The organism is Bradyrhizobium sp. CCBAU 051011 (genome assembly GCF_009930815.1).
Lineage (GTDB): Bacteria > Pseudomonadota > Alphaproteobacteria > Rhizobiales > Xanthobacteraceae > Bradyrhizobium.
In genome coordinates, this window is the sequence record NZ_CP022222.1 from 1,491,545 (window position 1) to 1,546,950 (window position 55,406).

At 59.7% G+C, this 55,406-nt stretch carries 59 protein-coding genes and 2 pseudogenes (2 of these 61 running past the window's edge); 33 read left to right on the plus strand and 28 right to left on the minus strand.

What is annotated here, in order from left to right; all coding sequences use genetic code 11:
- The 3 genes from ACH79_RS07050 to ACH79_RS07060 form a co-directional block, all read right to left on the minus strand.
- Window positions 1–1,343 carry the 5' portion of a propionyl-CoA synthetase gene (locus ACH79_RS07050; protein WP_161850369.1) on the minus strand. 568 nt of this gene lie to the left of the window's left edge, so only the first 1,343 of its 1,911 coding nucleotides appear in the window; the start codon lies at window positions 1,341–1,343; its stop codon lies off the left edge, out of view.
- A gap of 205 nt (window positions 1,344–1,548) precedes the next feature.
- Complete coding sequence (locus tag ACH79_RS07055) at window positions 1,549–2,907, minus strand: tetratricopeptide repeat protein (RefSeq protein WP_161850370.1); 1,359 nt, start codon at window positions 2,905–2,907, stop codon at window positions 1,549–1,551.
- Between the two features lie 122 nt (window positions 2,908–3,029).
- Window positions 3,030–3,794: a tetratricopeptide repeat protein gene (locus ACH79_RS07060; protein ID WP_161850371.1), complete on the minus strand. Its 765-nt coding sequence runs from the start codon at window positions 3,792–3,794 to the stop codon at window positions 3,030–3,032.
- Window positions 3,795–4,022: 228 nt separating this feature from the next.
- On the opposite strand from ACH79_RS07060, the gene ACH79_RS07065 reads away from it, so the two are divergent.
- On the plus strand, window positions 4,023–4,793 hold the full coding sequence (locus ACH79_RS07065; protein WP_161850372.1) for a hypothetical protein: 771 nt from the start codon (window positions 4,023–4,025) through the stop codon (window positions 4,791–4,793).
- A gap of 79 nt (window positions 4,794–4,872) precedes the next feature.
- Window positions 4,873–6,417: a sodium:proton antiporter gene (locus tag ACH79_RS07070; RefSeq protein WP_161850373.1), complete on the plus strand. Its 1,545-nt coding sequence runs from the start codon at window positions 4,873–4,875 to the stop codon at window positions 6,415–6,417.
- 15 nt (window positions 6,418–6,432) lie between these two features.
- Here the strand turns inward: ACH79_RS07070 and ACH79_RS07075 are convergent, their stop codons facing one another.
- Window positions 6,433–7,239, minus strand: a complete 807-nt coding sequence (locus ACH79_RS07075) for an SDR family NAD(P)-dependent oxidoreductase (RefSeq protein WP_161850374.1) — start codon at window positions 7,237–7,239, stop codon at window positions 6,433–6,435.
- 279 nt (window positions 7,240–7,518) lie between these two features.
- Here ACH79_RS07075 and ACH79_RS07080 point away from each other — a divergent pair, with 279 nt between their 5' ends.
- From ACH79_RS07080 to ACH79_RS07095, 4 genes are all read left to right on the plus strand, one after another.
- A complete protein-coding gene (locus tag ACH79_RS07080; RefSeq protein WP_161850375.1) occupies window positions 7,519–9,546 on the plus strand; it encodes a TRAP transporter fused permease subunit in 2,028 nt (675 codons plus the stop codon).
- A gap of 22 nt (window positions 9,547–9,568) precedes the next feature.
- Window positions 9,569–10,528, plus strand: a complete 960-nt coding sequence (locus ACH79_RS07085) for a TAXI family TRAP transporter solute-binding subunit (RefSeq protein ID WP_161850376.1) — start codon at window positions 9,569–9,571, stop codon at window positions 10,526–10,528.
- A gap of 122 nt (window positions 10,529–10,650) precedes the next feature.
- On the plus strand, window positions 10,651–10,890 hold the full coding sequence (locus tag ACH79_RS07090) for a hypothetical protein (protein ID WP_161850377.1): 240 nt from the start codon (window positions 10,651–10,653) through the stop codon (window positions 10,888–10,890).
- A gap of 84 nt (window positions 10,891–10,974) precedes the next feature.
- Window positions 10,975–12,192 (plus strand): EAL domain-containing protein, encoded by a 1,218-nt coding sequence (locus tag ACH79_RS07095; protein WP_161850378.1) that lies wholly within the window; start codon window positions 10,975–10,977, stop codon window positions 12,190–12,192.
- Between the two features lie 7 nt (window positions 12,193–12,199).
- Here the strand turns inward: ACH79_RS07095 and ACH79_RS07100 are convergent, their stop codons facing one another.
- Window positions 12,200–12,679: a hypothetical protein gene (locus tag ACH79_RS07100; protein ID WP_161850379.1), complete on the minus strand. Its 480-nt coding sequence runs from the start codon at window positions 12,677–12,679 to the stop codon at window positions 12,200–12,202.
- Between the two features lie 200 nt (window positions 12,680–12,879).
- Between ACH79_RS07100 and ACH79_RS07105 the strand changes: the two genes are divergently transcribed.
- A complete protein-coding gene (locus tag ACH79_RS07105) occupies window positions 12,880–13,185 on the plus strand; it encodes a hypothetical protein (protein ID WP_161850380.1) in 306 nt (101 codons plus the stop codon).
- 150 nt (window positions 13,186–13,335) lie between these two features.
- Here ACH79_RS07105 and ACH79_RS07110 read toward each other — a convergent pair whose 3' ends face one another.
- The 3 genes from ACH79_RS07110 to ACH79_RS07120 form a co-directional block, all read right to left on the minus strand.
- On the minus strand, window positions 13,336–14,529 hold the full coding sequence (locus ACH79_RS07110) for a hypothetical protein (RefSeq protein ID WP_161850381.1): 1,194 nt from the start codon (window positions 14,527–14,529) through the stop codon (window positions 13,336–13,338).
- 217 nt (window positions 14,530–14,746) lie between these two features.
- Window positions 14,747–15,727, minus strand: a complete 981-nt coding sequence (locus tag ACH79_RS07115) for a tripartite tricarboxylate transporter substrate binding protein (protein ID WP_161850382.1) — start codon at window positions 15,725–15,727, stop codon at window positions 14,747–14,749.
- Between the two features lie 234 nt (window positions 15,728–15,961).
- Window positions 15,962–16,591, minus strand: a complete 630-nt coding sequence (locus tag ACH79_RS07120; protein WP_161850383.1) for a CoA pyrophosphatase — start codon at window positions 16,589–16,591, stop codon at window positions 15,962–15,964.
- A gap of 79 nt (window positions 16,592–16,670) precedes the next feature.
- On the opposite strand from ACH79_RS07120, the gene ACH79_RS07125 reads away from it, so the two are divergent.
- The 3 genes from ACH79_RS07125 to ACH79_RS07135 all read left to right on the plus strand — a co-directional run bounded on the left by ACH79_RS07125 (window position 16,671) and on the right by ACH79_RS07135 (window position 18,591).
- On the plus strand, window positions 16,671–17,096 hold the full coding sequence (locus ACH79_RS07125; RefSeq protein ID WP_161850384.1) for a PaaI family thioesterase: 426 nt from the start codon (window positions 16,671–16,673) through the stop codon (window positions 17,094–17,096).
- Window positions 17,097–17,208: 112 nt separating this feature from the next.
- Window positions 17,209–18,231, plus strand: coding sequence for an aldo/keto reductase (locus tag ACH79_RS07130; RefSeq protein ID WP_161850385.1), 1,023 nt, complete (start codon window positions 17,209–17,211; stop codon window positions 18,229–18,231).
- Between the two features lie 117 nt (window positions 18,232–18,348).
- The gene (locus ACH79_RS07135) at window positions 18,349–18,591 is read left to right on the plus strand and encodes a PilZ domain-containing protein (RefSeq protein WP_161850386.1); all 243 of its coding nucleotides are present in this window, start codon (window positions 18,349–18,351) and stop codon (window positions 18,589–18,591) included.
- 84 nt (window positions 18,592–18,675) lie between these two features.
- Here ACH79_RS07135 and ACH79_RS07140 read toward each other — a convergent pair whose 3' ends face one another.
- Window positions 18,676–18,966, minus strand: a complete 291-nt coding sequence (locus tag ACH79_RS07140; RefSeq protein WP_161850387.1) for a hypothetical protein — start codon at window positions 18,964–18,966, stop codon at window positions 18,676–18,678.
- A gap of 315 nt (window positions 18,967–19,281) precedes the next feature.
- Entirely contained in the window at window positions 19,282–19,470 is a 189-nt protein-coding gene (locus ACH79_RS07145) for a hypothetical protein (protein WP_161850388.1), read from the minus strand.
- Window positions 19,471–19,680: 210 nt separating this feature from the next.
- Between ACH79_RS07145 and ACH79_RS07150 the strand changes: the two genes are divergently transcribed.
- Complete coding sequence (locus ACH79_RS07150) at window positions 19,681–19,968, plus strand: hypothetical protein (RefSeq protein ID WP_161850389.1); 288 nt, start codon at window positions 19,681–19,683, stop codon at window positions 19,966–19,968.
- Window positions 19,969–19,985: 17 nt separating this feature from the next.
- On the opposite strand, the gene ACH79_RS07155 is transcribed toward ACH79_RS07150, so the two are convergent.
- The 3 genes from ACH79_RS07155 to ACH79_RS07165 form a co-directional block, all read right to left on the minus strand.
- Entirely contained in the window at window positions 19,986–20,300 is a 315-nt protein-coding gene (locus tag ACH79_RS07155; RefSeq protein WP_161850390.1) for a PAN domain-containing protein, read from the minus strand.
- A 142-nt stretch (window positions 20,301–20,442) separates the two neighbouring features.
- The gene (locus ACH79_RS07160) at window positions 20,443–20,895 is read right to left on the minus strand and encodes an EAL domain-containing protein (protein ID WP_161850391.1); all 453 of its coding nucleotides are present in this window, start codon (window positions 20,893–20,895) and stop codon (window positions 20,443–20,445) included.
- Window positions 20,895–21,233 (minus strand): hypothetical protein, encoded by a 339-nt coding sequence (locus ACH79_RS07165; protein ID WP_161850392.1) that lies wholly within the window; start codon window positions 21,231–21,233, stop codon window positions 20,895–20,897. The genes ACH79_RS07160 and ACH79_RS07165 overlap by 1 nt, the downstream gene beginning before the upstream one ends.
- A gap of 544 nt (window positions 21,234–21,777) precedes the next feature.
- Between ACH79_RS07165 and ACH79_RS07170 the strand changes: the two genes are divergently transcribed.
- The 3 genes from ACH79_RS07170 to ACH79_RS07180 all read left to right on the plus strand — a co-directional run bounded on the left by ACH79_RS07170 (window position 21,778) and on the right by ACH79_RS07180 (window position 23,450).
- Window positions 21,778–22,005 carry a hypothetical protein gene (locus ACH79_RS07170; protein WP_161850393.1) on the plus strand — a complete coding sequence of 76 codons (228 nt, stop codon included), beginning with the start codon at window positions 21,778–21,780 and terminating at the stop codon, window positions 22,003–22,005.
- A 43-nt stretch (window positions 22,006–22,048) separates the two neighbouring features.
- Window positions 22,049–22,240, plus strand: a complete 192-nt coding sequence (locus tag ACH79_RS07175; RefSeq protein WP_161850394.1) for a DUF3606 domain-containing protein — start codon at window positions 22,049–22,051, stop codon at window positions 22,238–22,240.
- A gap of 775 nt (window positions 22,241–23,015) precedes the next feature.
- Entirely contained in the window at window positions 23,016–23,450 is a 435-nt protein-coding gene (locus ACH79_RS07180) for a hypothetical protein (protein WP_161850395.1), read from the plus strand.
- An 88-nt stretch (window positions 23,451–23,538) separates the two neighbouring features.
- Here the strand turns inward: ACH79_RS07180 and ACH79_RS07185 are convergent, their stop codons facing one another.
- Together ACH79_RS07185 and ACH79_RS43745 are read right to left on the minus strand one after the other, a co-directional pair.
- Window positions 23,539–23,748 carry a hypothetical protein gene (locus ACH79_RS07185; RefSeq protein WP_161850396.1) on the minus strand — a complete coding sequence of 70 codons (210 nt, stop codon included), beginning with the start codon at window positions 23,746–23,748 and terminating at the stop codon, window positions 23,539–23,541.
- Window positions 23,745–23,936, minus strand: coding sequence for a hypothetical protein (locus ACH79_RS43745; RefSeq protein ID WP_161850397.1), 192 nt, complete (start codon window positions 23,934–23,936; stop codon window positions 23,745–23,747). Before ACH79_RS43745 ends, ACH79_RS07185 begins: the two co-directional genes overlap by 4 nt.
- Before the next feature lie 714 nt (window positions 23,937–24,650).
- Here ACH79_RS43745 and ACH79_RS07195 point away from each other — a divergent pair.
- On the plus strand, window positions 24,651–25,028 hold the full coding sequence (locus ACH79_RS07195; RefSeq protein ID WP_202639189.1) for a hypothetical protein: 378 nt from the start codon (window positions 24,651–24,653) through the stop codon (window positions 25,026–25,028).
- A 111-nt stretch (window positions 25,029–25,139) separates the two neighbouring features.
- On the opposite strand, the gene ACH79_RS45035 is transcribed toward ACH79_RS07195, so the two are convergent.
- Window positions 25,140–25,253: an SWIM zinc finger family protein gene (locus ACH79_RS45035; protein ID WP_161856252.1), complete on the minus strand. Its 114-nt coding sequence runs from the start codon at window positions 25,251–25,253 to the stop codon at window positions 25,140–25,142.
- 817 nt (window positions 25,254–26,070) lie between these two features.
- Here ACH79_RS45035 and ACH79_RS07205 point away from each other — a divergent pair.
- From ACH79_RS07205 to ACH79_RS07230, 6 genes are all read left to right on the plus strand, one after another.
- Window positions 26,071–26,721, plus strand: a complete 651-nt coding sequence (locus ACH79_RS07205; RefSeq protein ID WP_161850398.1) for a glutathione S-transferase family protein — start codon at window positions 26,071–26,073, stop codon at window positions 26,719–26,721.
- Window positions 26,722–27,028: 307 nt separating this feature from the next.
- Window positions 27,029–28,273, plus strand: coding sequence for a site-specific integrase (locus tag ACH79_RS07210; protein WP_161850399.1), 1,245 nt, complete (start codon window positions 27,029–27,031; stop codon window positions 28,271–28,273).
- A complete protein-coding gene (locus ACH79_RS07215) occupies window positions 28,273–29,142 on the plus strand; it encodes a hypothetical protein (RefSeq protein ID WP_161850400.1) in 870 nt (289 codons plus the stop codon). The genes ACH79_RS07210 and ACH79_RS07215 overlap by 1 nt, the downstream gene beginning before the upstream one ends.
- 142 nt (window positions 29,143–29,284) lie before the next feature.
- Window positions 29,285–29,482, plus strand: a complete 198-nt coding sequence (locus tag ACH79_RS07220) for a helix-turn-helix domain-containing protein (protein WP_161850401.1) — start codon at window positions 29,285–29,287, stop codon at window positions 29,480–29,482.
- Window positions 29,483–29,751: 269 nt separating this feature from the next.
- Window positions 29,752–30,024 carry a hypothetical protein gene (locus ACH79_RS07225; protein WP_161850402.1) on the plus strand — a complete coding sequence of 91 codons (273 nt, stop codon included), beginning with the start codon at window positions 29,752–29,754 and terminating at the stop codon, window positions 30,022–30,024.
- Complete coding sequence (locus ACH79_RS07230; RefSeq protein WP_161850403.1) at window positions 30,024–31,628, plus strand: AAA family ATPase; 1,605 nt, start codon at window positions 30,024–30,026, stop codon at window positions 31,626–31,628. Before ACH79_RS07225 ends, ACH79_RS07230 begins: the two co-directional genes overlap by 1 nt.
- Before the next feature lie 659 nt (window positions 31,629–32,287).
- On the opposite strand, the gene ACH79_RS07235 is transcribed toward ACH79_RS07230, so the two are convergent.
- Together ACH79_RS07235 and ACH79_RS07240 are read right to left on the minus strand one after the other, a co-directional pair.
- Window positions 32,288–33,448, minus strand: a complete 1,161-nt coding sequence (locus tag ACH79_RS07235) for an IS30 family transposase (RefSeq protein WP_161849302.1) — start codon at window positions 33,446–33,448, stop codon at window positions 32,288–32,290.
- Window positions 33,449–33,992: 544 nt separating this feature from the next.
- Window positions 33,993–34,790, minus strand: a complete 798-nt coding sequence (locus ACH79_RS07240; protein ID WP_161850404.1) for a class I SAM-dependent methyltransferase — start codon at window positions 34,788–34,790, stop codon at window positions 33,993–33,995.
- A gap of 522 nt (window positions 34,791–35,312) precedes the next feature.
- Between ACH79_RS07240 and ACH79_RS07245 the strand changes: the two genes are divergently transcribed.
- The 3 genes from ACH79_RS07245 to ACH79_RS07255 all read left to right on the plus strand — a co-directional run bounded on the left by ACH79_RS07245 (window position 35,313) and on the right by ACH79_RS07255 (window position 38,768).
- Window positions 35,313–35,822 carry a lipocalin-like domain-containing protein gene (locus ACH79_RS07245; protein ID WP_161850405.1) on the plus strand — a complete coding sequence of 170 codons (510 nt, stop codon included), beginning with the start codon at window positions 35,313–35,315 and terminating at the stop codon, window positions 35,820–35,822.
- 360 nt (window positions 35,823–36,182) lie between these two features.
- The gene (locus ACH79_RS07250) at window positions 36,183–38,108 is read left to right on the plus strand and encodes a multicopper oxidase family protein (RefSeq protein ID WP_161850406.1); all 1,926 of its coding nucleotides are present in this window, start codon (window positions 36,183–36,185) and stop codon (window positions 38,106–38,108) included.
- Between the two features lie 477 nt (window positions 38,109–38,585).
- The gene (locus tag ACH79_RS07255; protein ID WP_057855957.1) at window positions 38,586–38,768 is read left to right on the plus strand and encodes a hypothetical protein; all 183 of its coding nucleotides are present in this window, start codon (window positions 38,586–38,588) and stop codon (window positions 38,766–38,768) included.
- Between the two features lie 196 nt (window positions 38,769–38,964).
- On the opposite strand, the gene ACH79_RS07260 is transcribed toward ACH79_RS07255, so the two are convergent.
- Together ACH79_RS07260 and ACH79_RS07265 are read right to left on the minus strand one after the other, a co-directional pair.
- Entirely contained in the window at window positions 38,965–39,627 is a 663-nt protein-coding gene (locus ACH79_RS07260) for an NADPH-dependent F420 reductase (protein ID WP_161850407.1), read from the minus strand.
- Between the two features lie 23 nt (window positions 39,628–39,650).
- Window positions 39,651–40,091, minus strand: a complete 441-nt coding sequence (locus tag ACH79_RS07265; protein WP_161850408.1) for an ester cyclase — start codon at window positions 40,089–40,091, stop codon at window positions 39,651–39,653.
- 177 nt (window positions 40,092–40,268) lie between these two features.
- Here ACH79_RS07265 and ACH79_RS07270 point away from each other — a divergent pair, with 177 nt between their 5' ends.
- Window positions 40,269–41,198: a LysR family transcriptional regulator gene (locus ACH79_RS07270; protein ID WP_161856253.1), complete on the plus strand. Its 930-nt coding sequence runs from the start codon at window positions 40,269–40,271 to the stop codon at window positions 41,196–41,198.
- 155 nt (window positions 41,199–41,353) lie between these two features.
- Here the strand turns inward: ACH79_RS07270 and ACH79_RS07275 are convergent, their stop codons facing one another.
- The 3 genes from ACH79_RS07275 to ACH79_RS42890 all read right to left on the minus strand — a co-directional run bounded on the left by ACH79_RS07275 (window position 41,354) and on the right by ACH79_RS42890 (window position 43,149).
- On the minus strand, window positions 41,354–41,788 hold the full coding sequence (locus ACH79_RS07275; RefSeq protein WP_161850409.1) for an ion channel: 435 nt from the start codon (window positions 41,786–41,788) through the stop codon (window positions 41,354–41,356).
- 183 nt (window positions 41,789–41,971) lie between these two features.
- Window positions 41,972–42,577 carry a DUF3237 family protein gene (locus ACH79_RS07280; RefSeq protein ID WP_202639190.1) on the minus strand — a complete coding sequence of 202 codons (606 nt, stop codon included), beginning with the start codon at window positions 42,575–42,577 and terminating at the stop codon, window positions 41,972–41,974.
- A 230-nt stretch (window positions 42,578–42,807) separates the two neighbouring features.
- The gene (locus tag ACH79_RS42890) at window positions 42,808–43,149 is read right to left on the minus strand and encodes a hypothetical protein (RefSeq protein WP_202639191.1); all 342 of its coding nucleotides are present in this window, start codon (window positions 43,147–43,149) and stop codon (window positions 42,808–42,810) included.
- A gap of 352 nt (window positions 43,150–43,501) precedes the next feature.
- Between ACH79_RS42890 and ACH79_RS07290 the strand changes: the two are divergent.
- Window positions 43,502–44,135 (plus strand): annotated as a pseudogene (locus ACH79_RS07290) (tyrosine-type recombinase/integrase).
- 129 nt (window positions 44,136–44,264) lie between these two features.
- Window positions 44,265–46,046, plus strand: coding sequence for an adenylate/guanylate cyclase domain-containing protein (locus ACH79_RS07295; RefSeq protein ID WP_161850410.1), 1,782 nt, complete (start codon window positions 44,265–44,267; stop codon window positions 46,044–46,046).
- Between the two features lie 201 nt (window positions 46,047–46,247).
- Here ACH79_RS07295 and ACH79_RS07300 read toward each other — a convergent pair whose 3' ends face one another.
- From ACH79_RS07300 to ACH79_RS07310, 3 genes are all read right to left on the minus strand, one after another.
- Window positions 46,248–46,427 carry a hypothetical protein gene (locus ACH79_RS07300; RefSeq protein ID WP_161850411.1) on the minus strand — a complete coding sequence of 60 codons (180 nt, stop codon included), beginning with the start codon at window positions 46,425–46,427 and terminating at the stop codon, window positions 46,248–46,250.
- 547 nt (window positions 46,428–46,974) lie between these two features.
- On the minus strand, window positions 46,975–47,130 hold the full coding sequence (locus ACH79_RS42895) for a hypothetical protein (protein ID WP_202639192.1): 156 nt from the start codon (window positions 47,128–47,130) through the stop codon (window positions 46,975–46,977).
- A 29-nt stretch (window positions 47,131–47,159) separates the two neighbouring features.
- A complete protein-coding gene (locus ACH79_RS07310; RefSeq protein WP_161850413.1) occupies window positions 47,160–47,405 on the minus strand; it encodes a hypothetical protein in 246 nt (81 codons plus the stop codon).
- A 306-nt stretch (window positions 47,406–47,711) separates the two neighbouring features.
- Between ACH79_RS07310 and ACH79_RS07315 the strand changes: the two genes are divergently transcribed.
- On the plus strand, window positions 47,712–47,945 hold the full coding sequence (locus tag ACH79_RS07315; RefSeq protein ID WP_161850414.1) for a hypothetical protein: 234 nt from the start codon (window positions 47,712–47,714) through the stop codon (window positions 47,943–47,945).
- An 89-nt stretch (window positions 47,946–48,034) separates the two neighbouring features.
- A complete protein-coding gene (locus ACH79_RS07320; RefSeq protein ID WP_202639193.1) occupies window positions 48,035–48,745 on the plus strand; it encodes a Crp/Fnr family transcriptional regulator in 711 nt (236 codons plus the stop codon).
- A gap of 564 nt (window positions 48,746–49,309) precedes the next feature.
- On the opposite strand, the gene ACH79_RS07325 is transcribed toward ACH79_RS07320, so the two are convergent.
- A complete protein-coding gene (locus ACH79_RS07325) occupies window positions 49,310–49,543 on the minus strand; it encodes a hypothetical protein (RefSeq protein WP_161850416.1) in 234 nt (77 codons plus the stop codon).
- Window positions 49,544–50,158: 615 nt separating this feature from the next.
- Between ACH79_RS07325 and ACH79_RS07330 the strand changes: the two genes are divergently transcribed.
- Window positions 50,159–51,145, plus strand: coding sequence for an alpha/beta fold hydrolase (locus ACH79_RS07330; RefSeq protein WP_161850417.1), 987 nt, complete (start codon window positions 50,159–50,161; stop codon window positions 51,143–51,145).
- A 65-nt stretch (window positions 51,146–51,210) separates the two neighbouring features.
- Here the strand turns inward: ACH79_RS07330 and ACH79_RS07335 are convergent.
- A pseudogene (locus ACH79_RS07335) lies at window positions 51,211–52,506 on the minus strand (IS1182 family transposase); the annotation flags it as partial.
- Window positions 52,507–52,718: 212 nt separating this feature from the next.
- Here ACH79_RS07335 and ACH79_RS07340 point away from each other — a divergent pair.
- From ACH79_RS07340 to ACH79_RS07350, 3 genes are all read left to right on the plus strand, one after another.
- Entirely contained in the window at window positions 52,719–53,237 is a 519-nt protein-coding gene (locus ACH79_RS07340; RefSeq protein ID WP_161850418.1) for a PAS domain-containing protein, read from the plus strand.
- A 1,499-nt stretch (window positions 53,238–54,736) separates the two neighbouring features.
- On the plus strand, window positions 54,737–55,084 hold the full coding sequence (locus ACH79_RS07345; RefSeq protein WP_161850419.1) for a hypothetical protein: 348 nt from the start codon (window positions 54,737–54,739) through the stop codon (window positions 55,082–55,084).
- Between the two features lie 49 nt (window positions 55,085–55,133).
- On the plus strand, window positions 55,134–55,406 hold the 5' end (the start) of the coding sequence (locus ACH79_RS07350) for a hypothetical protein (RefSeq protein ID WP_202639195.1). 480 nt of this gene lie beyond the right edge of the window; the window shows 273 of its 753 coding nt (coding positions 1–273); it begins with the start codon at window positions 55,134–55,136; its stop codon lies beyond the right edge, outside the window.

Below are 55,406 nucleotides of genomic sequence, written 5' to 3' on the forward strand. Positions count from 1 at the left end.
ATGGTGCCCGCGGGCACCGGCTTGGATGCCTCGTCGACCACGTCGACCTGATAGCCTGGCATCGGCACTGTCGGAGAGCCGTGCTTGACCGGCAGCATGCCGAGACCCACCGGATTGCCGGCGATGCACCAGCCGGTTTCGGTCTGCCACCAGTGATCGATGACCGGCACCTTCAATTGCGCTTCCGCCCATTCCACCGTCGGCGGATCGGCGCGCTCGCCGGCCAGAAACAGCGTGCGGAATTTCGACAGATCGTATTTCCGGATGAACGCGCCGTCCGGATCCTCCTTGCGAATGGCACGGAACGCGGTCGGCGCGGTGAACAGCGCGACCGCCTGGTGTTCGGAAATGACGCGCCAGAACGCACCGGCATCCGGCGTGCCGACCGGCTTGCCCTCATACATGATCGAGGTCGCGCCATGAATCAGCGGGCCATAGACGATGTAGCTGTGGCCAACCACCCAGCCGATATCGGAGCCGCACCACCAGACCTCGCCAGGCTTGACGCCGTAAAGATTGAACATCGACCATTTCAGCGCAACCAGATGCCCGCCATTGTCGCGCACGACGCCCTTCGGGATTCCCGTGGTGCCGGAGGTGTAGAGAATATAAAGCGGATCGGTCGCGAGCACCGGCGTGCAGGGCGCGGCCTTGCCGGCACCAAGCGCGGCGTCGCGGAGCGCTGCCCAGTCGTGATCGCGGCCCGCTGTGAGTTCGCAAGGGTGCTGCGGCCGTTGCAGGATGACGCAAGCCTGGGGCTTTGCGCTTGAAAGCTTGATCGCCTCGTCGAGCAGCGGCTTGTATTGCACGATGCGGCCGGGCTCAATGCCGCAGCTTGCCGAGAAGATCAGTTTCGGCTTGGCGTCGTCGATCCGACTAGCAAGCTCCTTTGCAGCAAAGCCGCCGAACACTACCGAATGCACCGCCCCGATGCGCGCGCAGGCCAGCATCGCAAACACCGCTTCCGGCACCAGCGGCATATAGAGGATGACGCGGTCGCCCTTGGCGACGCCGAAATCGGCCATCACGGCGGCGAGCGTCTGCACCTCCTTGAGCATCTCGGCATAGGTGAATTTCGAGATCGAGTTGGTGAGCGGCGAATCGTGGATCAGCGCCACCTGGTCGGCGCGCCCGCCCGCGACATGGCGGTCGAGCGCGTTGTAGCAGGTGTTGACCACGGCGCCGGCGAACCAGCGGCCATAGGCACCCATCGAGGGATCGAAGATCTTTTTGGCCGGCTCGATCCAGTCGATCTCACGCGCGGCCTCGGCCCAGAATCCTTCCGGATCAGCCAGCGAGCGGGCATGGACCTCGTGGTAGCGGCTGTTGTTCTGGATATTCATGGCGCACTCCCCGCGTGTTCGCCCATCGTCGTCATGCCCGGCCTTGTGCCGGGCATCCACGTCTTTGCCTCAGGTCAAAGGAAGCAAGACGTGGATGGCCGGGACGAGCCCGGCCATGACAGCTGAGCGACATTATTTCAGGGGCATTGTCACGCGAAGTTGCGCCAGATCAAGCCGTAATAGCTTGGCCGTTCGGCCAAAACCCCTATTGCCGGGCGATCGTGTTGAGCTTCTCCAGCCGGTCCTCCATCGCCTGACGGAGGTCATAGCCCCGCTTGCCGAACGAGGCGTTGCGCTTGTCGATGAAGTTGCGCTGCTGCCGGGTCAGCGCCAGCGCGGCGCGATGGCTGTCGGATTCCGCGCTCGCAATCGCCCGCAGGAACACATCGTTGATATTGCGGTCGAGCTGGGCGAGACTAGCGTCGGCGCAGATCGCCTTTTCGACCTGGCGTTTCGCCGTGGCGCAATTGAAGCTCGGCAGGTTCTTCTGGTAGCTCAGCGAACCCAGCCGTTCGATCTCCTGCGTAATCTCCTTGTGATTGGCGGCGGCGGTACTGTCCGCGGGATTGAGGCGGACGGCTTCCACATAATCCTTCAGTGCACGGCTGCGATCGCCCTTCTTGACCCAGGCCGCACCGCGATTGTTGTAGGCGCGCTGGAATTTCGGATCGAGCTTCAACGCCGCATCGTAATCCGCAATCGCACGGTCGTAATCCTTCCGCGCCTGATGAGCATCGCCGCGGTTGGTCAGGAATTTTGCCTCGGGGCGCAGCTTGATCGCTTCATCATAGTCGGCGATCGCGCGCGCATAGTCGCCGTTACCGGCGAGATCGAGGCCGCGATTGTCGAAAAATTCCGGCTGTGTCGGATCGATCCGGATTGCCGTGGTCACGTCCTCGATCGCTTTTTCAGTTCGGCCGAGCTTGCGGTAGGCCGCGGAACGGTTGCTGTAGGTGCGGGCACGGTGCGGCTCGAGGCGGAGCGCTTCATCGTAATCGGCGATTGCCTTCTGATACTCGCCCTTGAAATACCAGGCGGCGCCGCGGTCCGAGAAGGCTTGCGCGAAATCCGGCTTCAGCCGCAGCGCCTCGTTGTAGTCCTCGATGGCACGGTCGTACTTCCTCGTGTTGTTGAAAGCATTGGCGCGGCTTGCGTAACCGGTGGCATTGTCCGGCTCGAGCCGGATCGCCTGGTTCAGCGCCTCGAACGCGGCCTCCATCCTGCCGGTCTGGCGCAGGATTTCACCGCGGGCACGAAAGGCGCGGGCCCGGTTGGGGTCCCGAGAGATCACGGTATCGATTTCGGCCAACGCCTTGCCGGTCTGGTCGCTGTTATACAGCACGACGGCGCGGGTAATCGTGGCGTCGAGCCGATCTCCCTCCAGCGTCGCCGGATTATCGATCAGCGCGGTACAAGTCTCGATCAGCTCAGCGGGCTCGGCAGCCGAAAGCGCCGTGCAGATGACCGGCTGCTCGGCTGCTGTTTCGGCGCTGGCGCCGCTGGAAGTCAGGATCGCAATGGCAACCGCCGCGCTGGCGGCAAAAGGCGAAATGAATGATCGCATGATCGGGCTCGTCAAATGACTGAAGTACGCGCGGCAATGCCGCGCCCGATCACTGTGTCGTCACTGATCTCTCTGAGGTTCGAAAGCCTCCGGGCATCTCCACCAATCGGGCCGAAAACGACCTAGTATCCATCGATCCCGTTAATCTGTTGCAGGCGGTCGCGCATCGCTTTTTTCAGGTCGTAGCCGGGCCGGCCGTATTCCGCATTGCGGCGGGCGATGTATTCCGCCTGCTCTCGCCGCAGCTTGCGCGCCTGCTGTGGGGTCATCTTCTCAGCGGCTGCCCTGACATACGAGCCTTCGATCTCGCGATCGAGATCGGCGAGTTCGGGATTGGCGCAGATCGCCTTTTCAACCTTCCGGCGGGCGGTGGCGCAATTGAAGCTCGGCTTCCCGGCGACCGCCTTCAGCGCGCCCAACCGCTCCAGTTCCAGCGCCAGCGCCCGGTGGTTGGTTCTGGCCGCAACGTGGTTCGGGTTCAGCTTGATCGCCGCGGCAAAATCGGCCACCGCCTTCGGCAGGTCGCCCTTCTTGCGCCAGAGCTCGCCGCGCGCGTTGTGGATATCGGCGAGTGAGGGATCGAGCCGCAGCACGCCGTCGTAGTCGGCGATGGCGCGGTCGGCCATGTCCTTGCGCTCATAGGCGGCGCCACGCGCGATCAGCGCCTTGATGCGGTCGGCCTTTTCGGTCTTTGCGTTGTCTATCAGCGCGCCGCAGGCCGCGATCGTCTTGTCGTCGTCACGCGCGAGCGCGGCGGCGAGGCAGAGCGCCGGGTCAACGCGCAAGTCCTTGGCCGGCTCGACGGTGGTCGCCGATACGCCCTGCGCAAACGCGATCCACAGCAAGGAAGCCGCGACCAGCCCGCGGATGTCGGAATAGAATCGCATCAATTGACCCGGGAAGCCTTGTATCCAGGAAGTCTTGGAGTGGCGCGCGATCCTAGCAAGCCGTCCGCTTTTTCGACAACGGGCGCGTGTGCGTATCCGTTTTCGTACGGGGACAGATTTTGGCCGAAACGTGACATGCGCGAAAACACCATCGTCCGCACGCAAACGGATATTTTTGGTCACGAAATTTGTCTTGAACCTTTTGCAGGTCACACGGACTCAATATCCATGACCACATTAACCGACTTCAATTCGCCGCGTGCCATCGCGCAATCCCGGACGGGCTACTTTTACTTCTACATGGCGCTGGCCTGCATGGCCGTTGCCTTTCTCGGCTTTGCGCCGACCTATTGGCTGCCGCTGGCAAAGCGATCGTTTTCGGCCTCGCCGATCGTCCATTTCCACGGCATGCTGTTCTTCGCCTGGTCGCTTTATTTCGCATTCCAGAGCTGGCTCGCCGCATCAGGCAAGGTCGCCCGGCATCGCACCATCGGCATGATCGGCGTATCGCTGGCGACCGCGATGACGATCTTCGGCTTCCTGGTCGCGGTCAACGCGATGAAGCGGTCGGCTGCTGCTGGAATGACCGAGGACGGAATCGCATTCGCGATTGTCCCGCTCAGCGGAATTCTGTTCTTTGCGGTGGTGTTCACGCTGGCAATCGCCGCCATCCGTCAGCCGGAAACGCACAAGCGGCTGATGCTGCTGGCCAGCATTTCGCTATTGGACGCCGCGGTCGCACGCTGGTTTCTCACCTTCCTCGCGCCTCCCGGCCCGCTCGGCCCGCCCCCGGTGCCGGTGACCATCCCGCCCGCCATCGTCGCCTATCTGCTGCTGGTGGTCGCCATGGTGTTCGACTGGCGCACGCGCGGCCGGCCGCATCCGGTCTATGTCTATGGCGGCCTTGCCCTGATCGCCGTGAAATTCCTGAACTGGCCGATCAGCATCATGCCGCTTTGGCATTCCTTCGCGGGCGGCATCCTGGCGATGGCGCAGTAGCGTACGGGAGGAATACCTTCTTGCCGGTTAGTGCTAGATTGATGGCGACATCGATCTCGACCGGCAGGGAATCCCAAATTTGCTAGCATTCGAATGGATTATCGGGCTGCTGCTTGGCGCGGTGATGCTGTCCGCACTGGCGCGGCGGCTCAAGGTACCCTATCCGACATTTCTTGCGATCGGCGGCATGCTGCTGGCCTTCGCGCCCGGGAGCCCGTCGTGGACGCTGCAGCCTGAGCTGGCGCTGGCGCTGTTCGTGGCGCCGGTGCTGCTGGATGCGGCTTTCGATACCTCGCTGCGCGACCTCAGGAACAACTGGCTGCCGGTCTCGACACTGGTGCTGGTTGCGGTCGGGGTCACGACCGCCGCCGTAGCTGTGGTCGCGCACTGGCTTCGCCCGGACATGCCGTGGGCAGTCGCGATCGCGCTCGGCGCCATCGTGGCGCCGCCCGACGCCGCGGCGGCCACCGCGATCCTGCGCCAGGTCAACCTGCCTTACCGCATCCAGAAGATCCTCGAGGGCGAAAGCCTGCTCAACGATGCCAGCGCGCTCCTGATCTACCGCGTCGCGGTCGGCCTGGTCGCCGCCGAGCACATGAAGGTGCACGAGTTCGTGCCCTCAGTTGCGCTGGCGCTGTTCGGAAGCCTCATTGCCGGCTTCCTGTTCGCGCGGGTCTGGACGCAGATCACGCGCCGCATCACCGAGGCGCCGAGCGCAATCATCACGCAATTCGCCGGCACCTTCATGGTGTGGATCGTCGCCGAGCATATCGGGCTGTCCGGCATTCTCACCATCGTCGCCTATGCGATCACGATCGCGCGCACCGCGCCCGAGCGTACCCCGGCGCGGCTGCGCGTGGCCTCTTACGCGGTGTGGGAAACCGTCGTGTTCGTGCTCAATGTGCTGGCGTTCATGCTGATCGGCATGCAGCTCAACCCGATCTGGTCTGGGCTCGACGACGAGGTGCGGTTCAAGTATTGCAGCTTTGCCGCCGCGATCCTTGCCGTCGTGATCCTCACCCGCATCGCCTGGGTGATGCCATATGGCGCATTGCTGCGCGCCTTGAACACCCACGGCCTGCTTCCTGCGCACGTGTCTCCCGCGGTGCCGACGGTTGAACGCGGCATCATCGTGTCCTGGTGCGGGATGCGCGGCATCGTCACGCTGGCGGCCGCCTTCGCGTTGCCCGAGAACTTTCCGTATCGCGATCTTATCCTGCTGACGGCTTTTGCCGTGGTGCTGGGAACGCTCGTGATCCAGGGCGTGACGCTGCGGCCGTTGATCCTCGCGCTGAAATTCGAGGAGGACGATCCGGTCGCGCGCGAGGCCGCTCAAGCCCGCTGCGCCGCCTATCGCGCCGCGCTCGAGGCGATCGAAGCCGATCCGTCCGAGGAGGCCGAGATCCTGCGGCTCGAATACCGCGCCGTGCTGCTGCGGGCCGAAGCCGAACCCGAAATCGGCATCGCGACCCGCGAGCTGCCGGCCGATCCGCTGCGCCGCCGCGCCATCGGCGCGGCACGAGCGGCGCTATTGAGGATGCGCCAGTTCGAGGAGATCGGCGACGACGCCTTCCACCAGGTGGAAGAAGAGCTCGATCGCGCCGAATTGAGCGCACAGGCATAACGGAGCGATCGCGCGTCAGGCGCCCGACTTGCTCGTGATCCCGCCGTCGACCACCAATTCGATTCCCGTGACGTAGCGGGATTCGTCGGAAGCCAGAAACAGCGCGGCATTGGCGACGTCCCAGGCGTCACCCATGTGCCCCATCGGCACCTGCGCATCGCGCGCCCGCCACATCGCCTCGACGTCGCCGGCCGAATAGCTGGCCGCCAGTCCCGCCGAATGCTCGACCATCGGCGTCTTCATCAGCCCGGGCAGGATGCAGTTGACGCGGACATGGTCTTTCGCAAACTGCACGGCAGTCGTGCGCGTCATCTGGTTCATCGCCGCCTTGGAGGCGCCGTAGGTGACGTAGGAAATGCCGAGGTGGCGGATCGAGGCGATCGAGGAGATGTTGATGATCGAGCCGCCGCCCTGCTTCTGCATCACGGGGATGACGTGCTTCATGGCGAAATAGGCGCTCTTGAGATTGACCGCGAAGACGTGGTCCCAGCTCGCTTCGTTCACTTCGACGACGTTACCCATCTCGGCGATGCCAACATTGTTGTCGAGCACGTCGATGCGGCCGTAAGCCTTGAGGCACGCCGCGACCATCGCCTCGACCTCGGCTTCGCGGGAGACGTCGGCGGTGAAGGCGACAGCCTTGCCGCCCTCGCCCGTGATGATGTCGACGGTCTCCTTGGCTGCGGCCGCATTGCGGTCAACGCAAAACACCTGCGCGCCCTCGCGCGCAAACGTCGCGGCGGTCGCCTTGCCGTTGCCCCAGCCGGGCCCGATCGAGCCCGCGCCCACCACCATCGCCACCTTGCCTTTGAGCCGTTCCATCGACTTTCTTCTCCCTGTTAGGTACTCATTTTCTTGTAGCCCGGGTGAAGCGAAGCGCAACCCGGGATTCTTTTTTGGCAGTTGCCCTAGATTTTCGCTTCGCTCCATCCGGGCCACGGATTGGCGGCGGCTTGGGGTCAAGCCGTCCGATAAGCTAAATAAATCGCCCCGATATTCGCCTACAAGGCCCTTGCCACGGTTACCCAAATTGGACTGAATGCGCCCGCGAACGACCCGCGGAAGCCGGGTCTTGAGAATTAACGGGTCCCCGGGGAAAGCATGGCAGCAGACAAGACAACGCCGCCCAATGATGAGGTCGTCGCGGTATCCGACGAAGCGCTGCACAAGGCAGAAGCCTACATCGAGGCGGAAGAAGGCGCGGCCAACCGCCTGATGGGCTGGGCAGGCAGGATCTCGACCACGATTGCCGTGGTCATGAGCCTGTTCCACCTCTACGCTGCCTACGCCATCGTTCCGACCCAGGAGCTCCGCTACACCCACGTCGCCTTCACGCTGGTGCTGAGTTTCCTGCTGTTTCCGCTGGCGACGCGCTTCCGCAACCGCGTGCGCTGGTGGGATGTCGTCCCCGGGATCGTCGCGGTTGCCACCATCGTCTACGCGCTGTGGGGCGGCGAGGATTTTACCGACCGCGCCACCACGCCCGACCGCTGGGATGTGATCGTCGGCATCGTCTTCATCGTGCTGCTGCTGGAGGCGACGCGGCGCACCACCGGCGCGATCATGCCGGTCGTATCGCTGTTCTTCATCGCCTATGCGATGTTGGGTCCGTATCTACCGGCACCATGGACGCATCGCGGCTATGATCTGGCCCGCCTGGTCGGTCATCTCTTCATTACGCTGGAGGGCATCTTCGGCGTCGCAGTCGACGTGTCGGCTACGCTGATCATCCTGTTCACCATCTACGGCGCATTCCTGCAGCATTCCGGCGCCGGCAAGTTCTTCATCGATTTCTCGCTGGCGCTAATGGGCGGCAAGCCGAACAGCGCCGGCCGCACCGTGGTGCTGTCGTCGTTCCTGCTCGGCGGCCCCTCCGGATCGGGCGTCGCCACCACCGTGATGATCGGCACCGTGGCCTATCCGATGATGGCGAAGGCGGGCTTCGAGAGGAATGCCGCGGGCGGACTACTCGCCGCCGGCGGGTTGGGCGCGATCCTGTCGCCGCCGGTGCTGGGCGCCGCCGCGTTCCTGATCGCCGAGTTTCTCAAGATCAGCTATCTCGACGTGATCTGGATGGCGACCATCCCGACCTGTCTCTACTACATGTCGCTGCTGTTCATGGTCGAACTGGACGCCAAGAAATTCCACGCCAAAAACGTGGCCTTCACGCCCGAGATGTCGCTCGGTCAGATGACCATGCGGTATGGCTTCCACTTCATCTCGCTGCTGGCCGTTGTCTTTTTCATGGTCATCGGCTACTCGCCGTCGCTATCGGTGTTCTACGCCATCGTAGTTACCTTTGCGCTGAGCTTCCTGCGCCGGGAGACCGCGCTGGTGCCGAGCAAACTGGTGAAGGCACTGGCCGACGGCTCGATCGGCGCGCTCAATGCCGCGACCACCTGCGCCTGCGCGGGCATTGTCGTCGGCATCGTGACACTGACGGGTCTTGGCCTCAAGTTCTCGTCGATCGTCATCGCCTATGCCGGCGGTAGCCTGCTGCTGACCGCGATCTACACCTCGCTGATCGTTTGGATCATCGGCCTCGCGGTGCCGGTAACCGCGTCCTACATCATCTGCGCGGTCATCGCGGCGCCCGCGCTGATCAAGCTCGGCGTGCCCGATTACGCTGCGCACATGTTCATCTTCTACTATGCCGTCTTGTCCGAGGTTTCGCCGCCGACGGCGCTCTCGCCGTTCGCGGCGGCCGCCATCACCGGCGGCGATCCCTACAGGACCACCCTGCAATCCTGGAAATACACGCTGCCGGCGTTTCTGGTGCCGTTCGTGTTTGTGCTCGACCCGCAGGGCGCGGGGCTGCTGATGTCGATTCCCAAGGGCGGATCGTGGGTCGACATCATCGAAATCACGATCAAGACGAGCCTGGGCCTGCTGGCGCTGGCTGCATTTGCCCAGAACTGGGCGCTGCGACAAAATACAGCGGTCGAGCGCGGCCTGCTTCTGCTATCCGGATTGCTGCTGGTGTTCCCGAGCCTGATTGAGGCAATCGTCGAATGGATCACCGGACGCGATATCAGCTACACCTATGTGCCGGGCCTGATCATCGGTTTCGGCGTATTGCTGTGGCAGGCCAGAACGCGGTCGCCAGAGCGACCCGCGCTCACAACATAGAAAAGCGATTGAGGAGACAAAAATGAAAAAGACCACAGCGATATTGGCGATGACGCTGGGGCTCGCCTTTGCCGGCGCAGCTCATGCGCAGCAGAAAACCATGTCGATCGGCACCGGCGGCACCGGCGGCGTCTATTATCCGCTCGGCGGCGCGGTTGCCAACGTGCTGTCGAAGAACCTTCCCAACGTGCAGGCCACCGCCGAGGTCACCGGCGGCTCGGTCGACAATCTCAAGCTGATCGGCGCCGGCAAGAGCGAGATGGCCTTCACCATGGCCGATGCCGCGCTCGATGCGCTGAAGGGAGAGGACAAGTTCAAGAGCGGCAAGGTGCCGCTGCAGGCGCTGCTCGTGGTCTATCCGAACCGCATGCACGTGGTGACGGTGGAAGGCACCGGTATCAACACTATGGCAGACTTGAAAGGCAAGCGCGTTTCGACGGGATCGCCCGGCAGCGCCACGGAAGTGATGGCGTTCCGCGTCATCGAGGCGGCCGGTCTCGACAAGGACAAGGACATGAAGCGCGAACGGCTCGGCGTCGCCGAATCCGTCAATGCGGTGAAGGATCGCAAGATCGATGCGTTCTTCTGGGTCGGCGGCATCCCCACTGCCGCGGTAACCGATCTCGCAGCGACGCCCGGCCTGAAGATAAAGCTGATCGACCATGGCGATCTGGCCGAGAAGATGAACGCGAAGTACGGCAAGCTCTATTCTTCCAGCAAGATCAAGGCAGGCTCGTATCCGGGCTACGACAAGGACAATTCCATCACCGAGGTCTGGAACCTGATCGTCACCGGCGACAAGATGAGCAACGAGGACGCCTACACCATCGTCAAGACGCTGGTGGAGAAGAAGGCCGACATCGTCGCCGTGCACAAGGAGGCCGAGAGCTTCACGCTCGACAACCAGGTGCAGGAACGTTCGCCGATCCCGTTCCACCCCGGCGCGCTGAAATACTTCAAGGAGAAGGGCGTCGGCGGCTAGGGCCTCGATATTCGCTATCCGAATGAAGCGGAAGCGACATTCGGACGGAAGGTACAGTGACCGCGGCCTGCCAGGGACCGCGGTCATTTTTTTGCCGAGCAAAGGTTTGTGTGCGTCGCGGCATGGCTGCTCCCGCGAAAGCGTTTTTCGCGGTGCTTGCAAGCCACGACCATCGCGGCGCCGGCGCGCGACCACAAGCGTTAACACGCGAGGCTGAACAGATATTGCCCAAGCCGGACATCAACGCATTGAAGTCTGCCAATTCGGCAGGATGGACTGCCCGCGCGCCTATTGGCGCCGTCGCGGCCGGCAATTCCTCTAAAATTTTATTCTTGTCGGCGGCTTTAACCCTACTGAAGTAATCATGTGACCTTCCGCAAAATTCCATTATTGCGACCTCAACGCGGATGTACCAATGGCGCCGGGGTATTTGTCGGGAGGGCGGCATGGAGCAGATCAACTTCAGCGAGCATTCGCGCGCAGTTCACTTCGGACACCGGAAGCTGACGCCGAGGGCCTGCGTCATCGACAGCAAAAAACACCTCCGGCTGTTCCTTTCCGATGCTCTCGAGGATCTTGGGTTCGTGACCTCCGAATGCGGTCAGGCCGGGGACCTGGCCGGCGTGCTGCAGGCGGAGCAGCCGGATTTGATCGTGCTCAGCGTGTGCGTCGACGGGATCAATGTCGGCGAAATTCTCGAGGCCATCGTCCGGAAGAATTTCGGCGGCAAGGTTCTCGTGATCGGTCAACCCGACTCGATTATGGTTAAGGCCGTCCGGCAAATTGGCGAAGAATACGGCATTGCCATGCTGCCTTCCCTGCCGACGCCGTTCGGTGCGGCGAGCCTGCGCGCCACCGTCGCGGAGCTTTTGCCGGCCGAGCCGGCGCCAAGCCCCGCCGTCGACGTCGCCGAGGCGTTGAAGGCCGGCTGGCTCGAATTGTGGTATCAGCAGAAGATCAACACCCGCACGCTGATGCCGAGCGGCGCGGAGGCGCTGGTCCGGATGCGGCATCCGGCCTGGGGCGTGGTCCCGCCGGCCTACTTCATTCCCGACGACAACGATCCGCATTTTCGCAGTCTCTCCGAATTCGTGGTCGGCCGCGCCATCGAGGATTGGCGCTATCTGCTGGAGAGCCAGGGTCCGGTCGACCTCTCGGTCAACCTGCCGGTATCGTTCTTCGGCAATGCGGCGGCGGTGCGCGATCTGTGCAGCGCCATGCCCGCCCACCCCGCGTTCGGCGGGCTGCTCATCGAAATCAACTGCAGCGAGGTGGTCGAGCATCCGAATCTCGCGGTAGACGCCGCCAGACGGCTGCGCCTGCACAATATCGCCATCGCCATCGACAATGTCGGCGCGGAATGGCCCTCGCTCCTGGAGCTTCGGAGCTTCCCCTTCGCCGAGCTGAAGGTCGATCAGCAATATATCAATGGCTGCGCGGACAACCGGTTGAAGCAGACGGTATGCCGGCGGATCGTCGAACTGGCCCGGGACAACGGCGCCCGTGCCACCGCGCTGGGCATCGAAAGCCGCGCCGATTACCTCGCCGCGCACGACATGGGCTTCGATCTGGTCCAGGGCCACCTGTTCGGCAAGCCGGTGGGCGTGCGGAAATTCGCGCGGTCTCGCCCTCAACTCGCTGCCGGCGCCGAGAAAGTTCTCTGAACCAGGCTCACTCGAACTTCATGTCGATGCATTTCGAGATGTCGGAGCCAAGGCCGGATGAGATGATGATGCAGCCGCGCACTTTCAGCGCATTGTTGTCGCTGGCCCACACCGCGTAGCCGCCGGGACCGAAGAACGAATTGGTGTTTGGCCCCTCGGTTTCGGTGGCATCGAACGAATAGTTCCCGTCGGTATCGAAGATGCGCGGCCTCTTGGCGCAGCCGCCGTCGGCCTGCACGTTGATGACTTCCTTGTTGTCGCGCGTCAGGGCCAGTGAGACCTGGCAGCGGAAATATTCCGACGTTTTGGTGTTGAACACGTATGCATAGGATTTGCAGGTCGAAGTGTTGAGCTTGCCCGCGCTCAATCCCCGGCTGCAGGCGATCCTCTGGTTTTGGGAGAGCTTGAAGTCGTTGGCCTCTGCCGCTTGAGCCAGCGTCATGATCGACAGCGCAACACCGAGACCGATCTTCATGACGACGTTCATCCTGACCATCCCTATGACGTTTTTCGCAATGCATGCTTGTAGCCGGAAACGCGAACATAGTCGCGAAGTCGAACGCGGGAAATCACAAAGTCTCAAGTGCGGTGTGATGCGTCGAAGGTGCAGATTGACGGCATCACATCGTTCGTGATTTGTTCAAAACGTGGGACGGGAAGCCGAATGGCTTGCGGGGAGGATGGATGATGACGAGAGTTTCGACAAAAACTGTTTTGGTGGCGGCCGTACTGACGGGGCTGGCGACATCGGCATTCGCACAAGCTGCGGCACCCACGCCCTGGGAGCTGAAGTCGGATATGGGCTATGCCTATGGCAGGGACGGCAAGACCGTGTCCTACAAGATGGGCACCAATAATGCCGGCCTTCTGCTCAAGGGCGCCAAGAAGGTGCCGAAGGGCACGCTGTTCTTCGTTGGCGAGAATGGCCAGCTTTACATGCGGACCGGCCCCTATCTCGAGGGCGATGGCAGATTCATGTTCGGATCGAATTGAGGAGGACTCTTCCCTTCTCCCCTTGTGGGAGAAGGTGGCGCGGACGCAGTCCGCGTCGGATGAGGGGTCTGTGTCCGCGGAGAGAACCCCTCATCCGCCTCCGCTTCGCTCCGGCACCTTCTCCCACAAGGGGAGAAGGGACGAAGCATATCAAAACGCCCCGGCCAGTTCCTTCGCGCCGGGCTTGCTGCTGTTGAAATCCATCCGCTCGTCGGTCACCGCCAGCAGCTTCGCCACCGTGTTGTGGCGGATCGCGACCGGGTTGCGCTCGTAGCCGCCGCGCTGGAAGAAGTTTGAAGTTGGCACCCGCTCGCGCATCGCCTGCGGCATGGTCACCATGTCGAGTCCGGTGCCATCGCCGGTCAGGTTCATCATTTCGAGTTCGGCGGCGGACAGCGGCCGATTATAGCCCTTGGCGCGTGCGAAATGGACCGAGGTCAACAGCTTGTGGGTCTGCAGCATCGGCCCGACGTCGACATCGAGCACCATGGCGTGCACCGCCCAGCCTTGCGGCGTATTGGCAAGCTTCTCATGCTCGGACCAAGTGTCCGGCACTGTGCGCGTGAACGCCACCATCTTTTTCAACACGGCAAGCTTGTGATCCATCGCCTTGCGCGGCGCGCCCGACAGCGTCGCGGTCCTTGCCGTCAGTTCCTTGATGAGTTCGTGACCCTGCTCGGCCAGCAGTTCGACGCTGTTGGTGGTGAGCAACTGATTGTAGCCGATCGCCGTCGAGATCGCGCGCGAGCCCGGCTTCGATGGATTCAACCCCGACTGCATGTCGTAATTGCCGTTGCCGCCGGTCTCGAACGAGTAGACCCGTATTGCCTGTTCGCGTGTCAGGCCTGCCGCCAGTGCGTAACGGGCATAGGCGCGCTTGAACTCGAGCTCGGATGAGGGCCGTTGCGGCGTGAACTGAAACTGCTCGGCGGCGGCTTTCAGGAAATCGGCGACCACCGGCAGCGGCTTGCGCTCGCGCGGCGGCTTCTCTTCCTCCGGCTCCGGGCTGACCGGCCGCTTCGGACCGCTGTAGACCGGCGGCTGCGTCAGCACGTAATCGTCGAGCGTGATGGTCTGGCGTTCCCGGCGCTTGGCATTGCGGCCCTTCCGCTTCTCCGAGATCGAAGCCCAGTAGGCGCCCGCCTCCTCTTCGAACGCGGCGCGCGCTTCCTGATACTCTCTAAGCTTGCGGCGATATTCGGCCATCGCCTGCGGCGAGGCGGCTTGCGCCATCGCATCGGCGGTTGAGGAAGGGAGCGGCTCGATCGCCACGACAGGCGGCACACTCGCAAGCAACGCGAGCGTGACACATCCGGAACCTATGCGAATCAATGGCAGGCGCATGGCTCGGTTGTAGCAAGCATACAAGCGAAGTCAGCCCCGAAACGGCGCGACATTAGGCGGCACTGCCTTACTTGCCTTCTCCCCTTGTGGGAGAAGGTGGATCGCTGACGCGTAGCGACAGCGAGACGGATGAGGGGTCTGTCTCCGCGGATACAAACCCCTCATCCGGCGCTTCGCGCCACCTTCTCCCACAAGGGGAGAAGGGAAGAATTCTCGGCTACTCCTGTTCAACACCACTGGCCTTGACGAGATGCGACCACTTCCTCTCATCCTTGTCGATGGAGAGAGCATAGTCTTCCGGCGTGCCGGGCGTGATCTCGGTGCCGTCATTGCCGAGCTGCTTCTTCACCTCTTCAGAGGCGAGCGCGTCGCGCAGCGCCTTGTTGAGCCGGTCGACGATCGGCCGCGGCGTGCCGGCGGGAGCCACGAGGCCGTAATAGAGCGAAGCGTCGAAAGCGGCGAGCCCCGCCTCCATCATGGTCGGCACCTCCGGCAGCAGGCTCGATCGCGTGGTGCTGGTCACCGCCAGCGCACGCAGCTTGCCGGCGGCGACGTTGGCATGCGAGGCCGGGATCGGCGCGAATGCCATCGGGATGTGGCCACCCAACAGGTCTGTCAACGCGGGGCCGGTGCCTTTGTAGGGGATGTGCACCAGCCTGATCCCTGCCGCGCGGGCAAAATATTCGCCGGTGATATGGCTGGCGGTACCGGCGCCGGCCGAGCCGAAATTGACCTTGTCGGGATTGGTCTTGGCATAGGCGATCAGTTCGGCGACGCTTTTCGCGGGGAATGACGGATGCACGACCAGTGAATTCGGCGCGTTGCCGATCATGCCGATCGGCGCAAAATCCTTGCGCGGATCGTAGCCGGGATTTTTGTAGAGCGAGGGACCGATGGCCAGCGTGCCGGTGTAGCCAAGCAGCAGTGTATAGCCGTCGGGATCGCTTTTGGCGACCGCCTTGGTGCCGACCGTGCCGCCGGCGCCGGGACGATTATCTACCACGACCTTCTCGCCGAGCAGCTCACTCATCTTGTCGGCAATCGCGCGCCCGACGATCGAGGTGCTGCCGCCCGGCGCGAATGGAATGACGAGCGTGATGGCGCGCGCGGGATAATTTTGGGCGTACGCGCCGGTGAATGCCGCCGCCAGCGCGATCATCGCGGTGGCTGCGCAAGCCAATACTTTCCGAGTGGCCATATTGAGCGTGCTCCCAGGACTGTTTTTCTTGTTGGTCTGGTATCGTTGCTTAAACGTTACACAATCGCAAGCGTGATGCGCATGCCGTCATTGCCTGCGACAAACGCGGAGCGTTTGCGCAAGGGAGCGAAGCGACGAAGGTATCCACGCCTCCGCTGGCTGCGAGATGGATTGCTTCGCGGAGCCTGTCATCGGGCGCGCATTCGCGCGACCCGTTGGCTCGCAATGACGGCCCTACCGCCAGGCGAACACCGGTTGCTCCAACTCGGCGACGCGGGTGCTTCTTCCCGCCAGCACTTCGGCAAACTGATAGATCAGCGCCGCCGTCGGCGCGTGGATGTGCTGGCCGGCATGGCGGAAGCGGATCACGCGCCGCGTGCTTTCGGGAATCGTGGTGAAGCTGAACGCGTCCGCGCGCTCGATGTCGTCGAGCGCGACGCGATGCACCGAGGCGACCTCGGCCGGATTGGGAACGATATCGGCAATGGTGCTCACCCAGACCACCACGGGCGTGATCAGATAGCCTGAGCGCGTCGGGTAGTCGTCGAGCAGGCCGAGCACATCGCCCTCCCCCAGCGCGACGCCGAGTTCTTCGTGCAATTCGCGCAGCGCCGCCTGCGCCTGCGTCTCGCCCTGGTCGCAACGGCCACCCGGCAGCGCCCATTGGGCAGCGTGCGAACGCAAGGTCGCGGCGCGGCGGGTCAGGAGAAATGTCGTTCCTCCGCCGCCCTCGGCTTCCGTCAGCGCAATGGCTACTGCGGCGCGCTTCAGCTCCGACCCTGCGCCATCTGAGGGCGCCCGCGTGAAGGCCGCGCAGAGGCTTGCGATATTCCGCCGTGTGGTATCGTCAAATGACCGGCCCATCCCGCTTGACTACAACACAAGTGCAGCCGATGAAATGACCCGAACCGCATGACAACCCGCAGGAAACGGAACGCACGACATGACGACCAAGGCCGCGGACAAACTCAAATCCGACGGCTGGAAGATCGTCGAAACCACCGGCTTCCTGTACCTGATCGGCCCGTTGTGGCAACGCGTCGTCGACGGCAGCCACGAATACGCGCTTGCTACCGAGGACAAGCACCACAATCGCCGCGGCCTGGTGCAGGGCGGCGTCATCATGACCTTCGCCGACCGCACCTGCGGGATGACCGCCCGCTTCGTTTCCGGCAAGCCGACGCTGGCGACCGTGCAGCTCGATACGCATTTTGTCGAAGCCGGCAAGATCGGCGAGATCCTGGTGTCGAAACCGCATGTGGTGCGCTCGACCCGCAGCCTGATTTTCATCACGACGGAGGTGACCGTCGACAAGCGCTGTATCGCGATGGCGAGCGGTGTGTTCAAGATATTGAAGAGCGAGAGCTGAGAGTTGCTGTCATTCCGGGGCGATGCGCAGCATCGAACCCGGAATCTCGAGATTCCGGGTCTGGTCCTTCGGACCATCCCGGAATGACGGCCCAGAATAGAGGACCCATCCCATGCAATACCGCCAACTCGGCCGCAGCGGCCTGAAGATTTCGCCGATCTGTCTGGGCACCATGATGTTCGGCGGCCCGACCGACGAGGCCACGTCGTCGCGCATCATTGCCAAGGCCCGCGAGGCCGGCATCAATTTCATCGACAGCGCGGACGCCTATAATGGCGGCCAGTCCGAACAGGTAGTCGGCCGCGCGATTTCAAACAATCGCACGAACTGGATTCTGGCGACGAAGCTCGCCAACCAGATCGGCGACGATCCCAATCGCGGCGGGCTATCGCGGCGCTGGGTGATGCAGGCGGCTGAAGAGAGCCTGAAGCGGCTTGGCACCGATTTCATCGACATCTACTATTTGCACAAGGAGGATCATGCGACGCCGCTGGAGGAGACGGTGCGCGCCATCGGCGATTTGATGCGCCAGGGCAAGATCCGCTATTTCGGCGTCTCGAACTACCGCGCCTGGCGCGTCGCCGAAATCTGCAACATCTGCGACAACAACGGCATCGATCGCCCGGTCGTCAGCCAGCCCTATTACAACGCCATGAACCGCATGCCCGAGGTCGAGCATTTTCCTGCCTGCGGCTATTACGGCCTCGGCATCGTGCCCTATAGCCCGTTGGCGCGCGGCGTGCTGACCGGCAAGTACAGGCCTGACGCGGCGCCCGACAAGGAGACGCGCGCCGGCCGCGCCGACAAGCGCATGATGCAGACCGAATGGCGGCCGGAGTCGCTGCAGCTCGCGCAGGAGATCAAGCGCCACGCCGAGGCGCGCGGCATCAGCGCCGGACAGTTCGCGGTATCTTGGGTACTGAACTCATCTTTCGTGAGCGGGGTGATCGCGGGCCCCCGCACGGAAGCGCAGTGGGACGATTACGTGAAAGCGCTCGACTATCGCTTCACGGCGGAAGACGAGGCGCTGATCGACCGCCTGGTGGTCAGCGGCCATCCCTCGACGCCGGGGTTCAATGATCCGGCCTACCCGATCGAGGGGCGGCGGGCGCGGACGGATAGCCATACCCGATAAACGGATCGGCCGGCTCGGCTTGCCAGCCACCTTTAGTTGCATTGGAGCTGCAATGCTCAGTAACGGGATAGTAACCTCGCCCGTGGGAAATTCCCTGTTCAGGTGGAGGTCCATGTGGTGGACGAGCACAGAACAGCACCACGGCGGCGCCTGCTGAAGGCGGGCAGGATTTCGTTTGGCGGCGGCACTATCGACTGCACCGTTCGCAATCTCTCCGAAACCGGCGCCGCCCTCGAGGTGAGTTCCCCCGTCGGCATTCCTGAACGCTTCACGCTGGTGATCGAACCTGATCACGTCCATGTGCCGTGTCACGTCGTCTGGCGCAAGGAGACGCGGATCGGGGTTCATTTCGAAGCCTGACCGGCGCAGCCGGCGTCGCGCGCGGCACGCGGCCGCGCACGACAAATCGCGTGGCTGAGAGCGCGAGTTCTCGCAACCGAACGGTCAGTGCCTGGATTCGAGGTTGACGATCACGCCTGTGGGCTCCGGCTCGTGAGGCGATAGCTTCGTCAGCGTCTCATCGCTCCAATAGGCAAGGTTCACGATCATGCCGATCGGCGATTCCGGCTCGGAAGCCTCGGTCGGCTCCAGCACGTTGAGTCCGCCGCTGTCGATGAAGAATGTGTGATCGCCAAACATGCTGGCCAATTGCGGGACCACCGGATGATCATCGGGAAGCGCCTGGGCTTCGAATTGCGACAATGCGCGTTCGACCTGTGCCGAGTTCAATTTCATGCACGACTCCTTACCTGGCTTCTGGTTGGTGAGAACCGCGTGATGGCCTTGACCACACGCGGCTCCTGCGGAGGAAATGACGTCAGGCGTATCGAACCTGAACGTTCGTCCCCACCGGCGCCGCACGCCGGTCCGCAGGTTCGCTTTCAATTCCGCAAACAAGCCGAATTGAATTCGGGACAGTGGTGCCTCTTTGCGGCGGTTCAAGCCGGCAACGGAATTAAATTCGCAATGTTCCGCAGAAAGACAGGTTTTGAGATTTTGCACATCTGCTGGAACGGGGGGAACCAAGCGGAACGTTCCATCCGCGCCAATCTATCTTCCGTCAGGAATGGGATGCCGCCTTGCCAGTTCGTCGAGCGTGAGATGCGCCTCCTCGTCGCTCAGCGCGAAACGGACGATGACATCCTGACGGCCGATCTGCCCCCAAAGCCCCTCCGACGACCATTTCTGCGCCGCCGGCCCGCGCAGGCCTTCGACCCAGACAAAATACCATTCCGTCATTGCAGCACCTCAGGGGCCTCCGATCAGGTTTTGGACCGGAACCGGGTTGTGGCGTTGATGCAATGATATCGCAGACCTCGCACGCGAAACAGGCCGGCGGCCCGTGGCCGCTGCGCTCAACCGCGCCAGAATGAGGCGCAGCGGGCTTCGCTTGAACCTTTTCAGGCCCGGCGGCGACAATCCGGGTGATTGCCCAGAGGATTGCCGGTCATGAATTCGCCAGCGCCAGCTGCCCAACCCGCATCGAACAGCCCTGCCCGCCGCATCGCCGTGGCGCTGATCCTGGGCGGTTTGGTCTTTACCGTGCTGTGGATCATGGTGTTCAACATGATCATCTCGCTGCTGATCGGCGCCGGCTGCTGCGTTGTGATCGTTGCGGCAAGCTCCGCGTCGGACGTGGTCGAAATGATCCTCGATGCGGTGGCCTCCGTCATCTTCGGCGTCGTGGCCGTGATCGCGGCGATCTTCGGCGCGATTTTCAGCGTGTTCGGGTTTTAGCTGCGCGGCTTCACAGGTCATAAATTCCTTCTAATTACCCCAGACGTGCAGCATGAATTGGCGACCGCGGCCGGGATCACGTTCTTCAGCCAACAACGGGCATTCACCCCCTGGATGCCGGGCCTGACGAATGTCCAGGCGCGGCATCCGCTGTCCGCGTTGCAAAGTCTCTGGCAATCTCTTGCATTGCCCCTTAGTGGGACGGTGCGGAAATCGTTGCCGGGTCGATCGATGTTCCGGGAGAAGTTTTCCCCTTGCGCCAGAGCGGTGCCGGCGATTCCAGAAAATGCAATAACGAATGCGGATGCGAATATCAGACTACGGAGATACATGACAACCTCCTGTGGCAATCTCCTGAATTCGCTATTTAGGCGCTTTCCGATCGCAACCCGATATGAACTGCCTCACATGCTTGCCCCCATTTACGAGATCGGGATTGCGGTGGCAGCGCTCTGCGCACTCGGCACCTGAGCGCTACGCCACGGCCTGCCGTTCGCTCTCGGCGAGGCCTTGCAGCAGTAGTTCGCCGAGCGGCACGGGTTTGCTGAAGAAATAGCCCTGCCCCAGGGCAATCCCGAGCGAGCGGATCTTTTCGACCTGTTCGTATGTCTCGACGCCCTCGGCGACGATCGAGAGGTTCAATGTCTTCGCAAGCTGGACGATCGATCCAAGGACGGCGACGGTCTCGGAGCGGCCGATCCTGTCGATGAAAGACTTGTCGATCTTGACCTTGTTGAACGGAAACGCGGTCAGATAGGACAGTGACGAATAGCCGACGCCGAAATCGTCGAGCGCAATCGAAACGCCGAGCCGCTTCAGGCGTTCGAGCGTCTTGAGATTTTCCTGGCTGTCGGCCAGGAAAACGCTCTCGGTGATCTCGAGCTCCAGCCGCGTTTCGGCAAGCCCGCTGTCCGCCAGCGCGTACATCACGGAATCGACAAGGCTGCCGCTGGCGAATTGCAGGCGGACAGGTTGACCGCAACCTTGATATCATCCGGCATCATCATGGCATGGCGGCACGACTTGGCGAGCACCAGATTGCCGAGCTCGACGATCAGCCCGCACTTACGGTTTCGCTCGGGCTCAATGTTTTCGTTAAAACCCCCGTAGGAACACGGAGATACCTGCGATCCCAGCCGCGTGGCTGGCTCGAACAGCGAGCACGTATACGTCCGCATTCTCGCGGCGTAGGGGCCCGAGCTTTGCTTGGAACTTCCGCCCTCAAAAAAGCCAAGGGCGCAGGGAAAGCCGGGTGCACGCTGCACCCGCGGTCTCGCGTGCTTTTGCGCATAAGGAAACGCACACGAGCATACAGGGCAGCGGAGGCATCCCGGCTTTCCCTGCGCGATGGTTTACGGCTTACTTCGTGCTCTTCCCGGAGAACGGCTTTCTTGCCTCCGTCATCCCTAAGAAGCTTCGCTTCTCAAGAATTTAACGCCAGCACCGCGGCGCCAGAACCACACGACTTCGCCGTCCGCTTCAGGCGCTTAACGTCAGCTAGCGCTATCAGCGTCCACCGCATCTCACCGCGCGTTCGTGACGTGGCCAACGCCCCTTGGGTAGGTGAGACGCGCGGAGTTATGGCGTTGATTTGGGTCGCGCGTGAAGCGGAATATTTTTGCGACAAGGACTGGACAGGTTTTACTGATTTGCCCGTCGTGCCAATTGGTCGCACCTCGCGGGCGACAATCTGCGCTTGCATTGAAGGGCAAATCAGCGGCAGCGCGTAGCCCGCATCTCAGCCCGCGTCCACATCTACCAGCCGCGTCTTTGAACGGAACAGAATGGGAGGCCATATCGTTGCCCGTCATGAGCGAGACGCTGGCAAACCTTGTCGCAGACTCCTTTCAGATCGCCTGGGACTACCTTGAGGCAACCGGCGAGCTGGGCAGCCCGGACATTGCGGCCAATCATCTGCTCGATACGATTGAAATGATGATCAAGTGTGGAGAGCGGCGACGCCTGCTGCTCTCGAACAATGCCATCAGCGCCTACCAGCGCTTCAGGGCGGAGCAACTGATATCCCTGGCCTCGTAGGAACAGGCCATTTCCAAGCGCGTTTGCTCTTCGGAGGTGTGCAATGGACAATCTCACGAAGAGAAACCAGCCCGACCGCAGCAAGATCAACATGCACGAAGACTACGAGGTCAAGCACTGGACCAAGGCGCTCGGCGTGACGAGGGAAAAGCTGCAGAAGGCAGTCGACAAGGTCGGGAATTCAGCCGCTGCCGTTCGCAAGGAGCTTGGCCTGTTGGGTACGTCTCATTCGTGATCGCCCCAAAATGTCCTGTGTTTCGGCCTGGGATGGGTTTGCGAGAACCACCCCACGCGCGCATGGAGCGAAGAGACCGGCTGTCAGTGCTGACAGCGCCATGCCTTGCGCATGCCAGCAGGCCAACTGGGTTGAACAGCCGCACATCTCAAAGGCAGCGGAAGAGGATTGAGGCCGGTCCCCATCAGGGAACCTTGGCTGCCTGGTGCGTTGAAACCTTGGTTGCCTTGGTGCGTTGAAACCTTGGTTGCCTTGGTGCGTTGATATGCATGCACCCTTTTGAACAACGAGAAAAGCCCTCGGCTTCAGCCGAAGAGCGTGCGGCGAAAGCAGAGCAGCGCCGCTGGGACGTCGAGCAGGCGCTCCGCGAACGCAAAGCGGCTGACGACGCTTTCCGCGTCAACTTCGAGCGACTGAAAGCCGAACGCCTCGCTCGCGAGGCAGCGAAGTCATAGCGCACCGCTGCGCTTCCCAGTGGTATCGATGAGGGATGTAGCCCTCATTGAGGTGAAGGCCTATGGCGTTTCGCGCCAGGGGCCTTTTGCTTTTCGGCGGGTAGCCCGCATGAGCCCATGAGCCAACGGTCGCGCGCCCGCGACGACAAGCGCTCATCCGGGCTACTTTGCTCATGTTGATCCCAACGCGGCGCGAAAAGAGACTGTTGAGACGTCTGGCCGAAGGCAAATTAAAAATCTGGCGATAAGCATGCTTATTTTGGCAGAAACCATTTCCAGTATGCTTAGATCGTCGCCAGCAGAGCAGATGCGGTCAGCGAATGCAGTGGTACGTGATCCTGGTTTCGGTCGCCACGATCGGCGCATTTGGGTGGTTTGCGCTCGAACTCGTTGGTCGGCCTATTCGAAATTTCTTCGATCTACGACGGACTGTGCGCCATCAAATGCCTTTTCTAGCGAACGTCGCAGCGCCACAACCTCGCGAGACCTGCGTCACTTCCGAGCAGATACGGCAATACGATACAGACTTGAAAAATGCGCGCGAGGCACAACGTGTCTTACGTGATTTGGCCTCTCAAATGCTGGCGTTCGCCGAGAGCGAAAGGCCGGCTTGTATCGCAATCAGGCCGTTTGGTTTTGATCCCTCGTCGGCTGGCAGCGGCCTGATCGGACTTTCGAACACGCTCGACCGCCATGGGACCGACCGCGACAGCTTTCGCAAAAATGTCGAACGGGCACTGCGGTTTGGCGAATAGCCCGCATGAGCGAAGCGATATGCGGAGATCGGCTCAACCAATGCCCGGATATCGCTTCGCTCATCCGGGCTACGCTTACTGCTTTCCGCTAAGCTCCCCTGCCGTCCTGCTTGCCAATCACGCAGCGCCATGCCGCCAGGCGCTCGGCCGGATGCTGGTTCATCCACTCGGCGAGCTGCGGCGCGCCCATCAAGCAGGACTGCATCGAGACATCGGCAAAGTCCGAGGTGGTGACGGTCTGCTCGTGGCAAATTGTCGGAGACGAGAGACTACAGAGCACGGCGATTATCTTGATCACGACAGGAGACCCCCGTCGCTGCGATAGGCTCTGGTGTCGCTGACCGCACGACTTATCGGTGCCTTGTCCTGCGGCGCCCTGACCGGATCAGCCTGCGGGAAGATGCTGTCATATATCGCGCGGGCTTCTCGAACTAAGCGCGCTCGCTCGCGCTCAGATTTTGGCACAAATCGAACAACTTCGCCCATTTTCACTCCGATCCTTTAGAGAACGAGTTGGATTTTGGATGATGATAATCATTCCATTTCGATTTAGGATCTCAATTCCAATTTTGAAGCTGTGCTGGTGGTAACGAAGGAATAAAATGCTCGTGATGGGCACGGCACACCCAAATGCCACTAGCAAATAGCCCGCATGAGCAAAGCGGATATGCGGGGATGGGCACTAACTAAAATCCGGATGTCGCTTCCTCCTTTGCTCGCTGAGCTACGGCAGACAAGTCGCTCATCCGGGTTACCCTTGCTAGACCCGCGCTTTAGGAGTTGTATACCGCCCATCAGCATGCGCAGTGCAATGCGCGAGCAGCGATTAAGGCTGGAATTCTTTCCCACCACTCCTTTGGAGGAAAAGACTTCGCTTAGGGTCCCTCTGTTTGGCACTTGGAGGCGGCATGACACGTTGGAGCGCGAGTGTCGTCGCAATATTTCTGGTGAGCTGCCCTGGCCCAGCGAGTGCGCAGGTGAACTGCGAGGCGATACCTCGCGGACCGGCGCGCACCGATTGCTACCTCGGCCTCGCTCAGTACTATCGGGCACAATCGGATCTTGCCGCGGCCAAAGCACTGCAGCAATCAGACGCCGCGTGGTATCGAGCGATTACCGGAGCGGACCCTCCAAAGTATAGACCGCCCCGGCGACGATAAAGGTTTGGACAGTGTTTGCACGAAGACGAGGAATCCTACCATGCGGTTGTCTCAAGTCGCTGCTTTCGCGCTGATCGCTGGAGCAGCAAGCACAATGTCGGCGTCTCCAGCGTTTGCCGCGCCTGACTGTCCAAAGTTGATAGGACTTATAGATTGGGGCGAGAATTCAACCGGCGACATCAGCGTCGCACCGGGGGCGAGTTGCCAATTTCCGATCCCGATGCGCGGCACGGTAAGCAGTTCTGACATTCTGCAAAAGCCGAAATACGGCAAGCTGAAAAAGCTCAACCCGACGACTTACGAATACAAGGCGAAGAAAAAGTACACGGGAAGCGATACGTTTGCCATCAAGGCAACGGGACAGGGGCCGTCGGCCTCCGGCACGTCGGTCATTACCGTAAACGCGACGATCAAATAGCGTTCCTTGTGTCCATCGCGCGGCGGGCGAAAAATGCGCCCTTCTCGGGAGGTTCGAACATGGCACGGCAGCTTTTCTTTGCGATCATCTTCATAGGCGCAGGCGCGTTCCTCAACTCACCGGCAGTCGCGCAGGAATGGCGATGTGAGGACAGGGCCGCGAATTGCCTGGGCAGGTGCACCGACAGGGCGGCAGGGATAAGCGACTGGGGAAGTCAGGGAAAATGTTGGCGCTGCGACCGGCAACTGATCAAATGCGTGAGCAACGCGAACATGCGGCGGCAGCGTTTTTATTGAACTCGATGGCATGCCGGTGCCGTTCAAAGACTTTCGAAATCTGCAAGCACGGTTCGGCCGCGACACCACCAGCGGCGTGAGGAGCGATGACTTCGGTTCAATGGCTTAAGGGCTACACACAGGCTGAGCTTGATAGCGCCCAACGTCGATTTGATCTGGAGTTTCCCCCGGACTTGATTGCCTTGTTGAAGGAGAAACGTCCGGCAAAAGGACGCGATTGGACGAACGACGCTGACATAAGGCGAGCGCTGGCTTGGCCGTTTGAAGGACTTCTGTTCGACGTTGAACAGAATCACCTGTGGTGGCCCGAGTGGGGAACGAGGCCAACCAACGCAGATGCCCGCAAGGAGATTTTGCGATCAGTCGTCTCGCGTGCGCCGAAGTTGATACCGTTAATCGGGCACCGATATTTGCCGGAAGAACCCCATGCGGGAACGGGAATGGGATATCAACGGAAACGCCCGGATATCGCGGAGCCTGTCATCGGGCGCGCATTCGCGCGACCCGTTGGCTCGTCCGGGCTTGCTGCATCTGCTTCGCGCCTTCGCTGGCGGAAGTGTTCCAGGTCGCTCGCCGGTGGCGGCCGCGAAATCCCATGGCTAAAGAAAGCCAGGTAAGTTGTCGGCAGCCGCGCCGGTCGTTCGTCCTCCAGATGCAAAGCGCGAGAACCGGATACCGAACCATGGGAAAGATCGCAATCACCCACATCACTTTCGAGAGCGTCATGCAATCACCCGGAGCCCACAATGATTCCCACCATCACAGCCTTTGAACGGTCGCCCGACCGCGGTGAGGGACAGGCACGTGACCTGCGTGTTCGTTGGGCGCTCGAAGAAGTAGGTCAACCGTACGACGTTCGTCTTGTTTCGTTCAGTGATATGAAGGAACCCGCGCATCGTGCGCTTCATCCATTCGGGCAGATTCCGACATATGAAGAAGGCAATCTCTCCCTGTTCGAGTCGGGAGCGATCGTGTTCCATATCGCGGAGCGCCATAGTGGCCTGCTGCCGGACGATGCGAATGCCCGGGCGCGCGCGATCACATGGATGTTTGCCGCGCTTAACACGGTGGAGCCGCCGATTGTTGATCGCGAAATGGCCACGCTCGTGGAGCGCGACAAGACCTGGTACGAGCAGCGCCTGCCTATCCTCGAGGATCGCGTCCGTGGCCGGCTGGACGAACTTTCCCGTCGGCTTGGCGATGCCGACTGGCTCGATGGCGCGTTCGGCGCCGGTGACCTACTAATGGTGACGGTGCTGCGCAGGTTGAACGGATCGGGCCTACTGGACAAATATCCGAACCTCTCCGCCTATGTCGCCCGCGGCGAAGCGCGGCCGGCCTTCAAGCGTGCTTTCGACGCTCAATTGGCGGTTTTCACCGCCGCATCCTCTGGCTGATAAAGATTTGCCCTGGGCGCAATTCAGCCGTTAGGCATGCTTGGCATCGGTGCCTGCTTGATGGTGCCCAGGGGCGGGATCGAACCACCGACACTGCGATTTTCAGTCGTTTTACAAAAATCTTGGGCGTTCTTCAGCGATGATAGGCGACAAGTTGTTGTCATCGGAAGGCCAGTGTTTATAAGGGTTTTGTCGGTCGCTCAAGGTCGCCTGCGGTCGGCATAAACCGGACTGTTTCTCGTCCCCGGCGCGTCCCCAAGGGTAAAGGGGATGGTGGCCAGCCTCGGGGACGCATTTAGAGCCTCCATTGGCCCGCGCCCTTACCGACACCACGATCAAAGGAATAAAGCCTCCCGCTGCCGGGCGAGTTGAAGTCGCCGATCTGCGCTGCGCCGGCCTTTCCTTCCGCATCACAGCTGCAGGGATTCGTTCCTGGAGCTTCCGCTTTCGGGACCCGCAGTCGGGCAAGGACGCAAGATCCACCATTGGCCACTACCCTGACATTTCATTGGGGGCGGCCAGGGAGGCCGCGGATGCGCTCAGAGGCAAGGTCGCCAAGGGCGTCAACCCGATCTCTGAGAAGCGCCGGGATCGACGCGACGCCAGCAGCAAGACCTTTCGGGCCCTGGCCGACCGTTACATGGAGGAGCATGCCCGGAGGTTTAAACGCTCTGCCGACGCTGATGAGAGAAATCTTCGGCTGCACGTTCTCCCCAAATGGGCCAAGCGCCGATACGATCACATTAGGCGCAGCGACGTGATCGAATTGGTAGAGGGCATGGTCAAGGCCGGCTCTCCGGTTCAGGCCAACCGGGTTCAAGCCCTAATCTCGATGGTCTTTAGCTTTGCGGTGGACTCCGATCTCATGGAGGCTAATCCCTGCTCGCGCCTACGAAAGCGCGGGGCAGAAAATCAGGAAACCAGGGTCCTTTCGGACGATGAAATTCGACAATTCTGGCGCCGGGCGGTCTTGCCCCCGGTAACACGGCGGGTGGGGCTGGCACTTCGGCTGGTGTTACTGACAGGCTGCCGTCCGGGGGAAGCCGCCGGCATCGATCGAAAAGAACTGTCAGACCTGGATCAGGCCGACAACGCCGCTTGGCTTCTGCCACCCGATCGATCGAAGAATGGCCGGGCCCATTTGATGCCCCTGTCCGAGATGGCTCGCGCGACGGTTCTTTCGGCCATCGAGTTGATTTCGGACGACGACAACTACCTGTTCCCCTCTCCTGTCGAAGCTGGCGGCCCCATCACCGGCCATGCGCTCACCGTGGCGATGAGCCGTATGGGTAAGAAGATTGAAGGCGCCGCGTTGACGACATGGTCGGCCGACCCGCCCTCACCCCATGATCTACGTCGAACGGCTGCAACTCGGTTATCTGCTTTGGGCGTTTCCAAAGAGGACCGCGACGCCTGCTTCAATCACACACCGACCGACGTCGGCTCTAGGCACTATGACCAATATGAGCGCGCACTAGAAAAACGTCGCGCTCTGGATATGTGGGCAATTCACTTAGGCTCCATTCTCAAATCGGGTCAGTCAACGACATGATGGCAGATCATCTTTTTGGATTTTGGCTGAAATCGAATGACTGGCCGAGAGACACGGCATCACACATATTTCTCGCACGAGCCATGGACTCCATCGGGAAGGTCTTATTTGGAGAAAATTGGCATGGAGTACTGGATATAACTTCCGAACTGCCGCCTTCGCTCCCGATCTCGATGCGGCATACCGATATAAGCACGAGAAACCGTGCCTACGATCTTTTGGTAAAGCACAGGCCTGACCGTGGTTTGACGCCACGAGGAACATCAAGATCAAGAGAGCTGTGTGAAGAGGAATGGAGTGCAGCACGGGACGTGGTTTCGGAACAGCGAGCGGCAGTACGCCCGAGCGTAGATCGGTTTAAGGGCGTCGAGCAGGCGCTCCTGAGCGGAGCCGAGTCGGGCAAGATATTCACTGCTTTTCGGTCAACAGACGGCGGGCAATTCACCGACATGCCTGCATGGTGGTGGAACACAGAAAAAATTTCAAATCGATTTCTCAGATGTCAGATCAATCCCAGAGACCCATTCGGAGCAGGATTTGCCGGAAAGGATTACTGTTGGATTTTCGTGACCCATGAGAGCCTGCACACCTACCTAAATGGTCTTTGGAAGCCAACAAGTGAGGTTTCGGAACCACCTACCCCGGCTCTTGCGGATCCGGGAAGTTATTATGATCTGGTCCCACTCCCCGGGAAGAAACAACAGGCTGTCTTCAGCGCAATCAAATCGGTGTGGCCGGACGGGAGAGTACCCCGGTTGCTCTCAATTGCGGACATAGAGAAACAAATCAACCCCGTGGTTAAACGCCTGGGCGACCCTGGAGGAGCGAGTGCGGACAACATTCGCCGGGCCCTAGGCCTCAAAAAATAGAGCGCTGCTACGGCAAATTTGGCGGTTTCGGCAAATTTGGCAAGCGCTGTTGGCAAAACTGGCAACGATCAATCCTTCGCCATCGAACGCCCAACACCGCCGAAAGCACGGTGTCCGGGCCTAGAGAGCGAAAGGACCCCAGATGCCGGAACGAATTTCCTACAGTGTCAATGAAGCAGCCAAGGCGGCCGGGATCGGCCTGACCAAGCTGCGGGAAGAAATCCGAGAGAAGCGGCTCATCGCCCGGAAGCTCGGCAAACGAACCCTCATCAACGTCGAAGACCTCAACGCATGGGCAGCCAACCTGCCCCGCGTCGATTCCGCTCGGCACGCCGCCTAACCTCTCAAACGAAAACCCGGCAGCACGATCCAGTCTTGCGAGGATCAGTCGTGCGCACCGGGCTTCCAAGGAGTCTTGAACTTGAAAAGTTGTATCAAACGACGCCCCAAAACACAAACGGCTTCCGACCTTCCGCTATTCAATTGGCGGATCGTCGTGGTGTGTCCGAACACCCGGGCCGGCAGCTTCGTTGCGCGCCGATATCGGGTTCACCCCGCTGTTGCTGACTTGGTTGCGAGCCTCGCCGGCATCGGATCGGGGGTGGAGCAATGAATCGCATCACCATCCGCATGCCGAGCGGTACGCTCCGGACCTTCACTGGGCGTGACGCCTGGACCTTGTGTCGTCTGATCGAGGCCGGCGTCAGGGGTGTGACCACCCTCGGACATCCGGCGCCGAGGTGGAGCCAATATATTTTCCGCCTTCGGAAGGCCGGCTTGGTCATCTCGACCGAGTACGAGCGTCACTCAGGGCCGTTCCCGGGATCGCACGGACGCTATCGGCTCGAAACTCCCGTCACCGTTGTCGCTGAGGCTGCATAATGAACCTTCATCAAGCCCGCACGCCTTTGACGGCAGACGAACTGAAGAGGCGGGCCGCGGCTTTAACCGCGGTCCAGCATCCCATGGATGGCATCGAGGCAGATCGCTCTGGGCCGAGCGACGAGCGGCAATTTGGACCTACGGCGGCGAAAGTCTTGCGTGACGCAATGCGTGGCGTTGCCCTGGCCCCGCAGGAGACCAAGTTCGACGTCTTCAAGGAAGCGGCAGCAACGCTTGCGGACGCCGTTGTAAGCCAATGGGTACCGAAAAGCGTGATGGTCGATAGGTTGGATGAGATGGCCCTAGCTCACAGCTACTTCGGCCGCGATCGCCAAGACATCGAAGACCTAATCGGAAAGTACGCGGCGGAAGTTTCCACCTCTGTCGCGGTTGAGTTGCCCGCCCCGTCGTCCGGCTCCGAGAAAGCCAAGCGGCGGCTGATCAGCCACCGCGCGAGCGACCTCGAACCGGAGAAGCTCGTCTGGGTTTGGCCGGGCCGGATCCCGGAGGGGAAGCTCGTTCTGTTGGGAGGCCCGCCCGGTCTCGGCAAAAGTCAGCTGACCGCATTCATGTCGGCAACCGTTTCGAACGGAAGCCACTGGCCCTGCGGTGAGGGTTTCGCGCCGAAGGGCGACGTCATCTTCATGAGCGCAGAAGATGGCGTGCAGGACACCATCATCCCACGCTTGATGGCAGCCGGCGCTGACCGTGACCGAGTTCACATCGTTTCCGCTGCGACCAAGCCGGATGGTACCGGCAGGAAGACGTTCAGCCTGAAGACGGACGTTGATCTGTTGGAGGAGATGGCCAAGCAGATCGGCACGGTTCGCCTCATCATCGTTGACCCGATCTCCGCCTACATGGGTGGCAGCGACGGCAATGGGAACGTCGAGACGCGCGAGGTCTTGGAGCCCTTGGCCGACATGGCCAACCGTCTCCGGATCGCAGTGGTTGCGGTGACTCACCTCAACAAGGGCGGCGGCGGTGGTAATCAAAGCGCTCTGAACCGGTTCGCCGGCTCGATCGCATTCGTCGCCGCGGCTCGGGCCGCCTTTGCAGTAATTGAGGATCCTGAGGACGACGAACGCCGGTTCCTTCTCCAGGCCAAGAATAACCTTGGCAAGAAATGTAAGGGCTTGGCCTTCCGTCTCGAGCAACGGCTGGTTGGGGATGACGTCATGTCATCGAACGTCATGTTCGAGGGCGACCATATCAACGAGTCGATCGACGAGGCCCTCTCTGCCTCGGAAGGGAAGAAAGGCGGCAACGGAGATAGGCGGACCAGTAAGGACGAGGCAGCCGACTTCCTGGCCCAGGTTCTGGCTGGAGGCGAAACCGCCGTTCTGCAGATCGAGGCTGAGGCGCGAAGCGCGGGTCTCCTCGGCCCCGACCAGCCCATCAGCCAGAACAAATCGTTTCGGTCCGCCCGCGACATGTTGGGTATCAAACCCGAGCGCCGCGGTGGAACAGGAGCCAGCGGCCAGTGGGTCTGGAAGCTGCCGGTGGGCGCTAAGATGCCCTCAGAACCCTATGATGCCCTCTCCCCGGGGGAGGGCATCATAGATCAGAAAGGGCATCTTAGCAGCACGGGAGCTGCAGCATGAGTGCCAATAGACAACGCCTGCAGGACCGTAGAGCCCATTTGCTCTACCGGTTCGAATGCGACGGACAGGTGTACACCGGGGGCATTGGGCGGTTTCAGGACGGTCGTGTCGCCGAGGTTTTTATCAAGGTCGGGACGGCAGCCGAAACGAATGCCCAGGACGCGGCTATCGCTGCTTCCCTGGCATTGCAGCATGGGTGCCCTATGGACACCCTTCGGCATGCTTTGGAGAGAGCCAGTGGCTCCGCTGGCCCTTTAGCAACGTTACTTGCAAAGGTGCAAGCATGAGACCGCCCAAGCAGAGGAAGCGCGGAGGCCATATGACAGATTCACTTCCGGATCGCCGATGCATTCTAATACCCTTCGATGCAAGGGAGGCGCTTTCCCTTCGGCTCGCTGCTCAGCGGGCAAATAAATCCGAATCCACCATGCGTTCGTGGTGTGTCGAACACGGCCTTGGGCGGCGCGTCGGCGAGGGGCCGTGGAGCGTGAGTCGTGTTGCGCTCTCTATGTTCCTGGACGGCGACATTAAAGCGCTGCGGGCGTATCATGCGGGTGATCGTAGCAGTCCACTAGTTACACAGTATTTCGAAAGATCAGGCCTTTCACGCTCTGTGGGACCACGGCTTGCGGACGGATGTCCGCTTTGCCCGTGCCGGCTCAACCGGTCGACGCAACACAGGCGTTAAATCTCTCTGCTGGTGTTTCAAATTGCAAGGTCTCACGTGGTCGTTCGTTTAGCTGACGAGCCACTTTGTTCAGATGGGCTTGCGAGTGCACCGACAAGTCGGTGCCCTTCGGGAAGTATTGTCGCAGCAGGCCATTGGTGTTCTCGTTCGACCCGCGCTGCCACGGGCTTTGCGGATCGCAAAAATAGACGTCGATTTTGCTCGCCAACGTAAAGCGACGATGATCCGTAAGTTCCTTGCCCCGGTCCCAGGTCAGGGATTTATATAGCTCCTTTGGTAGCTTCTTCGCCTGCTTGATGAGCGCGGAGACCACTGTCTGGGTGTCCTTGCCTGCCACCTTGGCCAACATCACGTAACGGGTATGACGCTCGACCAAGGTCGCGATGTAGGTGTTGTTCGGCCCGGACAGGAGATCGCCTTCCCAATGACCAGGCACCGCCCGATCTTCAACCGCCGCCGGTCGCTGACGGATTGAGACGATATCCTTGATATGCCCCCGTTTATCGCCATTCGGGTCAACCGGCCTGGAGCGACGCATCAAGCGCTTCGATCGAAGATGGCTAAGCAGCTCTTTCTTGAGCACGCCGCGCGCTTGGACAAACAGGCTGCGATAGATGGTCTCGTGTGACACCTGATTACACTCGTCTTCAGGATGCGTTCTCTTCAGCCAGCCGGCTATCTGCTCGGGTGACCAATCCAATCTGAGCTTCCCTGCCACCGCCTGCCGAAGCCGCGGATTGGTCGCTAACTTACAACATTTTGGACGACGAGATCGCGCCCAGGCGTTCTCGTCCGCAAGTGTCGCTCGGTAGCGATCATAGCCGCCATTGCGACTCATTTCCCGGCTCACCGTCGAGGGTGAGCGGCCAAGCAGTTTGGCGATCGACCGTGCTGATTGATGTGCCGTAACGCCTCTGGAAATCACCTCGCGTTCCGCGAGCGTCAACGCCAGCCTGGAGCGACGCCGCTCCGCAGGACGAATTCCACCATGCGGAGCTACCAAAAAATAGATCGACGATGATTGCTTACCAAAAGCTCGTCCAATCGCCTTCAGCGACTCCCCACGCTTCCAGCGATCCCATAACTCCGTCTTCTCTGCCGCAGTAAAACCTCTATGAAACCTTCGTTCCATCCCACACTCCATCTTTTCCCTCTAAGATAAAGTGTTGCGGCGACCGGTTGAGACCACCCCGATTGAACGGACATCGTCAGCCTACGCTGGCATGTTCGCTTTGTGCCAGAAGGCGACAGGCTCTGCTCCGAACCAGATCGATGTCCTAATTCGAATGTCTGAGGTGAGGTGGTGGTCAAAAGGCAACATCGGCCGGCGACCGGACGAGGTCTTGTTTGCCCCCACGAACGGACATTAGCGCTGGCGTTCGCGATGTCTGTTTGGTGCCGATTGTGTTGCAAAAGTCGATTTTCGCCGATGACCAAAATTCTGCGGGCCGTGGGCGCGACGTTCGTGTACAAGATGTGAGGGACCTCAGGGCCTCACGCAAAATTCACAGGCGACTTCGGTAACGCGATTGAGGTCATACGAATCAGCGATCGCTCGCTGCTTAGTGTTTTCGCTAAAAATCTTGAGCCCTGCAACTTTCGACTTTTGCAACAGTATCTGCCAAGAGCAGACATCACGCGGAGTCGGGTGCGGCAGTAGCGGCAGACCACCTTCATTAGCAGCGTTGGCCGCTTGCAAACTGATATTCAACTTCGATTTCTACGGGCCCGCCTGTACCTCCGAGATTGCGTTGCACTTCCTCGCGAACAATATCGCGCACCGATTGAGGGAGTGTCAGATAGGCTTGTCCAGTCGAGCCGCCGCCGCGTTCAAATGGGCCAAAGTAGGCATCGAAAGAAGGCATTTTGAATCGGTGCGCCTGGCTCGTTATTTCGATATTTTGGAATCCGGCCTTCTCGAGCAACTGTCGCAGACGAGCCGAGTCACCCAATGAAAACGTCCTTGCCGTTGCCTCGCTGATCGCTGGCAAGTGCTTGGCCATAGCGGTGTTGATCCTGCCATTGTAGGTTCGTTCCGGCACCGTGGCAACGGAAGCTGCTGCGCGTCCGCCCGGCCGAAGGACACGCAAGAACTCCGACAATCCGCGCGAGGGATCAGGGAAGAACATTAGCCCGAGACTGCAAGTCAAAGCATCGAAGCTGCAATCGGCAAACGAGAGAGATTGGCCGTCCTCCACCGCGAAGGTGACATTTGCCGCTGCGCCCAGGCGCTGCCGCGCCTGTCCAACCATGGCTTCCGATACGTCGGCCGCGACGACGTGCCCGGTTGGTCCGACTACGAGCAAGGATTCTGCCGCTGCCAGTCCCGTGCCCGTTGCGATGTCGAGTACCTTCATGCCAGACGCAACACGCGCGGCACTCAGGAGGAACGGCAAAAAGTGGCGTGATACATGTGCAAACGCGCGATCATACCCAACTGCGGCCTCGTCGTGATACGCGAGCTCCTTTGCCATTGGCTGCCCCTCAAATTTGCATTCAGTATAGGTTCGGATCATGGCCCACTAAATTGGCGGGGGCAAGAATGAGCGCGCCTTTGTGACAATGGCAGCGTAAGTCTGCCATGTCGGCCTTGGGTCACAAGCAGCGGTATAAGGATCGCTGATGCGCAGTCCGGACTGTTCTCAATACCGGACCAGCCGCAGGCGACGAAGTGGTCGGCTTGGGGCCAGAACCGGACCTTCGCTGCAGGCTTTCTCGCGGTCACAAGCAACGCTAGGCACGCCGACCATGATCTCGTGGGCCCACCTGGCACAACCTCCGGAGTGGCTTGTAGCGTTTTGGCCGATTGCCTTTTTCGAACGCATGCCCACGTCTTGGTGTGGTCAATCCAGTCTGGCCGTCGGTGCGGTATTGTGGGATGAATTGCCCCATTGACCGCCGAGCGCCCCGTGCAATGTTTTCGAGGCTCTGACTTGGCTGGCGCCAGCCCAGAACCCGTCATAGATGGAACGTGCCTGAAAACCGGAGGGAGCACCATGAAAGCACTATTGTCAATTCCGATAGCCGCAGCTCTTACATGTGCCGCCTTATCCGCGGGAGCCGCAGAGTCGCTCAAACAGCAGCTTGTAGGCACTTGGAGGGTCACTTCATTTGTAAACGTGAATGAAAGGACCGGGAAAACAACCGAAGTATTTGGTTCCGATCCGAAGGGATATTTCATGTTCGATGCGGCAGATCACTTCTCAATCAATCTCCTGCGTCCGGGACGACCAAAATATGCCCGCCGCGACTTTCCGCTGCCGGGGGAAAGCAGAGCCGCTCTGGAGGGGATAGTCGTGATGTTTGGCGACTACAAAGTCAACGAATCTGAACAATCAATATCCTTACACATTATCGGCGGCAGCTTTCCCGCGTGGGACAATACGAATCAGAAGCGTTTCATCGCGATCAACGGCGATGTGCTCACGTATAAGAATCCTACACCGGCAACCGGTGGGGGTACTGCTGTGGTGACTCTGAAACGCGCGACAAGCGCAACCGAGTGATCTTTTGGTCAATCCGTCGCCGCGGGCACTGGTTTCAGAACTCGGCCCCCGACCGGCAAGCCAAGCCTCGGTCCCCCCGAAGTGATCGAGTGAGTGGTCCGCACACGATGTCTGAATCGGGTCATCAACGGACCTGACGGCCCTGAAAATCGACTTCCGTTCCTCCCCCGAAAGCGGACACAAGTCGGACATCACGCCATGTCCGAGACGTGCCAACAGCCGACCTTGTCCTGAGGCAGTGAGATTTGGGAAGGCAGGCTGTCTTGTAACGGATCCGAATGGGGAGGACACTTTATCCGTTCCATTACGTTCCGCGCGTGTGGCGCGCCAGAAGTGGAGGTTTATTCCGGGGAGGGTAGCATGAGCTTGCTGGACTCTGAGGAGTTGTTTGAAAGTCATGCGTTCGAGAATGCCTTACCCATACCTGAGGTGATTGACGCGACCAAAGGTAGGGACATCACGCTCCAGGCACGCCAGATCAGTCAGTTCCTTGGGCTGTATGATCCTGACGGCAACTTGCTCTACACGACAGTTTGGGGTTACGGGACCGGGATGGGAAAGACGAGCTACCCCGGCCCTACGATCCTTGCCTATGAAGACGTACCGGTAACCGTTCATTGGCAGAACAAGCTTCCTCTTACCGGTCACTTGTTACCAGTTGATACCTCGCTACATTTCGCCAACTCGTTAACTCATCCGCTGAGCAGCGGTTACGTGCCGATAGTGAGCCACCTTCATGGTGGGCATAACGACTCGATTTTCGACGGCCTGCCCGATCAGTGGTTTACCCAGTCGGGGGGTGGGAATGGGCCGCGAGGCGTCGGCCCTGGTTTCGTCACCTCGACAATGACGTATTACAACGACCAGCAAGCCGCCACTCTCTGGTACCACGATCATGCGCTCGGGATAACACGCCTCAACGTCTATGCGGGTCTTGCTGGGTTCTACGTGCTTCAAGACGAGAGCCACCTCGATCTCGTGAAGAACGGCGTGCTTCCAGGCGGGAACTACGACCTCGGTATGGCAATCCAAGACCGCGCATTCACGAGCGATGGTCAACTCTATTATCCTGCCTACAAGGATGATCCTCTTCCCGGCACCGACATGACTGTCGGCGATGTGGTGCCCCAAAAATTCTACGACACGTTCGGCGAGGATGCGCCGTCGGCCGTCCCAGAGTTCTTCGGCGACACGATCCTGGTCAACGGCATGGCGTGGCCCAAGCTGAACGTCGCAGCCGGCGATTATGAGTTCAGGCTATTGAACGGCTCCGATTCCCGCTTCTACGTGCTCAAGGTCAGCGATCCGGACGTCGCCGTGCATCTTGTTGGAACAGACGGCGGACTTCTTCCCAATGCCATTACCATCAGCGACGGCGACGGCGTTCAGGAAAGCAATGAATTCCTCGTTCTCGCACCTGGCGACCGTGTCGAGCTTGTGTTCGACTTCAGCAGACTTGACGATGGCGATACTGTAACTCTGCTGAACGTTGGCCCGGCATTCGACCCCTTCAAAGGGATCTCGGCTGACGGCTTCTTGTTCGGGGACATAGAGGCGGCTAATGCCAACAATCCGGTCGGCGACATCATGCAATTCGCGGTCGATACGGCGATCAAACCGTTCGACGCGACGGTTCAGGATGGGATTGTCCTGGTGAAAGATTTCGTGAGCCTTACCGAGGACGCCAACCACGACGATGTTGCTGATCTCGCGACGAACGTTCGGAAGGTCGGGTTGTTTGAAGGCGAAGACGAGTATGGCCGCGTCACGCCCATGCTTGGCAAGGCTGAAGCCGGCACGGTCATCACCGATAAGATGTCGTCTGGTGATTTTGGACCGCTAGCGTGGGATGCGCCGACGACCGAAAAGCCGCTGCTGGGCTCAACTGAGCAGTGGGACATGTTCAACTTCACGGCAGACAGCCATCCCATCCATCTGCACCTCCCTCAATTCCAGGTACTGGGGAAGTGGCACATCGATTTCCTTGATCAGGATGAGAACGGTATCCCGGACGATACGAATAGTGACGGGGAGATTACCTACGGTACCGGACCATCCCCCAACTATGCCGTCGCGGATATCTGGATCGGCGACAAGATCGATCTGCGACCTGAAGAGACCGGATGGCAGGACACAATCGAGGTAGACCCCCATCAGATGGTGGCAGTGATCGCAACGTTTGATAAGCCGGGCGATTACGTGTGGCACTGCCATATCCTCTCGCACGAGGACAACGAGATGATGCGGCCATACACCGTGGTCACCGATTTCGGCCTGTTCGCGTAACGCTACTCGGCCGAGATACTTGTCAGGCCGGGCACCGGGATGCCGCCGCCGATTGCGACCCCACGCAAACCTCCGCCCTGATCGCCACGTCAGGGCAGACGCGCCGCATCGGCGCCTGTGCCTGTCGCGTTAGATCGCTGCGCTGCCGGATTTCAACCCAGTCCATGACCGCTTCGGGTCAATCGCGTCACTTTGGCCGTCGGCCGACTACTTCCGGTCCTCCCCTGGAAACGGACATCGTCAGGGCCGTCGCCATGTCTCAAAGGTGCCAACAGCGGTCATTCCGCAACCGCGTAGATGAGCGCTGCTCTCACCGGGAAGCGAGGCGGCGCGTCGGGTGGAGCGGGCAACGCCGCAAGCCATCTGAAGCGCCTCGCCTTTACGTTTTCGGTACAAAGGCTTGACCTTGACGCCCCCGCGTCGCAGGTTTCGGGGCGCCGCGCGGCTCGCGCGCCCAACAGGCAGGATCGATCTTTCATGGCATTCGTGCAGTTCACGCAACCGGACGATCAGCCTATCGTCATCAACACGGATAGAATCGTGACCGCCACACCACTGCCCGACGGACAAGGCACGCGCATCACTTTCAACAACGGTGGCCATCAGGACGTGAAGCAACTCATCGCTGACGTGCTGCGGCAGTTGAACATAAGCGCGTAGGCTCAGGACATCGCTGCCTGGGCGAACCATTCCGCCAATCAAGTGAGATCGTGCACTTTCTTGAGTGGCTGCCCAATGTCGCAGATGGGTCAATCGCGTCACTTTGACAGCACGCAGCGAACTTCCGCTCGTCCCCGAACAGCAGACACCGCCGACCGGGTGCGTCAGGTCCGAAAAGTGCCAGCAGCGGCCATTCTTAGATCGTTGCCATGGCAAAGCTGCCGGTCTCGTGACTCGGTGCGCTAAGGTCGTTAGCGGGATTATCGATCTTCAAGAGATCCTGGTTCGGCAAGGGCCCGCCGGGAAATTGTGCGAGCCTGCCGCCGAGCGCGAGTGGACCAAGGTCGATACCGGCGAATCCGACGCGATCTATCAACGATCCAACCTCCGCCTTCGCGGCGCTATCATCGCCAGAATAGAAAAGCACGCGACGGCCACCGTCTGGCCGTGGATTGCTTGCCAGTACGTCTGCCTTCAGATGATTGAATGCCTTCACGAGGCGCGCACCACTCACCAGACCGGCGACCACCTCGCTGGAAATACGGCCTTGCAAATCGACCGGCTTGAACAGCGGGGCTTCGATCGGGTTGTTGGCGTCAATGACGATCCGCCCGCCCCAAGCCGGCAGCCCGAACACGGCCTGCGGCAGTTTCGACCAGTTGACCGCGATGAAGACGATGTCTGCGGCGGCGGCCTGCTCGCGCGTTCCCGCCTTGATGGTCGGGCCCAGAGCAGCGACGGACTCCTTGAGCGAGTCGGGTCCTCGGCTGTTGGCGATAGTTGCGGCAATTCCAACTCGCGACAGCGTCTGTGCGACGGCTAGGCCGATACTGCCCGCTCCAATGATACCGATGCTCATGTCCTGTCCTCCTATACTCGGCTTTAAGGCTTGGGCGTGCCGGTAAGCGCGCCGAGTTGCTGCATGAGAGAGAACAGATTGGCCACGCCCCAGTGCTCGGTGATCTTGCCGTCGCGCACGCCCATCACGTCCACCGTCTCGAATTGGATTTTGCGACCAGTTGGCGCGATGCCGAAGAACTCACCCTTGTGCGTGCCGTGATAAGTTTTGTAGGTCGTCACCCGGTCGCCATCGGCTAGCTGCCAGTGGATGTCCGCGTGGAAGTCCGGGAAGGCAGCGCGCAGAACCTTGTAAAGTTCGCGCGCGCCAGCCTTGTCAGGCGAGCGTCCCGGCTGCGGCGTATGGTCGAGAAAATCGTCCGCGAACAATTCCTCGAACACCTCGAAATTCCCGCCGCCTTGCACTTCTGCGGTGTTCCGCCGAACAACCGCCTTCGCGGCTTCGCTCACGCTGATCTTGGTCATGGATGTTGCTCCAAAGTTATGGGCGCTGCGGTTGCTTGGCGCCGTGACTTTGGGCGGCAAGGCCGGCCTTTTTGGCCGAGAAGCTGCGCTTTCTGCGATGGATAATGGCGACAAATTCGCCTATGATTAGCCGGGAATTGATGGAATTACTTTCAAGTATTCGTTGAAGGCAATCCGCTGGAAACCCTCGCTAACCTCGAATCGTTCGTACGCAGTGCCGAAACCGCCAGTTTCTCGGCTGCGGCGCGTCGGCTTGCCCTCACCCCAGCGGCAGTCAGCCGGAACGTGGCGATGCTGGAACGCAATCTCGGCACCCGGTTGTTTCACAGGAGCACACGCAAGCTAACGCTCACCGACGCCGGTGAGCGCTTCCTGCTCGCCATCAAGGGCAATCTGGACGAACTGCAGCAGGCGATTTCGGGGATGGCGACGGATGGCGGAGAGCCGGCGGGCGTGCTCAAGGTGAGCATGGGCTTAAACTTCGGTGCGGATTACATCCTTCCGCTGTTGCCAGCGTTCCTGGCGCGCTATCCGGGCATTCGACCCGATTGGCAATTCACCACGCGTCAGATCGATTTGATCGCCGATGGATACGATGCCGCGATCGGAGGCGGCATTGAATGGACGCCAGGCGTTGTCTCACGCGCGCTGGCGCCGCTACACCTGATCGCGGTCGCCGCGCCGGAATATCTCAAGAACCGTACATTGCCGACTGACCCCACCGGGCTTGCTGCATTCGAAGGAATCGCATGGCGCTCATCGCGCACCGGCCGGATTCGCGAACGTTTGATGCGCAATGCGGCGGGCACCGAAATTCCAGCAAAACTGGCGGAGACGATTGTCTTCGACGATCCGGAAGCCACCTGCCGGGCAGCCCTGCTTGGCCTCGGTGTGACGTTGATCGCGATGAGCCACGCGCTACCGCATTTGGAGCGCGGTGCGCTCGTGCGCCTCCTCCCCCAATGGTACATCGACGGTGGGCCGATCTCCATCTATTACGCGAGCCGTACGCTGCTGCCTGCGAAGACCCGCGTCTTCGTCGACTTTGTTGTTGAGGCATTCAAGCGCGACCGTCTGGCCGAACGCTTCGCCGGTAGCTTGGGCTAGGGTTAGTCTGCAACAATCGAGTTAGGATATGTCCGCTTCGGGTCGTCAAATTCGGAAGTCGACGGCCGCATCGGCGAGGTCTGCTTTGCCCCCATATACGGACTTCGTCAGTCCGGCCTGTCAGGTCCGAAAAGTGCGAGTGGCGGACTTGGAGCTTATTCAGGACCTTCGCCGGTGGAAACAATCGCCATTGTTTTTTGTAGCACTTCAAAAATGACGGCGGTCGACCATCCAAACATCAGCGCACCATTCATCGCCGCTATGGGGCCAAGCAACTGCCAGCGCTCGACCGGCAGGACGTCGCCATAGCCGAGCGTGGCGTAACTCACGAACGCGAAATACACGAGACCTCCTTCGGCGGGCACAGCCCCTACAATCAGGTAGGCCAGCGACCAAACAAACACCTCGAGAACATGCGCCGCCATCAAGACCGAAACAGTTCCAATCATGGTGACAATCAGCAGTAGCGTCGGATGGTCTGTTTTTGAAACAGATGCTCGTGCTACGCGCACCACCAAGGTCATCACCAGTGCATGTATGGTAATGTTACAAATGCTGACGATCCCGCCCACCAAAAATTGCATCAGCATGACTATCCCCTGTCAAATCGGAAGGCTGCGCTTGCGAAGGCCAAAACCAGCTTAGGCAATTTTTGAGAATGTGAGGAGTTTACTTCAGCCTGAGATGTCCGGGTTGGGTCAACGTCGGAAGTCCCTGCGCGCAAATGGGAAGTCCGCTTTGCCCTCAACAACGGGCATCGTCAGCCAGACCTGTCAGGCCCGAAAAGTGCCGGCAGTGGACGATTGATGCATCGCGACTACAACACCTGAAAAACATCTAGCGTTCTTGCATTCGCAAAAAGCGAGCCGCTGGGCGATCGAGCAGATGCGGTTCATCCAACTGTACTTTTCTGAACTCGTCTCGAAGTAAGGCGTGGTGCGGAAATAGTAGGCTCCCGGGTCGACAATCTCGCCTTGATAGAGGCGATCCATGACCTCTTTCGGACCATGGCGAAGTCCCTTCCAAGCCGCGTAGATTTGATGGTTGTCATTGGTCTCGAGGATCAACCGCGCGTCCACTTCCATCACGTCGTCGCGGCGGATCAGCGACCAACCCCCGCCGCCCGGCAACACCTTGCCCTTAAGCTTCGGCCCGTCGAAGCTTCCGCCATCAAAATGAAACATGCGTCGGCGGCCATAGGGAGTATCGCCGAGACTGGATACCTGAATTTCGAGAGCGAGCGTGAACAGAAACTGGTGTTCATCTCCTTCATGGAGGCCTCCTGATGGCTGGCATCCGCCATGTGCTGCGAAATGTACTGTAAGCCTTTCGGTTAGCTCGCCTACTCCCAAGCTGGGCTGCATTTCTAGTGCATACACCTTCGTCGCTTTAGCTTTTCCGGAAAAATTTGGAACGGAGTGCCATGTCCGTCCGGGTCAATCGCTACAGGTCCTTTGCCGCCGAGCTCGATGCGAAGTCCGCTTTGACCCAAAAACTGACCTGATTCTAACACCTAATCCGGTGGCGACCTGCCTGCCGCGCAAGCTCCACTACCGGCGACCATCTCCTAATCGATTACCTCGTGCGACAGGATGAGGCTTCATTCACCCTAGCGCTCGTCCAGAGCAGCGGCGAACCAAAGGCTATTGAATCCTTCTTCGATCGCCCAGCCGACGTTCCTCCCGCGTGATCTAAGCTTGTCGAGACGCCCGAGGTAGATCATACGCTCGGCAGGAGCTAGGCTTGATACGATTTCGAGAGACCGTTCGTACATGCGGATCAAAGCAGCAAAATAGCCTTCATCTTCCATGCTGTAGGATTCTAGAAAGCCGAATGCCTCCTCGCAATAAAATATCGACAGTTCCGCTATTCCATCCGAGCGCCCGATGGCTTTCTTGTAATCCGCAATCGCCTTCTTGGCTTTCGAAACCGATACCGACTGGCCTTTCATTAGGTCCGGGGATATCCATCTCGAAATACTCGCCTTGAAGGGCTGGAGTTGATCATGGCCCAAGCCCAAGCGGGCGTGCAAGAATGCCTGGTTGTCTTTGCTCGCAGTGTAGAGGTCTTGCACTAGTCCCCGAAGGCCCGCGCGATCGAAATCTAGGAGCGCGGCCTTAACGTCGCCCCAAGTTGGTGACGCATTCTTGCTACGGACCACGGCCACGAACCCTTCAAAGATGGTGAACGAGCTTCTCGGCGGCTAAAGATACACGACTTACGCAAAAGGAGCAGATTGGCCGGGTCAAGGATGCCTAACCAGTGACACATGCTCTCGTCCTCTGTAACCGAGGAGTATGACCATGCAGAATCAAGTAAAAGCTGCCCTGACGCCTGGTAAACGGCTGCCCTGGAACAAGGGAAAGCTGACAGGGGCAAAGCCACCACTGCGACCCAAACACGTCTGGTCAATCCGCACGAAACTCCAGATCGAAGGCCGCACTCGCGACCTCGCCATGTTCAATCTGGCGATAGACAGTAAGCTTCGCGGCTGTGATGTCGTCGCCATCCGCGTCGAGGATGTCGCTGCCGGCGGGTACACGGCGGATCGCGCAACGGTCCGACAAAAGAAAACCGGGCGACCTGTCAGATTTGAATTGAGTGAGCAGACCCGCCAGGCGGTCGATGACTATCTAAAGGCCGCCAACAAAAAACCCGGGGATTTCTTGTTCACGGGCCGTCGTGGTCCAGACCGCAACATGACAACGCGCCAATATGCGCGGCTCGTCCGATTGGATCGGAAGCGTCGGGCTGGACCCGAGGCTGTTTGGGACGCATTCGTTGCGACGCACAAAGGCTACCCTGATCTATCGGCGGACGGGCAATCTCAGGGCCGTCCAACTCTTGCTCGGGCATATCAAGATCGAAAGCACGGTCCGGTATCTCGGCATTGAGGTGGATGACGCCCTCGGTATAGCGGAACAAGTTGATGTCTGAAATACCCGGGCAGAGCGGACGTGCTCTGCCCGGCCCTGAACCGCCGCTTTGTGCCAGTATGCGACATCAGCCTTAGTGGGCATCCCATCTGATCTGTCGTACAATCGCATCTAGGTTGGATCGTGGGCCATGGTGCAGGAGCGGCCAGTCCGGGTCGAGCGGAGGTTGTCGGCGATATTGGCCGCTGACGTAGCTGGCTACTCGCGGTTGATGCACAATGACGAGGAGGCGACCCATGCCAAATTGGCCGCGCTCCTAACCGACGCCGTCGCCCCGGCAATTGCCGAACATGGCGGCCGTGTCGTGAAGAACACCGGCGACGGGTTCTTGGCGGAGTTTCCGAGCGCGGTCGAAGCCATCCGAGCTGCGGTGCAGTTCCAAGCGCGTGTTAGCGAGCTTACAACCGGTGACGTGGAAGAGAGACGCATTGTATTCCGCGTGGGCGTCAATATCGGTGACGTAATCGTTGAACCCCACGACATCTTCGGCGACGGAGTTAACATTGCTGCGCGGCTTGAAAGCATCGCAGAACCGGGCGGCATCTGCATCTCGTCTGCTGCCTACGATCAAGTCCGAGGCAAGGTCGGCCTTGAGTTCGCCGATCTGGGTCAGCAGAACCTCAAGAATATCGACGACCCGGTGCGGGCCTATGCCGTTGGCCTGAACGCGAAAACCGACCGAGCTGCTTCGCTGCCATCATCAACTCCCCGCTTGTCCATCGTTGTTTTGCCGTTCGCAAACATCGGAGGCAATCCCGAGCAAGACTACTTCGTCGATGGCGTGACCGAGAGCCTGACCACCGACTTGTCGCGGATCAATGGCGCGTTCGTGATTGCGCGCAACACCGCGTTCACCTTCAAAGGCAAGGCAGTCGACGTAGTGAGGCTCGGACGTGAGTTGAACGTCCGCTACGTGCTCGAAGGGTCGGTGCAACGTGGTGGCAACCTCCTTCGGGTCAACGTGCAGCTGGTCGATGCCGAAACCGGCAACCACCTCTGGGCGGAGCGTTTTGACAAGCCCGTTGCCGACCTCTTTGACATGCAGGACGAAATCGTATCGAGGCTCGCCAACTCGTTAAATGCCGAACTCGTTGCCGCCGAGGCCCGGCGAGCGGAGCGTTCACCGCATCCAGACGCGATGGACTTGGTGTTCCGAGGTAGGGCTTGGTTTAACAAGGGGCTGACCCCCGATTACATGGTACAAGCGCGCGGCTTTTTCGAGCAGGCCATGGCGCTCGATCCGGAGAATGTCGAGGTCATGGTCGGTTTGGCGCGGGTCGATGCCGTACTCGGAGGTGCCCTTATGACCGACGATTATTCAGCGCGGTTCACCTCGGCCGAGGCGACTTTAACCAAAGCGCTATCGCTCGCGCCGAACCACGCCTTGGCACACGTGTATCTGGGCCTCGTGCAAATATTTACGAAACGCGTGGCTCAAGGCATCGCTCAATGCGAGCGGGCACTGGCGCGGGATCGCAATTTGGCCGGCGCTCACGCTCTCATCGGTCTCGCCAAGTTTTTACTTGGTCGAGGCGCAGAAACCGAAGCTCACATCAACGAGGCATTCCGCCTTTCTCCACGCGACACCCTTGCCGATCGATGGATGGCATGGGTCGGCATGGCCAAGGCTCAGCTCGGTGCCGATGCCGAAGCAGTCCTCTGGATGCGCCTAGGCCTTGACGCAAACCGAAATTATTCCGCCGCGCATTTCCTTCTCGCGGCTGTGCTAGCGCGGCTCGGGGAGCTGGACGAAGCGCGGGCCGCGGTGCAAGCGGGACTTGCGCTCGATCCAAGCTTCACCATTCGTCGCTTTCGTGATGCCACCCATGCACGGAGCGACAATCCGACCTTCCTTGCCTGGAGCGACCGCGCGATTGAGGGCATGCGGTTGGCCGGGGTGCCTGAGGGCTGATGTCCGAGTTGGGTCAAACCGAGAAGTCGGGGCGTTCAATCGGCAGGTCGGCTTTACCCCCCACTCCGGACATCGCCTTGCACCGCGCAAACTGACGCTTTGTGCCAAACGGCGACATTGCCCGCCAGCTCGCATCGTTGCTGCTGGCTACGGCTGCAGCCCGTCGAGATTAATCAATCAGACAAGGTGATTTTTCATCGGCTAGGTAGACTGCTTCGCAAGTCCGATATCCGGCAGGACCAGCTTCGACGGTTCGGCGTTTGACTTAGTCAGCTGATTCCTCATGCGCGCTTCGAAGGCATCGAGCCGCAAAGCGAAGGTCGCCAACTCAAGCTTGAGATTATTCACTTCTTGCGCTCGCTGGTCGTCCCGCTTATTCATGACGAATGCCTCTTGTCTCTCGTACGATTTACAATCCACCGTGCATTGGGTGAGTGCTCGGCTTGCACCACCAGTGTCCGTAGGTGCTGTACTTGCTGATAGGCTCGTTCAATGTTGATTGGTGGTACGCATGTTGAGAGCGCTACAAATGATTTGCTCGTGGCTGGTCGCTCCGGGAACAACGAGATGCGGGCAAATGTGTCAGGTCTTTTGAACATCCGCTTCCTCCAGAAGTGCCGCAATTCTCAACCTATTCGGGTCGCGTTCACCCTTCGCTGCCGCAGCGAGGATACGCGAAGCCAACTTTGCCTTCATGGCAGATGTGCGCTCGGCCTTAGGCAGGATGATTGACGCCTCATCTAGTACGGATCTCATCAGCTTGATCTCGTCGGGCTTAAACCTCGTTCTGAGTGGAAGCACTCGTCTCCTCCTCCGCATCACATGGTCACAACACTAATCGTCCTAATAATCGTATAGGCGGGTCCCCTCGAAGGTCTGAGTGCGCTACTCTATTTAAGCTTCCTGTGCCCCGGTTCCTTAATGTAGATCATTGCGGCTTGAGAATGTTATTTTTGGGCAGCGGTTCTTTCGCCTTCTCATCCGCCAGCAGCTTAAGGAGTACTTCGCGCTCCGCGTCCGTCTGCGGTTCAGCGAGACGTTTCTTGAACAGCGCGAGGTTCTCCTTGTGAATGAATTTCTCCATGGACTGACCTCCCTGATTAAAGCTCAGGACTAGTGTTTGGGGTTGGGGTAAACGCGCGCAACCAATGCGCGCAACGCCTCCGATTTCATGGGGTCTTCCGAACTTCCCACCATCTGGACCATGTGCAGTGCCTTCGGGCATCCCTTGCACCCGGGGAAATCAAACAGGCAGAACTCATGCCCTGAAGGCGCGTCTACTGCCGTCATTTCGAAGCGGCACATCAACTGGATAGGCTCTTGGCTGCGCTGAACTTGGCTGCATTGAGTTTGGGGCATGGTGCTCTCCCTGGTTCAGCCGGGAACGCGACACTCCAGGCCAATGCGTTCGATAAGGTAAGGCTATGAAACTCGCCTGAATACCAAAGGCGAGTCTGGTACCCGACAAAAATCGCGAAAATAGTTGGACCACCAGCGCGACTACCGTCAACCAAGCAGACGGCCCGGTATGACCGCGACCTGATCCCGCTCGACGGGCGCGTAAGCGCCGGGCGAGCCCGGCTGGCAGCGCAGGAGCCTCCATCGGGCCGGAACGTTCAAGCTGGTGAGGGGTTAGAATCTGAGAGCTATAGTTGGAGCCTCGCGATGCCCCGCTATTCTTTTCATTTGAATAGGAACGATAAAGCGGCCCTCGATATCGCCGGCTTGACCTTCCTGGATCACCAAGCCGCATGGGAAGAAGCAACGATGGCTTGCGGTGAAATGATCCGTACAATCGATGGTCATTTGCAGCCGGGCGCTGGCTGGCGGATGGAGGTTACCGACGAAGCGGGCAAGCTCATTTACCGCCTGCGCTTCATAGCGGAATCATTTGAGTAAGGCTTCGTCCGGTATCGGACCACTTATAGGTATGATATATAATTGCCGCCTTCACATTGGCGTCAGCCAGTAATTGACGGATGTATTGCGTGCGATCAATTCCAGCCCGTCCCCTGGACAACAAACTTCTGTCAGCTTTGCCGCGTGCTCAATACAGTCTGTTGGCACCGCACCTTGTGACCGTCTCGCTTGCGTCAGGAGCTGTGCTTTTTGAACCTGGCGATGAGGTGGACCACGTTTACTTTCCCCATTCGGGAATGTTGTCATTGCTTGCCGTAATGCGCGACGGGAAAGCAGTTGAAACCGCGACGGTAGGCCGTGAAGGCGTCGTCGGTGCAATGGCTGGGCTGAGGCCGCATAAGTCGTTTGTTCGCGTCGTTGTGCAGATGCCGACGCGTGTAAGCAAGATCGCTTCGCACAGGTTTAGGACTGTGGTCGCGACAAGCGAACAACTGCGAAATCTCTGCATCGAATATAATGAAGTGTTGTTATCACAAGCACGCGTGATCGCAGCGTGCAATGCGCTCCACTCGGTAGAAGCCCGACTTTGCCGATGGTTGCTGGAATCAGCAGACAGAGCAAACAGCGATAGGCTTGCGCTTACCCAAGAATTTCTGGCAGAAATGCTTGGCGTACGACGGACGTCGGTGACCGCAGTCGCCAAGACACTTCATAATCAGGGAGTTTTAGATTACTCCCACGGCGTGATTCACATACTGGATCGCCATCAGCTAGAGCAGACGTCGTGTGAGTGTTATCAAACGCTTTTAGACCAATCTGCGAAGCTCCAAAGCACTTAGCCAAGTCTGAGCTGGTGCCTTTTACTGCAATGCATCCAAACGTCGGCAAAAACGCAAAGCAGAATGGCGCTTTTGTTTAAGCGTGTTTGATCCATCGCAATGGCATGCTCTCAGGGTAGCGATATTGTCCTCAATTATGTACGAGGTTGTCATCATCCAGCGCGGCCTGACCCATTGGAAGTGGCAAGTGTGCAATAGTGACGGAGTGGAGATGTTGCGTGGCCGAGAAAAGACTCGCGCTGAGGCCAGATATCAGGGCAACCGAGCTTTATTCAGCCTGTTGGTCGGCGGCTGGAAACCCATGACCCCCAAACGCCAATAGAGAACAGCTGCCCGGCGTTAATGCCCCACGGTCCCGTTTAGATTGCCGTGCGGGCTGGCCCGATGTCCGAGATGGGTCCATTCGCGTCGGTTTGGCCGACCCGCGGCGACTTCCGGTCTACCCCGGTGAACAGACATCCTCAGGATGGGCGGGCATGTCTCAAAGGTGCCATTTTCGGAAGTGCCGCTCAAGTCGAACTCCGATACTCAGAGTAGGGCATGATTGGCGCGGGCATTGCCCTCCTAATGCGGCTTGCCGAGCACTGCTGCGAATGGCACGTCAAAGATTTGATCGCCGTCATTATCGGTAACGTGAAGGACCCAGCCGCGCCAATCTTCCGCGCTCGCCGTCATGATGAGCGACCGCACGACACGATCTGCGTACTCGCATGCTTCGAGCAAGTCGTCCACGGCAGTGCCGCTTCGATCAATCAACATGCCGCGTGCATTGGAGTAATGGAAATAGACGTCCGTCATGCTCCGACTCCGATGTTAGCCAAGGGCATGGTCACTGATAGCAGGAGAAGAACCATCAGTAACTTCGTGTCGATACCCTAAGGGGCCATACGGAGGAAGCAGGGGGAGGCTGCTCAATTGCATCCCCAGCTGCGTAAAGCCGCCCGACCCACGCTATCATCCGTAAATTTCCTTAAGGCACCGACCGGAATTTCGAAAGCAGGCGTCGTGCGATATAAGAAGAGCATCACGCCGTTGATCGCGCCTACCAGTGACTTACTTCAGGAGGCCAGCATGATCTCGACGCTTTCAAGTGCTCTCAGCATGCAGAGCAGCTCACACACTGACACGGATCGTCCGTCCTCGAAGAAGCGATTCGTCAATTTTGACCTCGATAGATCTCGCGCAGCTCGTCACCGTTATCTGGTTCTTTCAAGCGCCAGAAAGATGGCTGCATTGTTTCACCACGATATTAAAGATCGCCAGAACCTCCACTAGGAAGCGCCGCGATCCGCCCTCTCAGGCTGGCCGCCCACGCGCGTCCTTGAGCAAACGAGTTTGCGGCCGAGCTTGTCTGCCTCTGCGTTGGTTCGTGGGACGTCCATTATCGGCCATTCCGTTGGTGGAGCCTTCTCAGTGAGTAGCACTGCACTCCTGCTTGCCACATCCGTTGCCGTCACGGCATTGGTCAGTGTCGCGTTCTTACTTTATAAGAACGAGCTTGGCCGCGCGTGCGATGCCGCTGGCCGAGGCAGTCTGGTCGCCAACACTGACGCGGGGCCGATCGAATATGCCCAAAAGGGTGGTGCCGGCATTCCGCTAATATCAATCCATGGCGCCGGCGGCGGCTTTGATCAGGGTCTCGCCAACGCGGCTGAACTTGTCGATGAAGGCTTTCGGATCATCTCACCGTCCCGTTTCGGGTATCTCCGCACGCCTGTTCCACGGGACGCCTCTCCCGCGGCGCAAGCTGATGCGCATGCAGCGCTTCTCTCCCACCTGAATATTTCCCATGCTATCGTGCTCGGTGTTTCGGCCGGAGCCCGCTCTGCAGTCGAGTTGGCCCTCCGGCACCCGAATAGAGTAACCGCGCTTGTCCTGATCAGTCCCGGCACTTTTTCACCGACTAGTCCCGTCTCGGTGGATGCAAGCCGCGGCAGTAAGTTTACACTTTGGTTAGTTAATCACGGCGCTGATTTCGCCTGGTGGACCCTCGAAAAGATCGCACCATCGGTGCTAATCCGATTTGTTGGTGTTCGGCCCGAATTGGTCTCCGCTTCGCCCAAGGTAGAACAAGATCGCGTGATGAACGTTGTGAGGGCCATTGAGCCCTTGTCGCTGCGCTTCTCCGGTATCAATATTGATAGCAGTCCCGACTTGCGAGAATTGCCGTTGGGAAAAATTGCCGCGCCGACGCTGATCATCTCCGCGCGGGACGATGGGTTCAACACGTTGCCGGCGGCGGATTTCGCCGCGAGCAAGATCCGGAACGCGAAGCTGATAATCTACGACACCGGCGGGCATCTTTTGGTGGGGCACCAAGAGGCGGTTCGAACAGCAGTTCGCAGCTTTCTCGCCGCTGCGGGCTCGGCCGCCTATGATCTGCAGCCGAAGTCCGATTAGGGTCTTGGCCGTGTAAAAACGCCGTTCCCCGGGGAGTCGGTGAGAAGCTAGGAACCGCGCCTGTCTCAGGGCGCGATCGCAGCGATCAGCGGCTTGGTCCCGACGATGTTCATGACCCGTGTCAGATTATAGGCCAAGACCGAGAGAGCCATCTCGGCAGCTACTTTTGGAAGCGTTTTGGTGAGGAAGTGTGTCGCTCCCTTGCGGGCCTTCATCGTGCCGAACGGATGCTCGACTGTCTCGCGACGCCGGCGCATGGCTTGTGGGTTTGAATCAAGGCGCTGCTGCACAGCCTCGAGCAGATGCTCATGCTCCCATCGCGTAATCCGCCGCTCTGGCCCGGTCGTGCATTGCGATTTGAGCAAACAATTTTGACAGGCTGTGGTCCAGTAACGCCGTAGCATCTTGCCGTCTTCTTCGTTCGTATAGCGATACGGCAATCGCTCCCCGGCTGGACAGCGATAGGCGTCCTCCTCTGGCAAATACGCAAAGTCCTGCTTACCGAAGCGTCCCTCCGATTTGGCGCCTGACGTCTGCGGCTTGGGCAGAGTTACCGTGATGCCGGCCTCGTGGCACGCGAGGATCTCCGGGCTGCTGAAGTAGCCGAGATCGGCCACAGCCTCAAGCGTCTCGGTCTTTAGAACAACCTTCGCCTGCTTGGCCATATTGGCCAGCTGTGCCCGATCTGAGCCGCTGTTCGTTACCTCGTGCGCCACAATCAGATGGTGCTCGGTATCCACGGCGACCTGCACGTTGTAGCCGACGACGCCGGAACCGCGCCCGCTTGTCGCCATCGAACGGCTGTCGGGATCGGTCAGAGAGATTTGCTTGTCGGGCGAAGCAAGCATCTGCTTCTCGTAGACAGCAAGCTTGCCCATTTGCTCCTTCAGCTTCATCAGTTTCTCGGTAAGCCTCGTCACCTTCGCGGCCAGTGCCTCCGTCGGTTCTTGCCGGTCGGCCGTGTCAAGTTGGCTCAGATAGCGCGCGACGCTCTCCTCCAGCTGGGCACGCCGCCGTTCCACCTTCGCCCGCGTGAAGTTCTTGTCCCGATTGTTCACGGCCTTGAATTTGCTGCCATCGATGGCAACGCTCGCCGTCGCGAGGAGGCCCATCTCACGGCAGAGTTCGACGAAACGCGCACATACCTTGCGCAGCGCCAGGCCATTGTCTTTGCGGAAGTCCGCGATCGTCTTGTGATCAGGAGCGAGCCGGCCCAATAGCCACATGACTTCGACATTGCGTCCGGCTTCTCGTTCGAGCCGCCGGCTCGACTGCACCCGGTTCAGATAGCCGTAGATGTAAAGCTTGAGGAGAACCGAGGGGTGGTACGATGGCCGACCAGTCGCCGCCGGTTCCACCCCCAGTCGTCGTCGCTCGGTTGAGGCAGGTGCTCGGCCGCACAACCCCCGCAATTGTGATGACCGGAGATACATCCCTTCGCCATATCGAGGCGCAGAATGTTGCAAATCTCAAAGTCGTTCAGAAGCCGGTTGACCCGGATACCCTGATTGCGCTCATCCAAGCTGTGGCTGACAACTCAGCTGGCTGAAGCGGTAAGTGCAGCGGCTGCTACTTGAAAGATCGTCGCTCGATCCTGGTCTCTTTCCGCCGCGACATCCATCGCTCTCACGTCAACGGCGCGCGGCTCCCGCCGGAATTCCAACCGGAATTTGAAAATTCACAGCACCCTTACATGCTTCTGGACCCAGGCCCCGGCTTGCGGATTGTCGATATCAATGATGCATATGCACGGGCGACTTTTATTAGTCGGAGCGATGTCGTCGGGAAATCATTGTTTGAGGTATTCCCGGATAATCCAGGGGACGAATTCGCCGACGGCGTGAGTAATCTGTTCACCTCCCTACGCATCGTAGCGCAAACTGGCCACGCACATGCCATGTCGGTCCAGCGCTACGACATACGGGACCCTGGCGGTAACTTCATTGAACGTCACTGGCAGCCGATAAATACGCCTATACACGACAGGGATGGGCACCTGATCTTCTTGTTGCATCACGTAGAAGATGTGACAGCCCAGGTGCAGCGTCAATCTGGCCAGCACGGTGGTCGCGACCCGCACCTGCAATCCTAAGACGGCGCAGGTGCAGTTACTTGTTGCCTAGCAATTTTTTGGTGAGTTTATTTACGAAATGGAGCCGCATGCAGGCAGGACATGTCACGGCCTCATACGCATCTGGTTTATCGTTCGACGCGTCGTCGGGCAACCAAACTTGAACGTTTGAGCCAGTTCGCGGGCAGCGGATGGTAACATGAGCCATGGTACATATTGAGAATGGCTTCCAAGGGACTGCTTTGATTTGCCGCAAATCTGGGCGACAGGTTCCCGGTCGGCATTGATGGCTCAATCCGAATTATCCTAGCCAATGATCGAGCCGCGAGGCGGCGGTAGGTCGGCTAAGTGCCACGAACGGACTACGCGACCTTGTGGTCCACCCTAGCGCCTGCAAAGCAGCGGCCAGGGACATCAATTGGCGGCTTACAATCGGTTTTCCATTTCGGATTTGGCGCGATGTGTACTGGCACCCGTAGAGGCCCTTTGCCATTGGCCTCAGGCTCCGCTTGCTTGATCGGCAACCTGTCACTCTTAGCCGTGCGATTCACGATCTGAGGAGCAATTATTGAAACTTTGGTGCGGCTACCCGACTGAAAAGTTGCCTCTGTACCCGACGAGGAAATGTGGTGCACCGCTAGTGAACTGGTAATGCCCACGACATAGGTAAGTGAATGCAACGTAAGTGTCTTGATAAGCATAATGCTACCTCGCCTCAAAGAGGACATTCCGCATTTGCGCTTGTGTCATCTGTACAGGCTTGGTTCGCGACATAGCTGATCTAAATCAAATCCGGGTCAGAGCGCCCGCTAAAACGACTTGTGCGAAGTCGTGAGGACCGGCCAAGGTCGCGGGGTCATTCGCGTGGTTGACTTAGATCAATGATGTCCGTTCAGGGTCTTGGCTGTGTGAAAACGCGAAGACGCTCAATCGCGGTAGAAGAAGTTATTCGTCCAAGACCGCTTTAGTCGCTCAACAGGCAAGCGGATTCAACTTAGAGATCGAACTGAAAAATATCTTTCTTCGTCGCGGTTCGATTTTTGAGTTTTTACACAGCCAGGGTCAAAAGCCGACCTTTGAAGGCGGCCGGCCCACGTCTGCCTTGGCCCCAAGAACGGACATTGAGCGACCGTATCGGCGAACCCATCGCCATTAAATCCCACAACTTCAACGAAGTCGCCAACATCAGCGGTCTCTGCGTAAAAGAATCCGTCTGCACATCGTACCTACGCTCCAACACACCGTGCTGGCATTGTCCGCGCGCAACGGAGCAAAGTCGATGACCGAACAGGCAGCCCAAGATTTTCTTGCTGTCACTACGCACTCAAAAGACGCAAGCGAGACCGCCCGTCCATCCCGGTTCACGCGAAATCTTTATGTACGTTGCCCGGCAGTGCTACCGCCTGCGGTTGAGACAGCAGCACAACGTCAGTGCATGACCTCAAGCGAATACGTGCGCCGAAGTGTGATCGATCGCCTTAAGGCTGACGGGATCGATCCGGCTTTGGGAGTCGCTTGAGATGGGAGGCACCAGCACGCAGCAACAGACCCAATCTTCGACCACGGCACCGCGGGAGGCAGCCCAGCCTGCCCTCACGGGAATCCTGGGCCAAGTCGGCACGAACCTGAACAACACTGGCTTGACCGGTGCGGAGAACAGCGCGCTCGGGACGCTTGAGCAGAACGGCGCGAATGCTACCTCGCAGTACGCTCCGTGGTCGAACTCGCAAGGCGGAAGCGGCTCCGCCGCGATCCTCTCGAACTTCCTGGCGGAGCTACTCCAATTCGAGCGCGGCCCACTGATTGGTGGTGCATCGTTCAGGATTGCAGGCTGCGCTCAATGGAACTGCCCATTGACGCTTCGATGAGCCGCTGCTGCCGGCGCTGGCAACGGCGCGATAACCGGGGATCCTCCGAATGACAAAAGCCGCAAAGAAGCCCGCCGCGTCCAAGATCAAGAAGGCCGCGACTTCGAAAGCCGCGCTCGTCGAAAAATTGTCGCCGACGACTCCACCCGACACGAAGCCGACGGAAAGCGTTGCAAAGTGTCCGGTCCCGCCAGATATGGACGAGACTGTACCGCTGTTAAAGCACTTGGGCGGATCGATACACGATGATTGGAATCAGGCGCTCTGCAATCAGGTTTTGAATGCGGCTAAGTACCCAAAGAACGCCACACCAGAGGACAAG

Coding starts and splice junctions, on each gene's coding strand:
- ACH79_RS07055 (WP_161850370.1), bottom strand. CDS start 2,907: ATGCGATCATTCATTTCGCCTTTTGCCGCCAGCGCGGCGGTTGCCATT.
- ACH79_RS07060 (WP_161850371.1), bottom strand. CDS start 3,794: ATGCGATTCTATTCCGACATCCGCGGGCTGGTCGCGGCTTCCTTGCTG.
- ACH79_RS07065 (WP_161850372.1), top strand. CDS start 4,023: ATGACCACATTAACCGACTTCAATTCGCCGCGTGCCATCGCGCAATCC.
- ACH79_RS07075 (WP_161850374.1), bottom strand. CDS start 7,239: ATGGAACGGCTCAAAGGCAAGGTGGCGATGGTGGTGGGCGCGGGCTCG.
- ACH79_RS07080 (WP_161850375.1), top strand. CDS start 7,519: ATGGCAGCAGACAAGACAACGCCGCCCAATGATGAGGTCGTCGCGGTA.
- ACH79_RS07085 (WP_161850376.1), top strand. CDS start 9,569: ATGAAAAAGACCACAGCGATATTGGCGATGACGCTGGGGCTCGCCTTT.
- ACH79_RS07090 (WP_161850377.1), top strand. CDS start 10,651: ATGGCTGCTCCCGCGAAAGCGTTTTTCGCGGTGCTTGCAAGCCACGAC.
- ACH79_RS07095 (WP_161850378.1), top strand. CDS start 10,975: ATGGAGCAGATCAACTTCAGCGAGCATTCGCGCGCAGTTCACTTCGGA.
- ACH79_RS07100 (WP_161850379.1), bottom strand. CDS start 12,679: ATGAACGTCGTCATGAAGATCGGTCTCGGTGTTGCGCTGTCGATCATG.
- ACH79_RS07105 (WP_161850380.1), top strand. CDS start 12,880: ATGACGAGAGTTTCGACAAAAACTGTTTTGGTGGCGGCCGTACTGACG.
- ACH79_RS07110 (WP_161850381.1), bottom strand. CDS start 14,529: ATGCGCCTGCCATTGATTCGCATAGGTTCCGGATGTGTCACGCTCGCG.
- ACH79_RS07115 (WP_161850382.1), bottom strand. CDS start 15,727: ATGGCCACTCGGAAAGTATTGGCTTGCGCAGCCACCGCGATGATCGCG.
- ACH79_RS07120 (WP_161850383.1), bottom strand. CDS start 16,591: ATGGGCCGGTCATTTGACGATACCACACGGCGGAATATCGCAAGCCTC.
- ACH79_RS07125 (WP_161850384.1), top strand. CDS start 16,671: ATGACGACCAAGGCCGCGGACAAACTCAAATCCGACGGCTGGAAGATC.
- ACH79_RS07130 (WP_161850385.1), top strand. CDS start 17,209: ATGCAATACCGCCAACTCGGCCGCAGCGGCCTGAAGATTTCGCCGATC.
- ACH79_RS07140 (WP_161850387.1), bottom strand. CDS start 18,966: ATGAAATTGAACTCGGCACAGGTCGAACGCGCATTGTCGCAATTCGAA.
- ACH79_RS07145 (WP_161850388.1), bottom strand. CDS start 19,470: ATGACGGAATGGTATTTTGTCTGGGTCGAAGGCCTGCGCGGGCCGGCG.
- ACH79_RS07150 (WP_161850389.1), top strand. CDS start 19,681: ATGAATTCGCCAGCGCCAGCTGCCCAACCCGCATCGAACAGCCCTGCC.
- ACH79_RS07155 (WP_161850390.1), bottom strand. CDS start 20,300: ATGTATCTCCGTAGTCTGATATTCGCATCCGCATTCGTTATTGCATTT.
- ACH79_RS07160 (WP_161850391.1), bottom strand. CDS start 20,895: ATGTACGCGCTGGCGGACAGCGGGCTTGCCGAAACGCGGCTGGAGCTC.
- ACH79_RS07170 (WP_161850393.1), top strand. CDS start 21,778: ATGAGCGAGACGCTGGCAAACCTTGTCGCAGACTCCTTTCAGATCGCC.
- ACH79_RS07175 (WP_161850394.1), top strand. CDS start 22,049: ATGGACAATCTCACGAAGAGAAACCAGCCCGACCGCAGCAAGATCAAC.
- ACH79_RS07180 (WP_161850395.1), top strand. CDS start 23,016: ATGCAGTGGTACGTGATCCTGGTTTCGGTCGCCACGATCGGCGCATTT.
- ACH79_RS43745 (WP_161850397.1), bottom strand. CDS start 23,936: ATGGGCGAAGTTGTTCGATTTGTGCCAAAATCTGAGCGCGAGCGAGCG.
- ACH79_RS07195 (WP_202639189.1), top strand. CDS start 24,651: ATGCGGTTGTCTCAAGTCGCTGCTTTCGCGCTGATCGCTGGAGCAGCA.
- ACH79_RS07205 (WP_161850398.1), top strand. CDS start 26,071: ATGATTCCCACCATCACAGCCTTTGAACGGTCGCCCGACCGCGGTGAG.
- ACH79_RS07215 (WP_161850400.1), top strand. CDS start 28,273: ATGGCAGATCATCTTTTTGGATTTTGGCTGAAATCGAATGACTGGCCG.
- ACH79_RS07220 (WP_161850401.1), top strand. CDS start 29,285: ATGCCGGAACGAATTTCCTACAGTGTCAATGAAGCAGCCAAGGCGGCC.
- ACH79_RS07225 (WP_161850402.1), top strand. CDS start 29,752: ATGAATCGCATCACCATCCGCATGCCGAGCGGTACGCTCCGGACCTTC.
- ACH79_RS07230 (WP_161850403.1), top strand. CDS start 30,024: ATGAACCTTCATCAAGCCCGCACGCCTTTGACGGCAGACGAACTGAAG.
- ACH79_RS07235 (WP_161849302.1), bottom strand. CDS start 33,448: ATGGAACGAAGGTTTCATAGAGGTTTTACTGCGGCAGAGAAGACGGAG.
- ACH79_RS07240 (WP_161850404.1), bottom strand. CDS start 34,790: ATGGCAAAGGAGCTCGCGTATCACGACGAGGCCGCAGTTGGGTATGAT.
- ACH79_RS07245 (WP_161850405.1), top strand. CDS start 35,313: ATGAAAGCACTATTGTCAATTCCGATAGCCGCAGCTCTTACATGTGCC.
- ACH79_RS07250 (WP_161850406.1), top strand. CDS start 36,183: ATGAGCTTGCTGGACTCTGAGGAGTTGTTTGAAAGTCATGCGTTCGAG.
- ACH79_RS07255 (WP_057855957.1), top strand. CDS start 38,586: ATGGCATTCGTGCAGTTCACGCAACCGGACGATCAGCCTATCGTCATC.
- ACH79_RS07260 (WP_161850407.1), bottom strand. CDS start 39,627: ATGAGCATCGGTATCATTGGAGCGGGCAGTATCGGCCTAGCCGTCGCA.
- ACH79_RS07265 (WP_161850408.1), bottom strand. CDS start 40,091: ATGACCAAGATCAGCGTGAGCGAAGCCGCGAAGGCGGTTGTTCGGCGG.
- ACH79_RS07275 (WP_161850409.1), bottom strand. CDS start 41,788: ATGCTGATGCAATTTTTGGTGGGCGGGATCGTCAGCATTTGTAACATT.
- ACH79_RS42890 (WP_202639191.1), bottom strand. CDS start 43,149: ATGAAAGGCCAGTCGGTATCGGTTTCGAAAGCCAAGAAGGCGATTGCG.
- ACH79_RS07295 (WP_161850410.1), top strand. CDS start 44,265: ATGGTGCAGGAGCGGCCAGTCCGGGTCGAGCGGAGGTTGTCGGCGATA.
- ACH79_RS07300 (WP_161850411.1), bottom strand. CDS start 46,427: ATGAATAAGCGGGACGACCAGCGAGCGCAAGAAGTGAATAATCTCAAG.
- ACH79_RS42895 (WP_202639192.1), bottom strand. CDS start 47,130: ATGGAGAAATTCATTCACAAGGAGAACCTCGCGCTGTTCAAGAAACGT.
- ACH79_RS07310 (WP_161850413.1), bottom strand. CDS start 47,405: ATGCCCCAAACTCAATGCAGCCAAGTTCAGCGCAGCCAAGAGCCTATC.
- ACH79_RS07315 (WP_161850414.1), top strand. CDS start 47,712: ATGCCCCGCTATTCTTTTCATTTGAATAGGAACGATAAAGCGGCCCTC.
- ACH79_RS07325 (WP_161850416.1), bottom strand. CDS start 49,543: ATGACGGACGTCTATTTCCATTACTCCAATGCACGCGGCATGTTGATT.
- ACH79_RS07345 (WP_161850419.1), top strand. CDS start 54,737: ATGGGAGGCACCAGCACGCAGCAACAGACCCAATCTTCGACCACGGCA.